Origin of the sequence: Nocardioides panaciterrulae (assembly GCF_013409645.1) — a bacterium.
Classification (GTDB): domain Bacteria; phylum Actinomycetota; class Actinomycetes; order Propionibacteriales; family Nocardioidaceae; genus Nocardioides; species Nocardioides panaciterrulae.
This window is the reverse complement of sequence record NZ_JACCBG010000001.1, coordinates 1,838,945-1,894,113: the sequence shown is the minus strand read 5'-3', so window position 1 is coordinate 1,894,113 and position 55,169 is coordinate 1,838,945. Positions and strand designations below refer to the sequence as shown.

Genomic DNA, 55,169 nt, shown 5'->3' with positions numbered 1-55,169 from the left:
ACGCGTCGTCTTCTACGCCGGCCACCCGCTGCGCGATCGCTCGGGCACGATCATCGGCACGCTGTGCATCTACGACGACCGACCCCGCCACCTCACCGACGACCAGGTCACCGCGCTGGGCGACCTGGCGAGCTGGGCCGAGCGCGAGCTCCGCTCGGAGGCCGAGATGTCGGCGGCCGGCGCCGTCCAGTCCGCGATGCTGCCGCCCGGCGACCTCGAGGTGGACGGCTGGCACGTGGCCGGCATCTGCCGTCCCGCCCTGGCGGTCGGGGGCGACTTCTACGACTACGGCGTCGCGCACGGCACGTTGCACGTCGGCATGGGCGACGTGATGGGCAAGGGCACCGGCGCGGCCCTGGTCGGCGCCGGTGCTCGCGCGGCGCTCCGCGGCACCCACGCCGCCGTCACCGCCGGCGCCGATCTGGGCGTGACCATCACCCACGTGGCCCGGTCGCTGCTGCCCGACCTCGAGCGCGCGGAGTCGTTCGTGACCCTCTTCGAGGCGGCCGTGGACCTCGAGGACGGCCTGATCCGGTACGTCGACGCCGGCATGGGACTGGCCCTGCTGCGGCACGCCGACGGCACCCTCGAACGGCTGGTGGGCCGGGACCGGCCGCTCGGCGTGCTCCCGGACGACCACTGGACCGAGCACGAGGCCGAGCTGGGTCCGGGCGACCGGATGATCGTCTTCAGCGACGGGCTGCTCGACCTGCTCGACGACCCCGACACCTGGCTGGACGCGGTGGCCGAGCTGCTGGCCGGGCACGACACCGCCACCGCGCTGCTCGCGGTGGTCGCCTCGCTCACCGAGGACCGGGTGGCCCTGGACGACGTGACCGTCGTCGCGGTCTACCGGGCCGCCCGATGAGCGGACGCCGGGCAGCCCGGACGACCAGTGCGGCCCGGCTCGTGGTGATCCGGCTCGTGGTGCTGCTCACGGCGGTGCTCGGCACCGACTACGTGGCGTGGCGCTGGCTGGACTCGGTCAACTGGCACGCGTGGTGGATCGCCGTCCCGTTGGTCGTCGCCGAGACCTACAGCCTCGTGGACTCGCTGCTCTTCGGACTGGCCATGTGGCGCCTGAAGGAGCGGGGCGAGCCACCGCCGGCGCCCGAGGGCCTCACCGTCGACGTCCTCGTCACCACCTACAACGAGCCGCTCGACCTGGTCCTGAGCACCGCGCGAGCCGCCCGAGAGATCAGGTACCCGCACCGCACCTGGATCCTGGACGACGGCGGTCGCCCCGACCTGCGCGCGGCGGCCGAGGCCGAGGGCATCGGCGTGATCACCCGGTCCGAGGACTGGGAGGGCATGCCCCGGCACGCCAAGGCGGGCAACCTGAACAACGCCCTGATGACGCTCGAGGGCGAGTTCCTGCTGATCCTCGACGCCGACCAGGTCCCCGCGGCGGGCATCTTGGACCGGACCCTCGGCTACTTCACCGACGAGCGGCTGGCGCTGGTGCAGACCCCGCAGTACTTCGTGAACGTGCCGGCCACCGACCCGCTGGGCAGCCAGGCGCCGCTGTTCTACGGGCCGATCCAGCAGGGCAAGGACGGCTGGAACGCGGCGTTCTTCTGCGGCTCCAACGCGGTGCTGCGCCGCGAGGCGCTGATGCAGCTCGGGGTGTCCCGCTACGTCACCGAGGTCGAGCTCGGCGTCCACCGCGCCCTGCGCACCGCGCGGTCGGTGCTGCGCTCCGCACGCCGACGGCTCGGCACCGGGGACGCGCAGCTGCGGGCCGCCCTCGACGGGGTGGGCGAGGCCCTGGACGCGGCCCGGCGCCAGCTGCGCGGCGGCGCGGCGCTCTTCGACGTGACCTTCGCCTTCCAGCAGCGCGTCGACGCGATCCGTGCGGGGCTGGTCTCGGCCGACGTCGAGTCGATGCGCGCCGACCTCGAGGCCATCCACGAGCTCGAGCGGGCCAGCGGCGGCGACGGCGGGCTGGCCGTGGTGGACGACACCCTGCTCGACCAGCTCGGCCACCGGCAGTGGTCGCCGCTGGGGGCGATCGAGAGCGTCGAGGCGCTGGTCCGCGCCGTGGACGTCGACCGGGCGGGCGAGGCCCAGCCGCTGATGCCTCTGGCCACCATCTCGGTGACCGAGGACATGGCGACCTGCATGCGGCTGCACGCCCTGGGCTGGCGCACGGTCTACCACGACGAGATCCTGGCCCGGGGGCTCGCGCCGGAGGACGTCGCGACCATGCTCACCCAGCGGCTCCGCTGGGCCCAGGGCACCGTGCAGGTGATGCTGCGGGAGAACCCGCTGGTCCAGCGCGGCCTCTCGCTCCCCCAGCGGCTGATGTACTTCGCGACGATGTGGAGCTACCTCTCGGGCTTCGCGGCGATCGTCTACTTCGCCGCCCCGGTCATCTACCTGGTCTCGGGGGTGCTCCCGGTGCAGTCGTTCAGCCTGCAGTTCTTCGTCCGCCTGGTGCCGTTCCTGGTCGTCAACCAGCTGCTGTTCCTCCTGGTGGCGAACGGCCGGCCCACCTGGCGCGGGCAGCAGTACTCCCTGGCCCTGTTCCCCACCTGGATCCGGTCGGTGACCTCCGCGGTGGGCAACGTGTGGTTCGGCCGCAGCCTCGACTTCGCGGTCACCCCCAAGACGCGCAGCGGGGCCGGCACCCGACCCTGGCACCTGGTCCGGCCCCAGCTGTGGACCATGGGGCTGCTCCTCGTGGCCGCGGTCGTCGGGGTCGTGCGCGTCGCCGTGGGCGCCGCCCACCCGCTGGGCACGCTGGTCAACCTCTGCTGGGTCGTGTTCGACCTGGCCGTCCTGGGCGTCATCATCCCGGCCGTCCGGTACGACGGCTTCGAGCCGCCTCACCGCACCCCCACCCACGAAGGAGCACGATGATCGAGTTCGACGTCGACACCCACAGCCGCGACGTCGCGGTGGTGTCCCCCCGGGGCCGGCTCAACATGGTCTCGGCCAAGCGGCTGCGGGACATCATCGCCGACCTGGTGTCGGACGGCAGCACCCGCATCGTCGTCGACATGGGCGAGACGACGTTCCTGGACTCCTCCGGCCTCGGCGCGCTCATCGCCGGGCTCAAGTCGGCCCGGCAGGCGGGCGGTGACCTGCGCATCGCCCGGCCGACGGCGCCGGTGACGACCGTGCTGGAGCTGACCAACCTCGACCGGGTGCTGCGCCCCCGCGAGTCGGTGGAGGCCGCGTTCGATGACTGAGCCGTCCCTGCCGGAGCTGCCGGGCCGGATCGAGCTGTCCGCTCCGGCCGATCCGGCGATCATCGACCTGCTGCACGGACTGCTGGAGCAGGTGTGGCTGCGACATCCCGACGTCGAGGACGCGGACCGGATCCGCTTCGAGATGGCGGTCGTGGAGGTGCTCGCCAACATCGTCGAGCACGCGTACCGCCTCGACCAGCCGGCCGGCGACGGGCAGCGCCGGTTCACGGTGTGCCTGGCCGTGACCCCGGAGGCGCTGCAGGCGGCGTTCGCCGACAACGGGCTGCCGATGGAGCTCGACCTGAGCAGGGTCGCGATGCCCGACGAGCACGCCGAGTCCGGGCGAGGCCTCGCGCTGGCCGCCGCCGCCCTCGACGACCTCGCCTACTCCCGAAACGACGGGCGCAACCACTGGCGGCTGCTGTGCCTGCGGGGCCGGCCCCGCTGAGCATCGCCGGGTCGGCTACGACACCAGCCTGGCCGCGTAGAGCTCGTCGCGGTCGACCACCCGGCGCGCCTGGCGCCGGTAGCGCAGGATCTGGGTCAGGCCCAGCGCCCAGAGGACGTACTGCGAGCTCATCGCCCAGCGGAACGCCGAGGGCGTGTACGCCGTGCTGGTGCCGGGCGTCCGCCAGTCCAGGATCACGCCGATCGCCACGACCAGCACCAGGCTGGCGAGGAACCCGCCCTGGTTGATGATGCCGCTGGCGCTGGCCATCCGGGCCCCGGGGTTGGACGTGCGGCCCACGTCGAAGCCGATCATCGAGGTGGGTCCACCGACGCCGACGACCAGCGCGAGCACCACCAGCAACCACATCGGCGCCGTGCCCGGCCAGGCCAGCACCACGGTCCACACGGCCGCGATCGTGGCGACGATGGCCACCGCCATCGAGGAGCGGTGCCACGGGTAGCTGCCGACAAGCCAGCCCAGCGTCGGGCCGGCGAGCATCACGGCCACGATCAGCACGGTGAGCAGGGTGCCGGCCGCGGTCGGGCTCAGCCCCTCCCCGCGGACGAAGAACGGGTAGCCCCACAGCAGGCTGAGCGCCGTGAGGCTGAACTGCGAGGAGAAGTGGATCCAGAAGCCCAGCCGGGTGCCGGGATGGGCCCAGGAGGCGGCCAGGCTCACCCGGACCGCCGCCAGCGAGAGCCGGGGCCCGCGCAGGTGACGGGACTCGGGGCTGTCGTGCAGGACCAGCAGCAGCGCGACGGCCAGCACGATGCCGAGCGAGGCGGCGAGCAGGTAGGCCTCGGTCCAGCCGAGGTGGCCGAGCGCCCAGGTCATGGGGATCGCCGCCATCACCGCGCCCAGCTGGCCGAGCATGCCCGTCAGCTGGGTGACGAGGGGGATCCGGCGCACCGGGAACCAGGTGGTGACCAGCCGCAGCACGCAGATGAAGGTCATCGCGTCGCCCATCCCGACGAAGACCCGCGCCACCAGCGCCAGCCCGTAGGAGTCGGCGACGGCGAAGCCGGACTGGGCGGCGGTCAGCAGCAGGGTGCCCGCCAGCAGGACGCTGCGGGACCCGAACCGGTCGACCAGCAGCCCGACCGGGATCTGCATCCCGGCGTAGACCAGCAGCTGCAGCATCGTGAACGTCGCCAGCTGGGAGGCGGAGATGTCGAAGCGGTCGGTCGCGGCCAGCCCGGCGACCGCGAGTGAGGAGCGGTGGAAGACGGCCAGGAAGTAGACCAGCAGTCCGGTGACCCAGACCGCCCAGGCCCGAGAGGTGGTGGTCGCCGGGGTCACCTGGTGGCTTCCATCATCTGACGGAGCTCCTTCTTCAGATCGGAGATCTCGTCACGCAGCCGCGCCGCGACCTCGAACTGCAGCTCGGCCGCCGCACCCTTCATCTGGTCGGTGAGCTCCTGGATCAGCTGCGCCAGCTCGGAGCTGGGCATGCCGGCCAGGCCCTCGGCGTGCTTGCCCGCGGCCTCCTTGGACAACCCGGGCACGGGCTGCTTGGCCTTGACCCCGCCGGCGCGGCCCTTGGCCTCGGTGCCGGCCCACGTCTGCAACAGGGCCTGGGTGTTCTCGTCCTCGCGCGCCAGCATCTCGGTGATGTCGGCGATCTTCTTGCGCAGCGGCTGCGGGTCGACGCCGTGGGCCTTGTTGTAGGCGACCTGCTTGGCGCGCCGCCGGTTGGTCTCGTCGATCGCCGACTCCATCGAGGGCGTGATCCGGTCGGCGTACATGTGCACCTGTCCGGACACGTTGCGGGCGGCGCGACCGATCGTCTGGATCAGCGACTTGTCGGAGCGCAGGAAGCCCTCCTTGTCGGCGTCGAGGATCGCCACCAGCGACACCTCGGGGAGGTCCAGGCCCTCCCGCAGCAGGTTGATGCCCACGAGCACGTCGTACTCCCCGAGCCGGAGGTCGCGCAGCAGCTCGATCCGCTTGAGCGTGTCGACCTCGGAGTGGAGGTAGCGGGTGCGGATGCCGGCGTCGAGAAGGTAGTCGGTGAGGTCCTCGGACATCTTCTTGGTCAGCGTGGTGACCAGGACCCGCTCGCTCTTCTCGGTGCGCTCGCGGATCTCGTGGATGAGGTCGTCGATCTGGCCCTTGGTCGGCTTCACGACCACCTCAGGGTCGATCAGGCCGGTCGGGCGGATGATCTGCTCGACGGCGTCCCCGCCCACCTTGTCCAGCTCGTAGTTGCCGGGGGTCGCGGAGAGGTAGATCGTCTGCCCGATCCGGTCGAGGAACTCCTCCCAGCGCAACGGGCGGTTGTCCATGGCGCTCGGCAGCCGGAAGCCGTGCTCGACGAGGTTGCGCTTGCGGGACATGTCGCCCTCGTACATGCCGCCGATCTGCGGCACCGCGACGTGCGACTCGTCGACGACGAGGACGAAGTCCTCCGGGAAGTAGTCCAGCAGACAGTTGGGCGCCGAGCCGCGGCCGCGGCCGTCGATGTGCATCGAGTAGTTCTCGATGCCCGAGCAGGACCCGACCTGGCGCATCATCTCGACGTCGTACGTCGTGCGCATCCGCAGCCGCTGGGCCTCCAGCAGCTTGCCCTCGCGCTCGAACTTCGCCAGCTGGTCGTCCAGCTCGAGCTCGATGCCGCGGATCGCCCGCTCCATCCGCTCCGGACCGGCGACGTAGTGGGTCGCCGGGAAGACGTAGAGCTCCTCGTCCTCGGTCAGCACCTCGCCGGTGACCGCGTGCAGCGTCATCAGCCGCTCGATCTCGTCGCCGAAGAACTCGATGCGCACCGCGTGCTCCTCGTAGACCGGGAAGATCTCGAGGGTGTCCCCACGCACCCGGAAGGTGCCACGGGTGAAGCTCATGTCGTTGCGGGTGTACTGGATCTCGACCAGCCGGCGCAGGATCGAGTCACGGTCGTGCTCCTCGCCGACGCGCAGCCGCAGCATCCGGTCGACGTACTCCTGCGGCGTGCCCAGGCCGTAGATGCACGAGACCGTGCTGACCACGATCACGTCGCGGCGGGTCAGCAGCGAGTTGGTCGCGGAGTGCCGCAGCCGCTCGACCTCCTCGTTGATCGAGGAGTCCTTCTCGATGTAGGTGTCGGTCTGCGGGACGTAGGCCTCGGGCTGGTAGTAGTCGTAGTACGAGACGAAGTACTCGATCGCGTTGTCCGGGAACAGCTGGCGCAGCTCGTTGGCGAACTGGGCCGCGAGCGTCTTGTTGGGCTGCAGCACCAGCATCGGGCGCTGGAGCTGCTCGGCCACCCAGGCGACCGTCGCGGTCTTGCCGGTACCGGTGGCGCCGAGCAGCACGACGTCCTCGACGCCGCCCTTGATCCGCTTGGAGATCTCGGCGATGGCGGCTGGCTGGTCACCGGAGGGCTGGTAGTCGGAGACGACCTGGAACGGCGCCACGCGGCGCTCGAGATCGGTGACGGGACGCATGACTCGAGCCTAAACGCCGCCACCGACAGGGCTTATTCCCGAGCCAACCGCCGGGCGTGCCGCGGACCGCGGGCCGGCCGCTCCCGGTCCTCGAGGTAGTCCTTGAGCGCGTGCCAGACCCGCTGCTCCTGGCGCCGGCCCAGCCAGGCGAAGAGCGGTCCGAGGAACCCCGTGCCGCGGGGCGGGTGCACGTCCCACTCCCAGCTCATCCGGGTGCCGCCCGGGCAGGGGTCGAAGTCGATGGTGCCGTCCACGAAGGTGCCCTCGGCCGCGGTCAGCATCCCCAGGTGCCGGGGCCGCACGTAGTCGACGAGCTCCACCGAGATCGGCACCTCGTGGGTCCCCGAGCGCGCCGCGGCCCGGAACCGGGTGCCGGGGCCGATCGGCCCGGGGGTGGCCTTCTCGGAGCGGATCATCTGCGGGTTGTAGGTCGGCTCCTGGGTCTGGTCGGCGACCACGTCGAACACGGTCTCGACAGGGCGGGCGATCTCGATCGTGCCTCGGATGTGGGCCATCGGCGTCTCCTCGTCGGGGTCGGGGGTGGACGTCGTCCACGAGCCTCCGGCGTCGGCGCGGTGCTGCGACAGGTGCGAAGGTCCCGGCCACCCGCGCCCCCGGGTGGGTGATCCGTGATCCGTTCTGGGGACGCCGGACTCCGGTACGGTTCCCGGGTCCGGCCCGCGGTGGTCGCGAGCGGCACCAAATGAGGAGTTGTGATGGGTTTTCGGGGGTCTGTGGAGAGCGCGCTGCGCCAGTACGCCACGTTCCGGGGCCGCGCGCCCCGGGCGGAGTACTGGTGGTTCTACCTGTTCTCGGTCCTGGTGGGGATCGCGGCCAACATCCTCGACGGGGTCCTCGGCACCAACCTGCTCAACCCGCTGGCCAGCCTCGCGCTGCTGCTGCCCTCGCTCGCGGTCGGCGTCCGCCGGCTCCACGACAGCAACCTGTCGGGCTGGTGGCTCCTCGCGCCGATCGTGTGCGGGATCGTCGCGCTGGTCCTGATCTTCGCCGGCGTCGGTGCGGTGATCGTCGACGCCGCCGGCGGCGGGAACAACCGGCTCACCGGCGCCGCGGTCGCCCTCCTCCTGGTGGGCCTGCTGATGGGCCTCGTCTCGTTGGTCGTCGGCCTCGTGCTGATGCTGCGTTCCAGCACGCCCGGCCCGAACCGCTTCGGCCCCGACCCCTACGGCCCCAACCCTTACGGCCAGGGCGGGAACCCGCCGTACGGCGGTCCGGGCGCGCCCTACGGGGACCAGTACGGCCAGTACGGCCAGAACAGCGGCCAGTACGGCCAGAACAGCGGGCAGCCTGCTCCCTACCAGGGGTACGGCAACCCCTACGGCGGGGGCTCCCCGGACTACGGGGACCGGTCCGGTCCGCGGTGAGGACCGATCCCCTCGCCGGACTGACTAGATTGTCGGCGTGACCTCACGTGCCACACCCGTCGCGCAACGACTCGTGCGCTGGGGCCGGCTGACCTTCCTCGGCGTGCTGGGCGTCCAGCTCGCGCTCGCGATCGGGATGTCCCTGGTGGACTCCTACCGGCGCCGCGGCAAGAAACCGGGCCGGTTCCCGGTGACCGCCCCCCGCACGGTGTCCATCGGCGACGGGACGGTCACGACCTACACCTTCGGCCGCGACCTCTACGCCGACATGCTCGCCGCGATCGAGGGCGCGCAGATGCGGATCCTGTTCGAGACCTACATCTGGAAGGCCGACGAGATCGGGGAGCGCTTCAAGCGGGCGCTCGCCGACGCGGCGGCGCGCGGCGTCGAGGTCCACTGCATCTACGACGGCTTCGCCAACCTGGTGGTCTCGCCCCGGTTCCTGCGCTTCCCGCCGACCATGAAGGTGCTGCGCTACCCCGTGTACGCCGCCGGCTGGCGCCCCTTCGACCTGCGGCGCTACGGCCGCGACCACCGCAAGATCCTGGTGGTGGACGACGAGGTGGGCTTCGTCGGCGGCTACAACATCGGGTCGGCCTACGAGACCGAGTGGCGCGACACGCACCTGCGCATCACCGGACCGGCGGTGTGGGACCTCACCCGCGCCTTCGTGGACTTCTGGAACCTCAACCGGCGGCGGTTCGTCGGGGCCGACCGGCGCCCGCTGCTGCTGGAGACCTCCTCCACCTGGGAGCCGCGGGTCCGGTTCCACCGCAACGTGCCGCGCTTGTGGATGTTCCCGATCCGGTCGATGTACCTCGAGGCGATCAACCGGGCGAGCCACAAGCTCTGGATGACCCACGCCTACTTCATCCCCGACCAGGACTTCGTCGACGCGATGAAGGCCGCGGCGCGGCGCGGGGTCGACGTCCGCCTGCTGGTGCCGCTGAAGTCCAACCACATCGTGGCCGACTGGATCTCGCGCGGCTACTTCAGCCAGCTCCTCGACGCCGGGGTGCGGATCTTCCGCTACAAGGACGCGATGGTGCACGCCAAGACCTCGACCATCGACGGCACCTGGGTGACGGTCGGCACCGCCAACATCGACCGGCTCAGCCTCACCGGCAACTACGAGATCAACGTCGAGCTCATCGCCCCGGACGTGGCCGCGGCCCTGGAGGAGATCTTCGCCACCGACCAGGCCAACAGCCTGGAGCTCACCAGCGGCGAGTGGGAGGCGCGCGACCTGCACCGCAAGTTCACCGAGTTCGTGCTCGGCCCGCTGCGCCCGCTGCTGTGAGCGCACTTCGCCGCGGCCGCGGCCGCAAGCCCGACCCGTCCGTCATCGACCACACCGAGCTGGAGAACCCATGAGCATCCCCGACGTCGTCCGGCTCCACCCGACCCCGGAGCAGTACGCCTACGCGTTCGGAGGCCGCGAGCCGCTGCTGACCGTACGGCCCGGCAACCTCGTCGAGCTCACGACCGAGGACTGCTTCGGCGGCCTCGTGCGCGGCGTCGACGACCTGCCCAGCGCGGTGTGCACGTTCCCGTTCCTCAACCCGGTCACCGGTCCGATCGCCGTCGAGGGCGCCGAGCCCGGCGACACGCTGGCGGTGCACTTCGTGGACATCCGGCCGGCCCGCGACTGGGCGGTCTCCGCGACCTTCCCGCTGTTCGGGGCGCTGACCGCCACCCACACCACGGCCATGCTGCACCCGGCCCTCGAGGAGCGGGTGTGGATGTACGACGTCGACGTCGCGGCCGGCGTGTGCCGGTTCAGCGCCCGCAGGTCGGACCTCACCGTGGAGCTCCCGCTGGACCCGATGCACGGCACGGTCGGTGTCGCCCCGGCCGCAGGCGAGGTGATGATGAGCATCACCCCCGCCGCTCACGGTGGGAACATGGACACCCCGGAGATGCGGGCCGGCACCACGGCGTACTTCCCGGTCAACGTGCCGGGGGCGATGCTCTCGATCGGCGACGGGCACGCCCGCCAGGGCGAGGGCGAGGTGTGCGGCACGGCCGTCGAGGCGGCGATGGAGACCGTGGTCGTCATCGACCTGGTCAAGGGTCTCGCTCCCGCCTCGCCGCGGCTGGAGAGCGACACCCACCTGATGACCACCGGGTCGGCCCGCCCGCTGGAGGACGCGTTCCGGATGAGCCAGCACGACCTCGTGACGTGGACCGCGGACCTGTTCGACCTCGAGGCGCTCGACGCCTACCAGCTGGTCAGCCAGGCCGGGCTGGCGCCGGCGGGCAACGTCGTGGACACCAACTACACGATGCTGGGCAAGCTGCCGAAGTCGCTGCTGGACGGCCGGACGGCGTACGACGGGCTGCACGACCGCCTGCGCGGCGTCGCGGAGGAGTACCTGCGCAGCCGTTGAGCCTCAGCGGGCCGGCTTCGGGATGTCGATCACCGAGCTGAGCGCCAGCGCCTTCGCCTTGTCGCCACGCACCTTGAGCTGGCCCTTGAGCACCCCGGTGACCGGGTTCAGGTGGCCGGTGGCCAGCCGGAGGTAGTCGTGGCCCTCGCAGGTGACGGTCGCGTCCCGCTCCTCCCCCGCGTCGCCGGCCGAGACGGTGGCGACGCCGCCGCGGACCCGCACGACGTAGCGCTCGACCTCGCCGGTGGGGTTGCCCAGCAGCCGGAACCCGATGGTGAGGTCGGCCTTCGCGGCCCTGCGCTCGTCCACGAAGTCCGGCAACCGCCGGAAGATCTCGCCGAGCACGATCGGACGGAAACCGGAGGCCATCACCTTCTTCAGGTGCTCGCCGCGCACCTCGCCGAGCACGGTCGCGACCTCGACCGGGTCCAGCGTGGTCGGGTCGACGGCGATCTCGCCGGTGCCGGGCACCCGGAAGATGCCGCCGACCGCGAGCGCCAGCAGGGCGTCGCCGTCGATGTCGAGCTTGCCCCGGAGGTACTCCAGGCCGGCGTTGAGCTGGCCGCTGACGATCCGCACGAACCGCAGCACGCTGGTGCGCAACACCACGTCGGTCGGCTCGGTGGCCGACAGGCCGCGGCGCAGCACCATGGTGCCCGCCTCGAAGACCAGACCGTGCCTCTCGAGCAGGGTGCCGCGTCGTTCCAGGTCGAACCGGACGACGCCGCGCAGGTCGGCCAGCCGCTCGGCCACGGCGTACTCGTGGAGGCGGGCCAGGATGCCCTCGACCGCGGCGGGGCGGACCTCCTCGCGCGCGATCAGTGCCAGCAGCTCCTCGTCCCCGGTCCGGCGGACCTCGGCGACCAGCGCCTCGGGGTCGATGTCGGCGAAGAACGCGGTCGCCTCGGTGTGGCTCGCGGTGCGCAGGTGCTCGAGCCCGGTCGTCATAGCGACACCGTACCGGCGGTACGCCCGCTCAGCGAGGGACCCGACGGGTGACGGACGCCGGCAGGTGGGTGCGCGGGGCCATCCGGGCGCCGTGCCGGGGGCGGTGCAGCCCCGCGATCGCCACGAGGGCCTGGACCCGGCCCCGGTGCGGCCGCCAGGGCTCGAGGAACTCCTCGAGCTCCTGGTCGTCGAACGGCGTGCCGGTCAGCGCCCAGCCGATGTCCTTGGCCACGTGGTAGTCGCCGAACGACACGGCGTCGGGGTCCCCGTGGGCGCGCTGGCGCGCCTCGGCGCTGGTCCACACGCCGATGCCGGGGAGGCTGCGCAACCGGCGGTCGGCCTCCTCGTGGGGCAGCCCGACGGTGCGCTCGAGGGCGTCGGCGACCCGAGCGGCCTGCACGAGGGTCCTGGACCGGGCCGGGTCGACGTGCATGCGCAGCCACTCCCAGGAGGGGATCACGCGGAGCTGCTCCGGGGTCGGCTGCACCCACAGCCGCTGCTCTCGGCCCGGCCCCGGCGCCCGCTCGCCGAACCGGTGCACCAGCATCCGGAAGCCGGCGAAGGCCTCCTGCCCGGTCACCTTCTGCTCCAGGATGGCCGGCACCAGCGACTCCATCACCAGCCCGCTGCGGCCGACCCGGACCTCGCCGTACCTCCGCAGCGCCTCGGCGAGCACCGGGTGCCGCGGCTCGAACCCGCTCGGGTCGTCCGCGGCCCCGAGCAGGTCGGGCACCGACGCCAGCGCCCACTCCGCACCCGGGCCCCACGCCTGCGCGTGCACCTCCGCGTCCGTCGGCCGCGCCCGCAGCACCAGCGTCGCCGGGCCGTCGGGCGTCCGGACGCCGCGCCAGTGCCGACCCGCGGCGTCGAGACGGTACGTCGGATCGCCGGCTCCGCGCCGTCGGTGGAGCAGCATCCGGCTCACCGGGCAGTCGAACCCGGGGCGCCAGATCCGCTCCCGGGGCTCCTGCGACGTCACGGCGGCACGTTAACCGACGCCACCCCCGCCCGCTGCGGCCCCGTCGGGGCGTCGGTGGCACCCGGCACAATGACGACGTGCTGCTCGCCGACGTCGTCGCCACCTCCAACGCCGTCGCGGCGACCCGGTCTCGCAAGGCCAAGGTCGCCGCGATCGCCGAGCTGCTCGCCCGGGCCGCGCCCGAGGAGATCGAGACGGTCACGGCGTACCTCGGGGGGACCCTGCGGCAGCGCCGCACCGGCCTCGGCTGGCGCAGCCTGGCCGAGCTGCCGTCGGCCGCCGAGGCGCCGGCGCTGGAGGTGCTGGAGGTGCACGCGGCCTTCGAGACCATCGCGGCGCTGGCCGGGCCCGGCTCGCAGGCGGCCCGGACCGCCGCCGTGGCCGAGCTGTTCGGCCGGGCCACCGTCGAGGAGCAGGCCTGGCTGCGGGGCGTGGTCACCGGGGAGGTGCGGCAGGGCGCGCTCGACGCGCTGGTGCAGGAGGCGGTGGCGCTGGCCTCGGGCGTGCCGCTGGCCGCGGTACGCCGGGCCGCGATGCTGGTCGGCTCCACGGTCGCGGTCACGGTGGCGGCGATGACCGGCGGCGAGGCCGAGCTGGCCGGCCTCGGCCTGCAGGTCGGCCGCCCGGTGCTGCCGATGCTGGCCTCCAGCGCCCCCGACCTCGACGCGGCGCTGGTCAAGGCGGCCGGCGTGGACGGCGGCGAGGTCGCGGTCGACGTGAAGCTCGACGGCATCCGCATCCAGGTGCACCGGGACGGCGACGAGGTGCTGGTGGCCACCCGGAGCCTGGAGGACATCACCGCCCGGCTGCCCGAGGTCGTGGCGGTGGCGCTGTCGCTGCCCGCCACCCGGTTCGTGCTCGACGGCGAGGCGATCGCGCTCGACGACCGAGGTCGGCCGCGGCCGTTCCAGGAGACCGCAGCCCGCACCGCCCAGCGGGTCACGCAGGAGGGCGGGGTCGCGGTCACGCCGTACTTCTTCGACGTGCTCCACCACGACGGGGAGGACCTGCTCGACGCCCCCGGCGCCCACCGGCTCGCGGTCCTCGGCCGGCTGGTGCCCGAGCAGCACCGGGTCCCCCGCCTCGTCACCTCCGACCCCGAGGCGGCCCGGTCCTTCCTGGCGGGCGCCCTCGCGTCGGGCCACGAGGGCGTCGTGGTGAAGAACCTCGCCGCGGCGTACGACGCCGGCCGGCGCGGCGCCGCGTGGGTGAAGGTCAAGCCGGTGCACACCCTCGACCTCGTCGTGCTCGCCGTCGAGTGGGGCAGCGGCCGGCGCCAGGGCTGGCTGTCGAACATTCACCTCGGCGCCCGCGACCCGGCGACCGGTGGGCTGGTGATGCTGGGCAAGACGTTCAAGGGCCTCACCGACGAGACCTTGCGCTGGCAGACCGAACGCTTCCTGGAGCTGGAGACGCACCGGGAGGGGCACGTCGTCCACGTCCAGCCCGAGCAGGTCGTCGAGATCGCGTTCGACGGCGTGCAGCGCTCCTCGCGCTACCCCGGCGGGATGGCCCTGCGTTTCGCCCGGGTGCTCCGCTACCGCGACGACAAGGGCCCTGAGGAGGTGGACACGGTCGAGACGGTTCGGTCGTATTCGCGAGTGCCGGACGCCGGCGCCGGTCCTACGCGGTGATGCCGAACAGGTTGGCCTCCGGTCTGCCAGCACGCCAAGTCGGTGCTGCACGGCGCCAGGATCCCGTCGAGATCGGGGCCGACCGCTAGCACGCCCGGGGCAGCCGGTGTTTGCGGCGGATCCCACCCACCAGGCAGATCAGATCCGCCGCAAAGGAATCGCGATCGCAGTCCACAGACCGCAGACCGCAGGCCGGTGTCAGGTCGGGCGGCTGGCCAGCGCGAGCGCCGAGGCGACCAGGTAGTCCTTGACCTGGTCGGGCGAGATCGAGCCGACCGTGGGGATGCCGGGGGCAGCCTCCTTGACCAGGATCCCGACCCGGGCCAGCTGCAGCGCGCCCAGCCCGCTGGCGTAGAGGGTGTTCGCGAGCAGCGTCGGGTCGTCCACGGTGAAGTCGCCGCTGGCCACGCCCTCCTCCAGCACGCCGCCGAGCGTCGCCAGGCACGAGGAGATCCCCCGGCCGAGCCGGAAGAGCGCGCCCTCGGAGATCTCCTCGAGCAGCTCGGGACCGCTGCGCCGCATCAGCGCCTGCGCGCAGTCGGTGAAGGCCGGGTGGGCCACGCCGTAGTCGACGAACGCCCCGACGAGCGACGCCAGCCGCTCGCCGGCATCGCGGTGACCGGCCGCGGCCTCCTCGAGCTCGCCGCGCAGCTCGTCGAGATAGGTCACCAGGGTCAGGGCGAAGAGCTCCTCCTTGCCCGTGAAGTGCCGGTACACGATCGCCCGGTTGATGCCCACCGCTCGGGCGATGTCCTCGATCTGAGCGTCCCGCACCCCGCGCTCGTCGAAGAGCGCCCGGGTCGCGGCCAGGATCTCCCGCTCGCGCGCCCGCCGTCGTGCCGCGGCGGCGGAGCGGCGGCCGTCGGTCGGCGGGCTCTCGTGGGTGGGCATGACGCCATCGTAGGAAGTGCAACGCGGAGTTGCACGGCCGTGGCACGAATGTCACACGATGGCCCGGACTCAGTGCGGCCGGTGGCCCCGCCCGTGTCCGTGTCCGTGTCCGTGCCCGTGCCCTCGCCCGTGCCCGTGCCCGCGGTGCGCCTTGGGTGGCTTGCGGTGATGCCGCTGCGCGCGGTGGTGCACCCGGGGGTGGGGCGTCCGGGTGACGCGCGGCACGGCCGGGGACGGAGCGGCGGTCGAGGAGGTCACCGCGGCCGGGGCCGGCTTCTGGGCGACGGCCAGCGTGACCGTGGCGCCGAGCGGCAGCCGACCGGTGGGGCGGACGCCGACGACGCGGCCGGCCCTCGAGCCCTGCGTGCGGGAGGTGCGCTCGGGCACCAGCCCGAGCGCGACCAGGTCCCGGGCCGCCCGGCGCCACGACTCCCCCAGCACGTCGCTCGCCTTCAGGTCCGTGCGCCCGGAGGCCACCGACAGTGTCACCACGGCGCCCTGATGGACGGTCGAGCCGGGCGGCACGTCCTGCCGCAGCACGGTGCCTCGGTGCGCCGCCGGGTCGTCCACGACCTGCCGGCGCGCCTCGAGGTCACGACCGTCGAGTGTCGCGCTCGCCGCCGTCCACCACTCACCGCGCAGGTCCGGAACCCTCGACGTGGCCGGCCGGGCCGCCACCAGCGCCGACCCTGCGACCGCCGCGACCAGCACCCCGGCCGCGACGTAGGCGCGTCGGGACCGGAGCGCCGGACCACGCACCGCGGCGACCAGGCGCCGGGCCGCGGGAGGCGGCAGCACCACGGTCGTGGGGACGGCGAGGCCGGCGGCGCGGACGGCGACCTCCGCCGCGTCCTTGGGACGCTCCTCGGGATCCTTGGCGATCAGCTGACCGACCAGCGCCCGCACCGATGCCGGGACCTCCGCGCCGAGCTCGGGCGCGTCCTCCAGCAGGTGCGCGAGGGCCGTCGCGACCTCGGTCTCGCGGCGGAACGGCTTGCGCCCGGTCAGGCACTCGTAGGCCACCATGCCGAGGGAGTAGAGGTCCGACCGCGGCGTCGCGGACCGGCCCTCGGCCTGCTCCGGGCTGAGGTAGTCCACGGTGCCGACGATGGTCCCGGTGCGCGTCAGCGGGTCCGCACCGCGGGTGCGGGCGATCCCGAAGTCCACGATCACCACCCCACCGTCCTCGGTGAGTAGCAGGTTCGCGGGCTTGAGGTCGCGGTGCACGATCCCGGCCCGGTGCGCCGCCTGCAGCGCGTCCGCCACCTGCGCGACGATCCGCATCACCTCGGCGGGCGGGAGGGTGCGGCGCTCGGCCAGCACCTGCCACAGCGAGGCACCCGCCACGTGCTGCATGACGATGTACGGCGTCGGCCGGCCACCTGCCCCGTCCGCGGCGGGCTCCTCGCCGTAGTCGTAGACCCGGGCGATGCCGGGGTGGGCAAGCGAGCCGGCGAGCTGTGCCTCGGCACGCATCCGCTGCCGGTCGGTGTCGTCGGCACCGTCGTCTCGCAGCAGCTTGACGGCGACGGGCCGGTCCAGCAGGCGGTCGTGCGCCTGCCGGACCGACCCGCTGCCGCCGGAGCCGATCACCGGACCGAGCTCGTAGCGGCCGTCCGCGAGGGTCTGCGCCACATCCACCACGTCGGCCTCGTACCCGAGTCGCGGCGAGTGATGCGACCCCTCCCGAACAACCGGTCCACGGACGGTGGTCGCCCGCGGGTCGGAACAGTCCGGAGGTCAGCGCTCGAGGATGGCGACCACGCCCTGGCCGCCGGCCGCGCAGATCGAGATGAGCACCCGGCCCTCGCCGCGCTCCGCGAGCAGCTTCGCGGCCACGGTGAGGATCCGGCCGCCGGTCGCGGCGAACGGGTGGCCGGCGGCCAGCGAGGAGCCCTTGACGTTGAGCCGGTCGCGGTCGATCGGGCCGAGCGGCGCGTCGAGGCCGAGGCGCTCCTTGCAGAAGACCGGGTCCTCCCACGCCTTGAGCGTGGAGAGCACCTGGGAGGCGAACGCCTCGTGGATCTCGTAGTAGTCGAAGTCCTGCAGGGTCAGCCCCTGGCGCGCCAGCATCCGCGGCACGGCGTACGCCGGGGCCATCAGCAGGCCCTCCCCGCCGTGCACGTAGTCCACGGCCGCGGTCTCGTAGTCGGCGAGGAAGGCCAGCGGCTCGAGCCCGCGCCCGGACGCCCACTCCTCGGAGGCCAGCAGCACCGCGGACGCGCCGTCGGTCAGCGGCGTGGAGTTGCCCGCGGTCATGGTGGCCGCCTCGCCCTTGCCGAAGACCGGCTTGAGCTTCGCCAGCTTCTCCGCGCTGGAGTCGGCGCGCAGGTTGTTGTCGCGCTCGACGCCGCGGAACGGCGTGACCGTGTCGTCGAGGAACCCCTCGTCGTACGCCGCGGCGAGGTTGCGGTGCGAGGCGGCCGCGAGCTCGTCCTGCTCCTCCCGGGTCACCCGCCACTCAAGCGCGGTCAGCGCGGCGTGCTCGCCCATGGACAGGCCGGTGCGGGGCTCCCCGTTCTGCGGGATCTCCAGGCCGATGTCGCCGGGACGGATGGCGCCCAGCGCCGCGACGCGTCCCTTGACGTCGCGGGCGGCGTTGACCTTCATCAGCTTCCGGCGCAGCCGGTCGCTGATCGCGACGGGCGCGTCGGAGGTGGTGTCGGTGCCGCCGGCGACGCCGACGTCGATCTGGCCGAGCGCGATCTTGTTGGCGACCTCGATCGCCGCCTGCAGGCCGGTCCCGCACGCCTGCTGGATGTCGATGGCCGGCGTCTCCGGCGCCAGCCGCGAGCCCAGCACCGCCTCCCGGGCCAGGTTGAAGTCCCGGGCGTGCTTGAGCACGGCGCCGGCGACCACCTCGCCGAGTCGTTCGCCCTCGAGCCCGAACCGGGCCGCCAGGCCGTCGATGACGGCCGTGAGCATGTCCTGGTTGGAGACGTCGGCGTAGGCGGTGTTGGAGCGGGCGAACGGGATGCGGTCGCCGCCGATCACGGCGACGCGGCGGGTCTCGGTCCTCATGGCCAGACATCCTTGCGCTGCGGCCCTCGGGAGTGAAGGTTATGAGGGGCACGTCACGAAATGTGGACGCAGAGTTACACATCGAGTTGCATGGACTCGGACGACCCAGCCGGCTCACGATCAACGGAGGATCCCGACGCATGAGCGACAAGTACCAGGGCTTCGTGCAGACGCCGATCGGCAAGCTGCTCGTGAAGAACCTCGGCCTGCCCGCCCCCGCGAGGCTGGAGCGCTGGACCGAAGGCGCACCGCTGGTCGACGGCACCGTGCTCGTCGGCGGTCGCGGCCGGCTCGGCGACTCGCTCCCCGAGCTGCTGGACGGCCTCGGCATCGCCTCGGTCCGGTCCGCCGACGCCGATGCGACGTCCGAGGGCGCGACGTACAAGGGCCTGGTGTTCGACGCCACCGGCCTCACCAGCTCCGCCGACCTGGTCGCGCTGCGCGACTTCTTCACGCCGGTGCTGCGAAGCCTGGACAGCTGCCCGCGACTGATCGTGCTGGGCACGCCGCCGGAGTCCGTCGCGGGCGGTGAGCGGGTCGCGCAGCGCGCGCTGGAGGGCTTCACACGCAGCCTCGGCAAGGAGGTCGGCCGGGGCGGGACGGTGCAGCTGGTCTACGTCGCCGACGGCGCCGAGGCCGCCACCGCGTCGACGCTGGCGTTCCTGCTCTCCCCCAAGTCCGCCTACGTCTCGGGCCAGGTCGTCCGGGTCGGCGCGACGGGTACGACGAAGGCCGCCGAGGTCACCGACTGGCAGCGACCGCTGGCCGGCCAGGTCGCCCTGGTCACCGGCGCCAGCCGCGGGATCGGCGAGCAGATCGCCCGGGTGCTGCACCGCGACGGCGCCACCGTGGTCGGCGTCGACGTCCCGCAGGCCGCCAGCGAGCTGCAGTCCGTGATGGGCGAGCTCGACGGCGACCACCTGGTCCTCGACATCACCGCCAAGGACGCCCCGCAGCGGATCGCCCACTACCTGAAGGAGGAGCACGGCGGCGTCGACGTCGTCGTGCACAACGCCGGCATCACCCGCGACCGCAAGCTCGCGAACATGGCGCCGTCGGACAAGGGAGACCGCTGGCAGCAGGTCCTGGAGGTCAACCTGATCGCCCCGGAGCGGATCACCCGCGAGCTGCTCGACCAGGGCGTCGTCCACGACAACGGCCGGATCATCGGCGTCGCCTCCATCGCCGGCATCGCCGGCAACGTGGGCCAGACCAACTACGCGGCCTCCAAGGCCGGCGTGATCGGGCTCGTGGACTCCCTGGCCGGGGAGCTGACGAAGGGCATCACGATCAACGCGGTCGCGCCCGGCTTCATCATCACGCAGATGACCGCCGCGGTGCCGTTCGCGACCCGCGAGGTCGGCCAGCGGATGAACGCCATGTCCCAGGGCGGCCTGCCCATCGACGTCGCGGAGGCCATCGCCTGGTTCGCCAGCCCCGGCTCGACCGCCGTCAACGGCAACGTGGTCCGCGTCTGCGGCCAGATGATGCTGGGGGCCTGATGGAGACCCGTGTCGTGGAGGGCACGCCCGGCGCGCTGCCGATGATGCTGAAGGCCGCGCTGCCCGCGCTCCCCGGGGTCAACGCGCTGCCGGGGGTGCGCAGGAGCGGGGACGACCTGCCCGACCTGGTGCTGACCCGGCACGACGTCGAGGTCGACCCCGGCCACGTGGCGGCCTACGCCCGGGTCTGCGGCTTCCCGGCCAAGGACACGCTCCCGCTGCCCTACCCGCACCTGCTGGCCTTCGGCCTGCACATGGCGATCATGACCGACGGCTCCTTCCCGTTCCCGGCGATCGGCACCGTGCACCTGGAGAACACGATCACCCGGCACCGGCCGATCTCCGCCGGCGAGCGGCTGCAGGTGACCGCCCGCGCGCGGGACCTGCGCCCGCACGCCAAGGGCAGGGTCTTCGACATGGTCACCACCGTGCACTCCGCCGGCGAGCCGGTGTGGGAGGAGACCTCGACGTTCCTGCGCCGCGGGCGCGGTGACGCGGCCGCAGACCGCGGCTCGGAGCTCCCCGAGGCACCGCCGACCGGGATCGTGTGGCGGCTGCCGGCCGACCTCGGCCGCCGGTACGCCGCGGTCTCGGGCGACCACAACCCGATCCACCTCTACCCGCTGACCGCGAAGGCGCTGGGCTTCCCGCGCCAGATCGCGCACGGCATGTGGAGCATGGCGCGCTGCGTGGCGATGCTGGAGAACCGGCTGCCGGACGCCGCGACCGTCCAGGTCGCCTTCAAGAAGCCGATCCTGCTGCCGGGGTCGGTGGCGTTCGGGTCCCGCCGGCTCGCGGAGTCCGAGGACGGCCCGGGCTACGCCTTCTCGCTCAGCAGCCCGAAGAGCGGCGCGCCGCACCTGGCGGGCCGGACCCGCGCGGCCTGATCAGTCGCGGGGGGTGACCGGGCGGATCAGGCCCTCCTGGGCGACGGTCGCCACCAGCCGGCCGTCCTGGGCGAACACCCGCCCGATGGCCAGCCCGCGCGCGCCCTGCGCCGAGGGCGACGCCTGGTCGTAGAGCCACCACTCGTCGGCCCGGAAGGGCCGGTGGAACCAGATGGTGTGGTCCAGCGAGGCCATCTGGATCTGCGGCGGCCCCGCCTTGTGCGGCGTCAGCGTGGCGCCGAGCAGGCTCATGTCGCTGGCGTAGGTGAACGCCGCGAGGTGACGGACCGGGTCGTCGCCGAGATCCTCGGTGACGCGCAGCCACATCCGCGCCCGCGCCGGGCGGTCCGGGTCCTCCTCCAACCCGCGCAGCGAGTTGCCGAGGTAGCGAGCGTCCAGCGCGGCGAACTCCTTGACCAGCGACTGCGCCTGGTCGCCGTCCTGCCTCTTCAGCCACAGCTCGGCCAGGCTCATGCCCTCGTCGGGGCCGGGCACCTGGGGCATCACGTCCTGGTGCTCCAGGCCGTCCTCCGCGCGCTGGAAGCTCGCGGTCAGGTAGTAGATCGCCCGCCCGTGCTGGCGGGCGACCACCCGCCGGGTGCTGAACGAGCGGCCGTCGCGGATCCGCTCGACGTCGTAGACGATCGGGATCCGGGTGTCGCCGGGACGCAGGAAGTAGGAGTGCAGGGAGTGCACCGCGAGCTCGGGCGCCACGGTCCGGATGCCGGCGATCAGCGCCTGCGCGGCCACCTGGCCGCCGAAGACGCGCTGCCGGTCGGTGTCGGACTGCCGGCCGCGGTAGAGGTCGACGTCGATCTCCTCGAGCTCGAGCAGCTCGACGAGGTCCTGGGCGGAGGCGGGTGCGGGCACAGGCGGATCCTAGGGACGGGGAGGGGGACGGCGGGCTACTGCTGGTCGGTGTCGGGGTGGTCGAGGCCGGCGAGGAACTGCTCGAACTGGCGCCCGATCTCCTCGCCGGTCGGCAGCGGCTGATCCTCGGCCAGCAGGTTGCTCCCGGACGCCTGCGCGCGCTCGAAGGCGTCGTACTGCTGCTCGAGGGCGACCACCACCTGGTGGACCTCCTCGTTGGCCGCCAGGTGGCGGGTGATCTCGAGCTCGCGCTCCTCGGCCTCCACCAGCAGCGCGGACAGGTCGATGGTCAGCCGTCCGGCCCGCTCGACCTGCTCCAGCAGCGCTGCGGACGCCTTCGGGTAGTCCAGCTGGGCGAGGTAGTGCGGGATGTGGGCGACGAAGCCCTGCGCGGCGTGGCCCCACTCCCCCAGCCGCAGCTCGAGCAGCGCCTGGGCGCTGCTGGGGATCCGCAGCTCGCCGCTCCAGGCGCTGGCGCCGATGAGCAGGTCCGGGTCGTTGGCGTGGTGGGTGACGGCGATCGGCCGGGTGTGCGGCACGGCCATCGGCACCGAGCCCATGCTGACCACGCGGGTGACCCCGAAGCGCTCGACGACCTCGCGCACCGAGCGACAGAAGGCCTCCCAGCGGTTGTCGGGCTCGGGGCCCTGCAGCAGGAGGTACGGCGTGCCGCCGGTGTCGCGCAGCTGCCGCACGACCAGGCGCGGGGCGTCGTACGCCTCGTAGTGGTCGCGCACGAACGACATCGCCGGCCGGCGCGCCCGGTAGTCGTGGAACTGGTCGACGTCGAAGGTCGCCACCACCGGGCCCTCACCGAGGTCCACGAGGTGCCGGGCCGCCCTCGCGGCCGCGTTGCCGGCGTCGAGGAAGCCGTCGAGGACCACCACCATCGTCAGCGGCGAGGCCTCCTCCAGCTCGGGCACGTCGTCGACGATGTGCACCAGACGCGGCTCCTGCGGCACGGTCGGCCCCTTCCTCGGGTTTGCGGTCCGGACGGCGGTCCGGCGGACGGTCGTCCGCCGCGGCAGGCGCAGCACCCGGACGACTCACGATATTCCCCGCGTCCGCCCCCGCACACTGCGCCCCGCCGGGTGAGCACAGCCACACCGCAGGCCGGTGTCGCCGCGTTGTTACCGCAGGGTAACGTGACGCCAGATCCCCGTCCCTTCGTGAGAGGACCCCCGAGAGTGTCCCGACAGCTGCGAGAGGTCGTCTTCGTCGACGGCGTGCGCACCCCCTTCGGCGTCGGCAAGGCCAACGGCCAGTACGCCGAGACCCGCGCCGACGACCTCGTCATCAAGTGCATCCGCGAGCTCCTGCGCCGCAACCCCTCGCTGCCCGCGGAGCGGGTCGACGAGGTGGCCGTGGCCGCCACCACCCAGATCGGCGACCAGGGCCTGACCATCGGCCGGACCGCCGCCCTGCTCTCCGGGCTGCCCCAGAGCGTCCCCGGCTACGCGATCGACCGGATGTGCGCCGGCGCCATGACCGCGGTCACGACGACCGCGTCCGGCATCGCGTTCGGCGCCTACGACGTCGCCATCGCCGGCGGCGTCGAGCACATGGGCCGCCACCCGATGGGCGAGTCGGTGGACCCCAACCCGCGCATCCTCTCCGAGCGGATCGTGGACCCCGACGCGCTGGTGATGGGCAAGACCGCCGAGAACCTCCACGACCGCTACCCCACGATCACCAAGGAGCGCGTGGACCGCTACGCCGTGCGCTCGCAGGAGAAGACCGCGGCGGCGTACGCCGACCACAAGATCCAGGCCGACCTGGTGCCGGTCGCCACCCGCTCCGCCGAGCAGGGCTGGGGCCTGGCCACCACCGACGAGCCGATGCGCCCCGGCACCACGCTCGAGAGCCTCGCCACGCTGAAGACGCCCTTCCGGGCGCACGGCAGGGTGACCGCCGGCAACGCGGCCGGCATCAACGACGGCGCGACCGCCGCGCTGCTGGCCGACGAGGAGACCGCCCGCGAGCTCGGGCTGCCGGTCAAGATGCGGCTGGTCTCCTACTCCTTCGTCGGCGTGGAGCCCGAGGTGATGGGCGCGGGGCCGATCCCGGCCACGGAGAAGGCGCTCAAGCAGGCCGGCCTGACCATCGAGGACATCGAGGCGTTCGAGGTCAACGAGGCCTTCGCCGTGCAGGTGCTGGCCTTCCTCGAGCACTTCGGCATCGCCGACGACGACCCGCGCGTCAACCCCTACGGCGGCGCGATCGCCATGGGCCACCCGCTGGCCTCCTCGGGTGTCCGCCTGATGACCCAGCTCGCTCGCGCGTTCGAGGAGCGGCCCGACGTCCGCTACGGCCTGACCACCATGTGCATCGGCATCGGCATGGGCGGCACCGTGATCTGGGAGAACCCGAACTGGAAGGGAGCGGCCGCGTGAGCGCCATCGACAACCTCCTGGCCCGCGCGCAGGAGCTCGCCACCGACGCCGAACGGGTCACCGACGCCAAGCTGCGCAAGGTCACCCTGGTGGGCGGCGACGGCCGGAGCGCCGGCGTCATGGGCCTGATCACCCTCGACAACGGCGAGGACCACACCAAGCCGAACACGTTCGGGCCGCGCGGCCTGATCGCGCTGAACACCGCGATCGACGCGGCGCTGGCCGACGACGAGATCACCTCGATCGGCGTGACCGGCAAGCCGTTCATCCTCGCCGCCGGCGCCGACCTGACCTCGATCGCGGGCGGCGGCCCGGACGGCGTACGCGTGATCGCCGAGCTCGGCCACGCGGTGATGCGCAAGCTGCAGGACGGGGTGAACGGCCGGGCCAAGCCGTCGTTCGGGTTCGTCAACGGCCTCGCGCTCGGCGGCGGCCTCGAGGTCGCCCTGCACTGCGGCTACCGCACCGTGATGGACAGCGCCCCGGCGCTCGGCCTGCCCGAGGTCATGCTCGGCCTGGTCCCCGGCTGGGGCGGCGCGTTCCTCGTGCCGAACCTGGTCGGCGCGGAGCAGGCCGTCAAGGTCATCATCGAGAACCCTCTGAACAACGGGAAGGTGCTCAAGGGCGCCGAGGCCTACGCGCTCGGGCTGGCCGACGCCTGCTTCTCCGGCGCCGACTTCCTCGAGCAGTCGCTGCGCTGGGCGGCCGACGTGCTCAACGGCACGGTCACCGTCGACCGGGCCGAGATCGACCGCGGGGAGGCGTGGGACGCCGCGGTCGCGAAGGCCCGATCGGTGGTCGAGGCGAAGACCGGAGGTGCCAGCCCGGCGGCGAAGAAGGCCGTCGAGCTGATCGAGGCCGCCCGCGACGGCGACCGCGACGCCGGCTTCGCCCGCGAGGACGAGGCCCTCGAGGCGATGTCCCGCACCCCGGAGCTGTTGGCGTCGCTCTACTCCTTCGACCTCGTGCAGAAGCGGGCCAAGCGTCCGGCCGGCGCGCCGGACCGGTCGCTGGCGCGACCGGTGACCAAGGTCGGCATCGTCGGCGCCGGGCTGATGGCCAGCCAGCTGGCCCTGCTCTTCGTGCGCCGGCTCGAGGTGCCGGTGGTGCTCACCGACCTCGACCAGGAGCGGGTCGACAAGGGCGTCGCCTACGTGCACGCCGAGATCGACAAGCTGCTCGCCAAGGGCCGGATCGGCGGGGACAAGGCCAACCGCCACAAGGCCCTGGTCTCCGGCGCACTCAGCGGCGGAGCCGAGGGTGTCGACGCCTTCTCCGACGCCGACTTCGTCATCGAGGCGGTCTTCGAGGAGATGTCGGTGAAGAAGCAGGTCTTCGCCGACGTCGAGAAGACGGTGTCGCCGGAGTGCATCCTGGCCACCAACACCTCCTCGCTGTCGATCACCGAGATGGCCGCCGACCTCGAGCACCCCGAGCGGGTCGTCGGGTTCCACTTCTTCAACCCGGTCGCGGTGATGCCGCTGCTGGAGATCGTGAAGGGCGAGCGGACCGACGACGCGACGCTGGCCACGGCGTTCGCGACCGGCAAGGCGCTGAAGAAGACCACGATCCTGGTCAAGGACAGCCCGTCCTTCATCGTCAACCGGCTGCTCGGCCGGTTCATGGGCGGGGTCGGGCGGATCGTCGACGAGGGCACGCCGGTGCCGGTGGTCGACTCCGCGTTCGCGGGGGTCGCGCCGATGCCGCCGTTCATGTTGCTCTCGCTGGTCGGGCCGGCGATCGCGCTGCACAACAACGAGACGCTGCACAGGGCGTTCCCCGACCGGTTCTACGTCTCGCCCGCGCTCGAGCGCGTGGTGGCGGCGCGGAAGGCGGCGTACTACGGGCCCGACGGCAGCCTCGACCCCGAGGTCGAGGCACTGCTCGAGAAGCCGGCCTCGCCGGTGGTCCTCGAGCCCGCCGAGGTGCGCGAGCGCACGCTGGCTGGGCTCGCCGAGGAGGCGCGGCTGATGCTCGACGAGGGCGTCGTCGCCGCGCCGGAGGACCTCGACCTCGCGATGATCACCGGGGCCGGGTTCTCCTTCTGGAACGGCGGCCTGACGATGCTGCTGGACCGGCTGGGGCTGGGTGAGAAGGTGAGTGGGAAGAAGTTCCACTGAGCCCGACGCCGACTCCTGAGGAGAGCCGATGATCTTCATCACCGCGAAGTTCCAGGTCAAGCCCGAGCACGCCGAGGACTGGCCCGAGATCAGCCGCGAGTTCACCGCGGCCACCCGCGCCGAGGAGGGCTGCCTCTGGTTCGACTGGTCCCGCAGCCTCGACGACCCGAACGAGTACGTGCTCGTCGAGGCGTTCCGGGACGGCGACGCGGGCGGGCGGCACGTGAACAGCGACCACTTCAAGGCCGCGCAGGCGAAGCTGCCGGCGTACCTGGCCGCCACGCCGAAGATCGTCAGCCAGAGCGTCGACCAGGACGACTGGAACGAGCTCGGCGAGATGAAGGTCGACTGACCCGGTGACGGCGCCTCCTCCTGTCGCCAGGAGGAGGCGCCACCACTCGGACCGGTGAGAGCATCGAGGCGTGAGCGCGTTACCGGACAAGGTGCGCGACCTGCCGGGTGCGCCGGCCGACCGGACCGAGCTGGTCGACCGGTTGTTCTTCGGGTTCGGCACCGTCGCCGCGGTCTGGCTCGCCTGGGACCTGGCCCGGGCGAGCCTCGACCTCTCGTGGTGGAGCCTCGCCCTCCTCGTGGTGTTCTGGCTGGTCCTCGCCTATCTCGCACTCCCCCGGTTGAACCGGATCCTGTCGTCGATCTACGTCCCGGACTACTTCATCGGCCGGACCCGAACCTCCGACGGACTGCTCGGCGACCCGCTCAACCTCGCCTTCCGTGGCACCGGCGAGCAGCTGTCGACCGCGTTGGGCCGCGCGGGATGGATCAAGGCGGACCCGGTGACGCTGGCCAGCTCGGTGCACATCATCACCGCGACGCTGTCCGGCCGCAGCTACAGCCAGGCTCCTGTCAGTCCGCTGATGCTGTTCGGCCGGCAGCAGGACGCGGCGTTCCAGCAGGAGGTGGCCGGCAACCCGGGCCAGCGGCACCACGTACGGCTCTGGCGCACGCCGCCGGGCTGGGTGCTCCCCGGCGGGCACCGGGTCGACTGGCTGGCCGGGGGCACCTACGACCGCCGGGTCGGGCTGTCGCTCTTCACGCTGCAGGTGACCCACAAGATCGACGCCGACATCGACGTCGAGCGTGACTTCATCACGGACTCGATCCTGCGGGCCGAGCCCGCCGCCACCGTGGAGCCGCTCCTCGACTTCACGACCGGCTACCACTCCCGCAACGGAGGCGGCGACACCGTGCACACCGACGGCACCCTTCCCGTCGTGGACCTCGCCGCGGTGGCACCGGGGGCCGGTGCCGACCCCCTCGTGGATCGGCCCGACCAGGCCGCGAGACCGCCGCTGCAGGTCCTGCTGCCGGCGGTCCTCGCCATCGTGGTGGGGCCGGCGGTCCTGCTCGACGCACTGGGGATCTGGACCGGCGACGCCTCGACGGCCGAGCACCTGCTGCTGGGCTTCGTGGTCGCCCTGGCCGTGGCGTCCCTGGCCTGCGCGGTCATGATGCTGCGCCGCTCCGCGTGGTCCCGCCGTTGGCTGCTGCTGCTGTCCTGCCTCATCGCGGTCGCCCAGTTCGTCGAGTACGACGTCAGCGACGTGACCGGCACGCAGCTGGCGGCGGTGCGCCACGCGGGCGTGACGATCATGGCCGTGCTCGCCCTCTCCTCGCCGGTCGCGACCGCGTGGTGCCGACGCGGGTCGGCTTTGACATCATGAGCCGTTCGATCGGACGGTGAGGCTCGGGGGACGCAGATGACCGGTGGCGACGAACCCCCAGGTGACGTGTTCGGGCACCACGACTTCACTCGGTTCTGGGTGGCCGAGACGGTGTCGGGGTTCGGCAGCTACGTCACGACCATGGCGCTCCAGGTCCTCGTGGTGCTGTCCCTGCACGGTTCCGCGGGCGACGTCGGGCTCCTGAACGCGGCGCGCTGGACGCCGTACCTGCTGCTCGGGCTGGTCGTGGGGAGCCTGGTCGAGCGCCGCCGGCGGCGCCCGGTCCTCGTCGTGACCGACCTGGCCCGCGCCGTCCTGCTCCTCAGCATCCCGGTCCTGTGGATGGTGGACGACCTGAGCCTGCCGACGCTCCTCGTCGTGATGGTCGTCTTCGGCACCATGTCGCTGTTGAACGACGCCGCCTCCCAGTCCTTCCTGCCGCGGCTGGTGCCAGGGCCCTCGCTGCTCGCCGCGAACGCCCGGCTGGACCAGAGCTCGTCGGTCGCGCAGACCTCGGGTCCAGTGGTCGCCGGCGGACTGGTGACCGCGATCGGTGCACCGGCCGCCGTGCTGGTCGACGCCGTCTCCTACCTGGTCTCCGCGCTGGCCACAGCGAGCATCCGGACGCCCGAACCGACCCCGGTCCCCGACGGCACGCCGCGCCACCTGCGTCGCGAGATCGGCGAGGGACTCCGGTGGATCTACCGTCACCGGATGCTCGCTCCCGTCGTGCTCTCGACGCACGGCTGGTTCCTGTGCAACAGCATCGTGACCACGGTCTTCGTGCCCTTCGCCCTGCTCAGGCTCGGGCTGAGCCCCTTCGAGCTGGGCGTGGCCTTCGCCGCCGCCGGGGTGGGAGGACTCCTCGGCAGCTCGGTCTCCACCCGGGTGGGGATGCGTTGGGGTGCGGGGGGGACGGTCATCGCCTGTCGCGCCGTCATGCCGCTCGCCTGGGCGGTGATCGTGATCGCGCCCGTGCAGAACCACGGCCACGCATCGGTGCTCGCGCTCGTGCTCGCGGGCGGCGGGCAGTTCCTCATCGGCCTGGCCATGGGCGTGGAGAACGCCAACGAGATGGCCTACCAACAGGCCATCACCCCCGACGAGCTCCAGGGCCGGATGAACACCACCAGGAGGTCCCTGAACCGCGCGATGATCGTCATCGGCGCTCCGTTGGGTGGCCTGCTCGCCGATGCCGTCGGCTATCGCCCGGTCATGGTCGTGGCCATCGTCGGGTTCACCCTGGTCGCCGGGGGGCTGGCCGCTTCGCCCTTCCGGCATGCCCGGCACGGCGACTCACAGGGGCTGGTCGGACTCCAGGAGCGACTCGGCGGCGGTTGAGGCGGTGATGTCCTCCACGATCGACAGCGCCAGCGCCTGCGGCGTGAGGCCGATGCGCTCGAGGATCGCCGCCCGCTTGGCGTGCTCGAGGAACGCCTGCGGGATGCCGTGCAGCCGGAACGGCGTGGTCACCCCGGCCTCGTTGAGCGTCTGGAGCAGCACGGCGCCGCAGCCGCCGACCTTCCCGTTGTCCTCCACGCTGACCACCAGCTTGTGCTCGCGCGCGAGCTGGACGATGGCCGGGTCGACCGGCTTGACCCAGCGCGGGTCCACGACCGTGACGCCGATGCCCTGCGCGACCAGCCGGTCGGCGACCTCGACCGCGGTGGTGGCCATCGAGCCGACCGCGACGATGAGCACGTCCTTGGTGCCGTTGCGCACCAGCACGTCGGCACCGCCGGCCTTGCCGACGGCCGGGATGTCCTCGGGCGGCGGGCCCTTCGGGAACCGCACCACGGTGGGGGCGTCCTCGACCTCGACGGCCTCGTTGAGCAGTTCGCGCAACCGGGTGGCGTCCCGGGGCGCGGCGAGCCGCAGCCCGGGCACGACCTGCAGGATCGACATGTCCCACATGCCGTTGTGGGAGGCGCCGTCGTCACCGGTGACGCCTGACCGGTCGAGCACGAACGTGACACCGCAGCGGTGCAGCGCGCAGTCCATGAGCACCTGGTCGAAGGCCCGGTTCAGGAACGTCGCGTAGACCGCGACGACCGGGTGCAGCCCACCCATCGCCAGGCCGGCCGCCGAGGTGGCCGCGTGCTGCTCGGCGATGCCGACGTCGAAGGTGCGCTCGGGGAACCGGGCCTGGAAGTGGTGCAGCCCGACCGGGTGCACCATCGCGGCGGTGATCCCCACGACGTCCTTGCGGCGCTGGCCGATGTGCACGATCTCGTCGGCGAACACGTCGGTCCAGATCCGCCCCTTGGGCACCTCGAGGCCGGAGTCGACGTCGAAGGGGCCGGGCGAGTGGAACTGGTCGGCCTCGTGCCGTTCGGCGGCGTCGTACCCGAAGCCCTTGCGGGTCAGCGCGTGCACGATGACGGGCCCGTTGAACCGTTTGGCCTGGGCCAGCACGTGCTCCATCGCGGCGCGGTCGTGGCCGTCGACGGGCCCGACGTACTTCAGGCCGAGGTCCTCGAAGAGCCCCTGCGGCGCGAGCGCGTCCTTGAGGCCGCGCTTCATCGCGTGCAGCGCGTCGTAGGTGACCGGGCCGATGCCCTTGACCGCGTTGAGCCGCTTCTTGACCGCTTCGAGGATCTGCTCGTAGCGCGGGTTGGTGCGCAGCGAGGTGAGCGCGTTCGCGAGGCCGCCGATGGTCGGCGTGTAGGAGCGGCCGTTGTCGTTGACGACGATGACCAGTTTGCTCCCGCGGGCCACTGCGATGTTGTTCAGCGCCTCCCAGGCCATGCCGCCGGTCAGCGCGCCGTCGCCGATGACGGCGACGACGTGGCGGTCCTCCTCGCGGATGGCGTACGCCTTGGCCAGCCCGTCGGCGTAGCTCAGCGCCGTCGAGGCATGCGAGTTCTCCACGATGTCGTGCTCGGACTCCGCCTGGCTGGGGTATCCGCTGAGGCCACCCTCCTGGCGGAGCTTCTCGAAGCCCTCGCGGCGGCCGGTCAGCAGCTTGTGGACGTAGGCCTGGTGGCCGGTGTCGAAGACGACCCGGTCCTTCGGCGACTCGAAGACCCGATGGATCGCCATCGTGAGCTCGACCACGCCCAGGTTCGGGCCGAGGTGGCCGCCGGTGCGGGCGCAGGTCGCCACCAGGAAGTCGCGGATCTCGCTCGCGAGGGTCTCGAGCTGCTCGTCGGTCAGACCGGCGAGGTCACCGGGCGTCGAGATCGACTCCAGCAGGCCCATGTGTCCTCCGCTCTCGTGGTTGGTGCCGACCGTTCACTGTATCGGGGCGGGTCACAGATCGAGAACCGCGACTGCCCCCTCCTCGCGTCCGCCCATCTCCGCTGGGCTCACCGGCACAGCCGCCGGTAGTGGTCGGAGTCGAGGAAGTCCGGCACCACCGCGGCGGCCGACGGGCTCAGGTCCAGGCACCGGGCGGCGCCGGGCTCGACGAACACGATCTGGCGGCCCTCGCCGAGGACGATGTCGTCGTCGGTGAGCTCGGTGGCCGCGGCGTACACCGCCATCACGTCGTGGGAGTCGCGGCCGAAGGGCCGCAGGTCGAGCTCGCAGAACAGCTCGAGCTCGTGCGGCGCCAGCTGCACCCCGGTCTCCTCCGCGAGCTCGCGGGAGGCGCCCTCGGCGTACTCCTCGCCCTCCTCGAGGTGCCCACCGCACAGCGACCACTTCTCCGGGTCGATGGCCGGGTGCTCATCCCGCTCCTGCAGCAGCAGCCACCCCCGGCGGTCGACGAGGATCACACAGCCGAATCGCAACATGTCGCCACGCTAGCGGCCGCGCCGCAGACCCACCGCAGGCACCTTGGGCGGCCGTGACGTCTGGCCCTACCTGCCCGGAGCCGCGGGTCGCTTCATGAACAGGAGGGAGATGAGCGGGATGAGCGAGATGAGCCACCCACACCGGATCCACTTCTCAGTCCACTTCTCACGGACCCGCGACGCCAGCCCACCGTCCCAGCAACTCTGGCTGTGGTACGCCACCGCGGCAGTGGGGTTCTTCCTGGTACCTGCCGTGGGCACCGGCTGGCTCGGTCTGCAACCCGACCTGTACTACCTCGGCTACTTCACCGTAGCGGTGGTCTTCTTCACCGCGTTCGTGACCCGCTACGCCGACGCCCTGAAGGAGCTGTGGACGCTGCACCTGTGGCAGACCGTCGTGCTCGGCGCCGTGGTCGGCGCGGCACTCGCGGCCGGGATCTTCGCGCAGACGGGGACGGCCCGGGCCGCCGGCTGGCACTTCGGGTTCGAGATCGTCTGGCGAGGGCTCGTCTACGGAACCGTGGACGCCCTGACCTTGTTCGTGTTCCCCGCGGCGGTCGCCTACCTGCTGCTGCATGGCGATCGGCACAGCACCGCCCGTAGGGCGGCGTTCGCGGGCCTGGCCCTCGTGCTGTCGATGTTCGTGACCGCGACCTACCACCTGGGCTACTCCGAGTTCCGCAGCCAGGACCTGCGCTACCCCGAGCTCGGAGCCGTCGCCGCCAACGTTCCCATCGCCCTGACCGGCAACCCGGTCGGCGCCGTGGTCACCCATGTCACCATGCACACCTCCGCGGTCGTGCACCAGCGCGACGGCGGTCAGCAGCACATGCTCCCGCCTCGCGCCACCGGTGACTACCCGAACCACGGCAGCAGCGACCTCGCTGCCGGGCTCGCAGCCCTCTGGCTCGTGGCCACCGCCGCCGCGCTCACCGCTCTCGTGCGAAGCAAGCGGCCCTGACGGCGGGAGGTCCGACCGCACACTGCGTGCTCGTTCAGCTCCACTGTCCGTACACGTGCACCCGGAGGCGCTTGTGGGAGGTGAGCGCCCACAGCTGCCGCGCGTCCTCGGTCCAGAAGTTCACGCAGCCGTGACTGTGCCCGACGTACGGGTCCATCATCAGCCGCGAGCCGTGCAGGGCCTGGCCTCCGGAGAAGAACTGCGCGTAGGGCATCGGGGTGTGGAAGGCGCTGCTGACATGGTCGATATCCCGGTAGTACACCCGGAAGGTCCCTGTGCGGGTGGGTGTGGAGCTCCCTCCACCGCGCACCAGCCAGGAATTGAGCAGCTTCCCGTCGTGGTAGAGGTTCACCTGGTGCCACCAGCGGTCGTAGCAGGCGTGCCAGCCGCTTGTCGTGCAGCCGGGTGGGACGGCGCCGCGACCACGCACGCTCTGCTTGATCAACCGACGCCAGGTGGGGCGGTTGGCGATCCCGGTCGGCCTGACCCCGATCCTCTTCTGGAACTTCTTGACGCCGGCCTCGGTGATGGGACCGAACTGGCCGTTCGGGACCGCGTCGAAGAGGCCGACCCGCTTGAGTCGGTACTGGACCTCGTAGACATGCTCGATGTGGTACGGGTCGGCATCGACGTCGCCCCGGCGCACGATCTCGCGGCTGAACGGATCGCGAAGTGTCCCTCCCGCCGTGGCACCTGCGGCGGGCGCGGGCGTCACCGTCAACGGCCCCAGCACCGCGAGGGTCAGCACCAACGCGGCCACGACCCCCAGGGCGGGCACCCGGGAGCCGCCGGCACCACGCCATGGACCATTCATCGTCGATCCTCTCCCCGGGCTTCGAGGAGACCGCCGTGCCGACCCGAGTGGGTAGGGGCCAAGGTCACCGCCCGGGCGACCACCGGGCGCGTCAGTTCGGCTGGTGCTCGAGGGTGCCTAGCGGGGTGGTGAGGTAGTGGCGGTGGTGGGGGCCGGTCCAGTGGTAGTTGCCGGTGGTGGGGTCGCGTCGGTAGCGCCATCGGCCGCTGGTCTTGGCGCGGTGGTGTCTTCGGCAGAGAGGCGCGAGGTTGTCGGGGTTGGTCTGGCCCGGTGGTCCGCCCTCGTCCATCGGGAGGTAGGGGGTGATGTGGTCCAGGTCGCAGGCCCGGGCGTCGGTGGCGCAGTAGGGGTGCACGCAGTGCTTGTCGCGTTGGACGACCTGTTCACGCATCGCGGCGGGGATGTCGTGGCCGTCCACGGCCCAGGACCGGTTGAGGTCCAACACGGGGGTGATGACCGCCTCGGAGCCGGCCAGCCAGGCCCGGATGGCCTCCTCCAGCACCGGGCCGAGTCTCTCGACCTGGCCGCACACCAGCTCGTCATCGACCGCGAGGCCGAGCGCCTCGAGCAGCGTGAAATGCAAGAACAGGTGAGTCTTCGGCTTCCGCGAGCGCGGCGGCCTCGGCCGGGCCGGTGGGGCCTGATCGGCCTGGCTGGCGCCGACCAGGGTGGCCAGGTCGGCCTCCGCGCCCTCGAGGCCCTGGCGGGCCAGCACCCCCAGCGCCTTGGCCTTCCGCGCGCCGAGGGGGTCGGTGTCGCCGGCGTCGGCGAGGTCGGCGGCGATCTGGCCGACCCGGTCGTAGAACGCGGTCAGGTCCAAGGTGTCCCCGGTCGCCTCGAGCCAGGACGTGCCCGCGAAATCGGCCGGTCCGGGGTGGTGAAGGGTGACGTCCCAGGCGTCCTTGCCCCTCTTCTCCCGCTCGGCGACCAGCTCGGGATGGTGCGCGGCGATCGCGGCCGCGACGGCACGCTCGATCGCCGCGAACGAGCACGAGTGCAGCACCGGGGCCAGGGCGGCGTCGACCTGCGCGGCCGCCGCCTGCGACAGCGGGTGGGTCAGCTGGGCGACCCGACGGGCCTTGAACGCCTCCACCTCCAGCGCCTCGACCCGCCGCCGGCAGCGGGGCAGCCGGTGGCCCAGGTCCAGGGCGTCGGCGATCAACTGGCGCACCGCGTGCTTGGAGACCCCCAAGGTGGCGGCCAGGGGTTCGGGGGTGAACGCCGCGACCGGCGGACAGCCCTCCCCACCCAGGGACTCCTCCTGGCCCAGCACCCCCGGCAGGCCCGAGGGATCCCAGGTGGCGACCCCGTCCTCGGCGGTGGCGGGGTGCAGCACACACCAGTGCGCCACCACCCGCAGCTTGTCCCGCTCCACCGCCCGCGCCTGCACCTTCAGACTCGACAGCACCGACAGCGTGGCGTCACCGTCGAGCTCGTCGAGCTCCACGGGCTCCCCGGCCGGGTCGGTGATCAACATGCACCCATGCAAGCACCCGGCACCGACACCCCGGGGCCCAGAACCGCCCTTCTTGCACAGGACCAGCAAATTCGAAAGTAAAGAAATCTCCCGCGGGCGGGAGCGTCGCCCGGAAGGACGACCCGCGCCCGGCCAAGCGATCTGCAGCGCCCGCCGCTCCGCCCTGGGAGGCTGACGGGCATGCGACGAGGTGACGCCTTCTGGAGCGCGCGGTTCCCGGACCTCTTTCGCGAGGCGTACGTCGACTACGCGGACGCCCGGGTCCGGTACACGACCGAGCTCGCCTCGCAGGAGCTGGTCTCGCGCCTGCATCTCGTCGCGGTCACCCCGGCCGCGGAGATCGTGGGTGAGGTCCGCTGCTTCGCCGCGCACGTGGCCGACAGCTGCCGCGAGCGCCCGTTCCGGCCCCACCTGCCGCACCCGCGCAGTCTGTGGGCCTACGCGGTCGCCGACGTACGGATCGTCGGCGAGCCCACCAACCCGGCTGACGGCGAGACGGTCGCGGAGGTCCTCGAGCTTCCACTTGCCCAGGCCGTCGCCTACCTGCAGGAGGACGATCCCGTCGGCGCGGACGTCGTGCGTCACGCGCATGCGCTGGGCCTGGTGGCCTCCCCGGCCTCCCCGGCCTCGCGGCGCTGAGGCGATCAGAGCCGGGCCACGAACCGCCGGCCGCGCAGCGCCTCCTCGACCAGTCCCACGGCCCGGCGTACGCCGGAGAGCCGCGCGTCCTCGGCCAGCCACGTCTGCACCGCCGCCTCCACGACGTCGGGCATCGCCACGTCCCGCAGGTCGGCCCTCGCCTCGCTCAGGCCCCGGCGCACCGCGGCCTGGCAGGCCTCGACGTGCAGCACCGCGAACCGGGCGAGCACCACCAGATGCCGGCGCAGCGCCGGGTAGGAGCGGAACTCCGGCGGACAGAGGTCGAGCAGCCAGGCCTGCGCGGTCCGCTCCCAGTCGGGCGCGTCCGGCGGTCGCACCTCGGCCGGCCAGCCGGGCGGGGCGACGTAGGTGGGCATGGCGCCATGGTACGCCGTCGATCGAACGTCTGTTCGATCGACTTGTGGTCAGGAGCCGTGGCCCTCCAGGTACGCCGCCACCAGCCCCCCGAGCGAGGGCAGGTGGTAGCCGCCCTCCTGCACCACCACGGCGGGCAGCCCCAGGCCGCCGAGCAGGGCGCCGGCGGACCGGTAGCCCTCGGCGGTGACCAGCAGCGGGCTCTCCGGGTCGTCGGCCGCGGCGTCGACGCCCAGCGACACGACCAGCGCCGACGCGCCGGAGCCGGACACCCACGACGCCAGGCGCTCGACCGCCTCGACCCACGGCCCGTCCCCGGTGCCCTCGGCGAGGGGCAGGTTGAGGTTCGCGCCCTCTCCCGCGCCCGCGCCGGTCTCGTGCGCGTGCCCGAACAGGTGCGGGAACCACCCGGCCGCCGGGTCGACGTGCACCGACCCGTAGCGCACGTCCGGTCGCTGCCAGAAGATCGCCTGGGTCCCGTTGCCGTGGTGGGCATCGACGTCGACGATCGCCACCCGCTCGTGACCGGCGCGGCGCAGCCCCTCGGCCGCCACCGCGGCGTTGTTCAGGTAGCAGGAGCCGCCGTACCCGCTGCGCGTGGCGTGGTGCCCGGGCGGCCGGCACAGCGCGTACGCCGTCCGCTCCCCCGCCGCCACCACGTCGACCGCGGTCAGCGCCACGTCCACGGCGGCCCGAGCCGCGGGCCACGTGCCAGGACCGACCAGCGTCATCGTGTCGTAGCACCAGCGGCCCACCCGGCCGTGGGTCGCGACCGCCGGGGTCGGCGGCATGCCCTGCAGGAGCGCCTCGGTCGGGAAGAAGTAGGGCACCACCCGGTCCTGGCCCACCAGCTCGGCGTAGCCGCCCGCGGTCCACGCCTCCGCGGCCCCTTCGAGGAACGCCAGCAGCTCGGGGTCGTGCACCGCCGCCAGCAGCTCGTCCCCGTGCGCCCGCGCGTCCCGCAACGGGGAGCCCGCCAGCGCGGCCAGGATCGTGTCGACGCGCTCCGCGACCTCCACGGCGGGGGTGGTGGCGCCCACCCAGATCTCGTGCTTCGGGTCGTGGAACCGGGTGTCGGGCGACCACACGACCGGGATCGAGGAGGCTGTCACGGACGCCAGCATCCCACCGCGGGTCACCGGGGTCCGGCAGGATGACCCCATGCCGCGCGCCAGAGAGCTGGGGATCGTGATCGGGGCGATGCCCACCGGCCCGACGAACTCCGTGCTCGACGTCCCCGGCGTGGGGCTCGGCCACACGACCGTGCACCGTGACGAGCCGGCGCCGCCCGAGGGCCGGGGCGTCGCGCGCACCGGCGTGAGCGTGCTGGTGCTGGCCGAGGACGCCTACCGCCGCCCGGTCCCGGCCGGCGGCGCGGTGCTCAACGGCGCCGGCGAGTGCACCGGCTTCCTCACCGCCGGCGAGTGGGGCTCGGCCGAGACGCCGGTCTACCTGACCTCGACCATGCAGCTCGGACGCGTCTACGACGCGGCCTGCGAGATTGCGCTCGAGGCCCACCCGGAGGTGGCCGACGACGTGGTGATCCCTGTGGTCGCGGAGTGCGACGACTCCCACCTCAACGACTGCCGCCGGATGCAGGTCACCGGCGACGACGTGCGCGCCGCACACGCCGCCGCGCTGGCCAGCCGCGGCTCCGCCGAGCCGCCCGAGCAGGGCGCGGTCGGCGCGGGCACCGGCATGTCCTGCTTCGGCTTCAAGGGCGGCATCGGCACCGCCTCCCGGACGGTCGGCGACCACACGGTCGCCGTGCTGCTGCTGACGAACTTCGGGGTCCGCGAGGAGCTCGTGGTCGCCGGTACGCCGGTCGGCCGGCAGCTGCCGCCGGTCGTCAGCGGCCCCGCGAAGCCGGCCGGCTCCTGCATCGGCCTCGTCGTGACCGACGCCCCCGTCGACGGCGCCGCCTGCGCCCGGCTGGCCCGCCGGGTCGGGCTGGGACTCGCGCGCAGCGGCTCGGTGGCCCACCACGGCAGCGGCGAGATCTTCCTCGGGTTCGGCACCGGGCTGCGCCTGGACCGCGACGGCACCCCGGACCGGACCGCCCTGGGCGGCCGGGCCCTCGACCCGTTGTTCGCCGGCGTCGTCGAGGCGGCCGAGGAGGCCGTGCTGGACTCGATGTTCACCTCACCGACCACCGTCGGGCGCGACGGCCACACGAGCGAGTCGCTGCACTCCCCCGGCGTGCTCGCCCTCCTGCGCCGGTGACCGGCGGCACCCGCGAGGTCCGCGTCCCGGTCACCGGCGGGGTGGAGCTCGCGGCGACCCTGTTCCTGCCCGACCCGGCGCTGGGGCCGCAGCCTTGTCTGCTGGAGGCGCTGCCCTACCGCAAGGACGACCTGACCGCGTCCTACGCCACCGGCTACGAGGAGCTCCGCGACCACCACGCGTACGCCGTCTGCCGGCTCGACCTGCGCGGCACCGGCTCCTCGGGCGGGGACGCGACCGACGAGTACCCCTCCACCGAGCAGCGCGACCTGGTGGAGGTGATCGCCTGGCTGGCCGACCAGGACTGGTGCGACGGCAACATCGGGATGTTCGGCACGTCGTACAGCGGCTTCAACTCCCTGCAGCTCGCCTGCGAGCGGCCACCGGCGCTGAAGGCCGTCTGCGCGATCTATGCCAGCGACGACCGGTGGACCGACGACGTGCACTACCGCGGGGGTGCGCTGCGGCTGGTCGACCTCGTCGACTACTGCCACTACATGACGCCGATGTGCGTGCTGCCGCCCGTCCCGGACGTGTGGGGCCCGGGCTGGCGCCAGGAGTGGCAGCGGCGGCTGGAGGCCAACGAGCCATGGGTGCTGACCTGGCTGCGGGAGCGGGTCCACGGTGACTACTGGCGGGGCGGGTCGGTCCGCCTGGACGGCGCAGGAGCCGGCTACGAGCGGATCGGCTGCCCGGTGATGCTGGTCGCCGGCTGGGCCGACGGCTACCGCAACAACTCCTTCCGCACGGTCGCCGCCCTGGCGGCCGACGGCGTGCCGCACCGCCTGCTGGCCGGCCCGTGGGCGCACGCCGATCCCACGACCGCCATGTCGGGCCCCCGGGTCGACCTGCGCCCCGAGATGGCCGCCTGGTTCGACCGGTGGCTGCGCCCTGAGATGGCGCGGGAGCCCTTCGCCTCGCACTGCGACGTGTTCGTACGCAGCTCGACGCGACCCGAGCCCGACCTCGACCGCCACCAGGGATCGTGGCTGCGGCTGCCGTCGGTGCCGCCCACCGTCCTGCACACGACGCCCCTCGACGGCGCCGCCCAGCTCACGGTCGAGCCGGACGTCGGCACCGCGGCCTGGATCGACTGCGCCGGACACCTGCCCTGGGGCCTCTCGCTCGACCAGCGCCCCGACGACGCCCGCTCGCTCACCTGGGAGAGCGCCCCACCGCCCGCACCGGTGGTGGGCCACCCCCGGGTGCGGCTGCGGGTCAGCGCCGACGCGCCCGCGGCCTCGCTCTCGGTCAAGCTCTGCGACGTCTTCCCCGACGGCACCTCGGCGCTGGTCACCCGCGGCACGCTCGACCTGGCCTTCCGCGACGGTGTGCACGGGCCACCCGCACCCCTGGTGCCCGGCCGGGAGTACGACGTCACGGTGGTCCTCGACGCCTGCGCCTACACCTGGGCCCCGGGCCAGCTGCTGCGGGTGAGCATCGCGGGCGCGGACTGGCCCAACACCGTCGCGCCGCCGGGGCCGGTGACGCTCTCCGTGCACGGCGGCGAGCTCGAGCTGCCGCTGCTCGAGGGCGACCATCCCACCCCCGACCTGCCGGCCGGCGCGGACCGCTCCGCCGAGAGCGCCGACGGCGTCACCTGGGAGATCCGCGACGACGTGCTGCGCCGCACCACCACCGCCGTCACCGCCTCCTGCGAGGACTACGCCACGCCGTACGACGGCCGGGCGCGCGAGGACTACAGCGGCGAGGTCAGCGTCGACCGGCGCACGTTCGAGCAACGGGCGCACGCCGACACGACGTTCGCCCTCGCCTGGCCCGGCGTCGACGTCCGGGTCCGCTCCACGATGGACGTGACCGTGACCGCTGCGGGGCTCGACGTGGCGATCGAGACCACCGCCACCCTCGACGGGGAACAGGTCTCGCACCGCCGCTGGACGGTGGGACCTCAGTCCACCGCCGCCCCGTCGCCGGTCCCGTCGCCGGACCCGTCGTAGGCCACCTCGGTCCGCCAGTCCTCCGCGGGGCGGCCGGCGGCCGCGTGGATCGCCTCGGCGACCCGGCCCGGCGAGAACGGCCCCTGCTCCGCCAGCGTTCCGCGCACCGTCACCGAGACCGCGCGGATGCCGGCGGGCGCCAGCGTCGCGTCGATGCTGCGGACCAGGTTGCGCAGCCCGGCCTTCTGCACGCCCAACGACGCGGCCTCGTGCCACGGCTCGTCGGCGGCCATGCTGCCGGTGGCGGTCACCCGCGCCCCGCTCGCCAGGAACGGCCGGGCCGCCTGGAGCACCGTCAGGAGCGCCCCGACCCCGAGCGCGACGTCCTCCAGCAACCCGGCCACGGTCAGGTGCAGCGGGTCCTGCTGCCGGAACGCGCTGGGGTTGAAGTGCAGGACGTCGATGCTTCCGAGTCGCTGCCCGAGGCCGGTGACGGCCTCGGTGGCCGCCGCCACGTCGGTGATGTCGACGATCGCCGACTCGGCGGCCGAGCCGGCGGCGCGGAGCTCGGCCGCCAGCTCGGCCACCCGGGCGGCGTCGCGCCCGACCAGGCCGACGGCGTACCCGTCCCGGGCGAAGCGGCGGGCCACCGCCCCGCCGAGACCGGGGCCGGCGCCCACCACCAGGAGCGAGCGGCCGCTCACCGACCCGCCTCGGCGGCCGAGGCGACCGGCGCCGGCGGCCCGGACAGCGCCGCCGCGAGGTGGCAGGCGACGTGGTGCCCGGTCGGATCGGCCGACAGGACCGGGAGCCGCTGGCGCCGGCAGGCGTCGTCGACGCCGTGCGCAGCCGCCCGCCCGTCGGCGAGCGCCGGGCAGCGCGGGTGGAACCGACAGCCTGTAGGGATCCGGCCGGGGTCGGGGATCTCGCCGGCGAGGACCACCGGCTCGAGCCCCTCCATCTCCGGCACCACCGACAGCAGGGCCTGGGTGTACGGGTGCTCGGGCGCCTGCAGCACCCGCTCGGTGGGCCCGGACTCGACGACCCGGCCGAGGTACATGACCGCGATCCGGTCGGCGATGTTCCACGCCAGGCCGAGGTCGTGAGTCACCACCAGCACGCCCAGGCCGAGCTCCTCGCGCAGCTTGAGCAGCAGCGCGAGGATCTCGCCGCGGATCGAGGCGTCGAGGCTGGAGACCGGCTCGTCGGCCACCAGCAGCTCCGGGCCCACCCCGAGCGCCCCGGCGATGAGCACCCGCTGGCGCTGGCCCCCGGACAGCTCGTGGGGGTAGCGCAGGAACAGCCGCTCCGGGGGGCGCAGGCCCGCGGACGCGAGCGCCGCCGCCACCAGCTGCTCCTCGGTGCGGCCCCCCGGGTCGCGCCCGACCATGTCGTGCAGCCGGATCCCCTCGGCCACCGACTCGTAGACGGTCTGCCGCGGGTTCAGCGCACCGGAGGCGTCCTGCAGCACCATCTGCACGCGCCGGCGCAGCTCGCGCAGGCGCCGGCTGGAGTACTTCAGCGGCTCGCCGTCGAGGCACACCTGGCCCGCGGTGGGGCGCTCCAGGCCGAGCAGGGCCCGGGCGATCGTGGTCTTCCCCGAGCCGGACTCCCCCACCAGCGCCACGATCTCGCCGGCCCCGACCTGCAGGTCCACGCCGTCCAGCGCCCGGGCTGTGCTCCCGTCGCGGGACACGAACTCCACCGAGACGCCGCGCGCCTCCAGCAGCGAGCCCGCCATCAGGCACCAACCCGCAGGCAGGCGGCGCGGCGTCCGGCGTCGTAGGTCCGCAGCTCGGGCCGCACGTGGTGGCACTCCTCCACGACCCGTGCGCAGCGCGGTGCGAACGAGCAGCCCGGCGGCAGCGCGGCCGGGTCCGGTGGGTCACCGGGCAGCCCGGCCGGCGCGAACCGCGCGGCCGGGTCGCCGACCCGCGGGAACGCCGCCGACAGCGCCCCGGCGTACGGGTGCAGCGCGCGGGCGAAGACCTCGCGGGAGGGTCCCTCCTCCACGACGCGGCCGCCGTACATCACCACGATCCGGTCGCAGAGGTCCGCCAGCACCGAGAGGTCGTGGCTGATCATCAGCATGCCGACGCCGAGCTCGCGCACCAGCCCGGAGAGCACGTCGAGGACCTGCGCCTGGACCATGACGTCCAGCGCGGTGGTCGGCTCGTCGGCGACGATCAGGCGGGGGCGGCAGGCCAGCGCCATCGCGATCATCACGCGCTGCTTCTGGCCGCCCGAGAGCTGGTGCGGGTAGGCCCGGGCGCGCGACGCCGGCAGGCCGACCTGCTCGAGCAGCCCGGCGGTGCGGTCGGCCAGGTCCCGTGCGGACGCCGTCGGCTCGTGCACCGAGATCGGCTCGGCGATCTGCTGGCCGACCCGGCGCACCGGGTTGAGCGAGTGCAGCGCGCCCTGGAAGACGATCGAGGCGCCCGCCCAGCGCAGCACGCGCAGGTCGCCCCAGCCCATCGTCAGCACGTCATTGCCCTCGAAGAGCACCTCACCGGTGACCGTGGCGCTGGCCGGCTGCAGCCGGAGCACGGTGCTGGCCAGGGTGGACTTGCCGCACCCCGACTCCCCCGCGATCCCGACGATCTCGCCCCGCCCGACCTCGAGGCTGACGTCCCGGACGGCCGGCACCTCGCCGGACTCGGTGCGGTAGGTCACCGACACCTCGCGCATCGTGAGCAGGTCGTTCATCAGCGTCCCTTCAGGCGGGGGTTCAGGACCTCTTCGAGGGCCTGACCGATCAGCGTGAACGCCAGCACGACGAGGACCACGCAGACCCCCGGCGGCACGATGAACCACCACGCACCGGTGGTGATCGCGCCGACGTGGAACGCCTCGTCGAGCATCGAGCCCCACGACACCCGGGTGGGGTCGCCGAGGCCGAGGAAGCTCAGCGTGGTCTCGGTGAGGATCGCGATCGCCACGGTCAGGGTGGTGTTGGCGAAGACCATCGGCATCACGTTCGGGAGCACGTGCCGGCCGACCTGGTGCCAGCGGCCGGCCCCCAGCACGCGGGCCCGCTCCAGGTAGGGGCGTTCCTTGATCGACAGCGTCTGGCTGCGGATCAGCAGCGCGGTGCCTGGCCAGGAGGTGACGCCGATGACCAGCACGATGTTGAGCAGCGACGGCCCCAGGACCGTCGCCATCACGATCGCCAGCGGCAGGAACGGGATGGCCAGGAACCACTCGGTGACCCGGAACAGCGCCGCGCCCGCGAAGCCCCCGAAGTAGCCGGAGGTGATGCCGACCAGCGTGCCGATGATCATCGAGATCAGCGTCGCCGCGAGCCCGACGAACAGCGAGATCCGGGCACCCCAGATCAGCAGCGTCAGGACCGAGCGGCCCTGGTCGTCGGTGCCCAGCCAGTACTGCGCGGACGGCGGCTCCAGGACCCCGCCGGTCGCCTTGGTGACCTGCAGCCCGTCGGCCGAGGCGATCAGCGGTGCGGCGATCGCGACCACGGCGAAGACCAGCAGCACCGCGAGTCCCAGCAGGCCGGAGCGGTTGGCGCGGAAGAGCCGCCAGCCGCGGGCCAGCGACCGGGCCCGGCGCCGGCGCGTGAGCTGGCGCGCCGAGAGCACCGGGGTCGTCGTACCCGGGCCCAGCTCGCCGGCGGCGCTCATGTGCGCACCCGCGGGTCGAGCAGGCCGTAGAGCAGGTTGGCGGCGAGGTTCGCCAGGATCACGCCGGCCGAGGCCACCATGAAGACTCCTTGCAACACCCAGTAGTCGGGGACCTCGAGGGCCTCGGTGCCGAGCAGGCCCAGCCCGGGGATCGAGAAGACGGTCTCGACCGTGATCGCTCCCGCCACCACGAAGCCCATGTTGAGCGCGATCACGGTCGTGGTCGGCAGCAGCGCGTTCGGGACCGCGTGCCGGTTGCGCACCTGGATGTCGCGCAGCCCCTTGGCCCGCGCGGTCGTCAGGTAGTCCTGGCCCAGCTCGTCGAGCAGCGAGCTGCGCATGATCAGGGAGTAGTCGGCCAGGTAGGCGAGCGTGAGCGTGATGACCGGCAGCGTCAGGTGCCAGGCGGTGTCCAGCAGGTAGGAGACCGTCCCGGGCTGCGCGTCGATCGAGTGCAGCCCCCCGGTCGGGAAGATGCCCGGGACCGGGCCGACCCCGACGGCCAGCACCGCGATGAGCAGCAGCCCGAGCCACCACTCCGGCATCGAGTAGAGCGTCAGCGAGGCGCCGGTCGACGCCTTGTCGAAGCCGCCCCCGCGGCGCCAGGCACCCCGGATCCCCAGCCACACGCCGATGGCCGTGGCCAGCAGCGTGGAGACGCCGACCAGCAGCAGCGTGGTGCCGAGCCGGTCCATCAGCAGCTGGGAGACCGGGACCCGGTACTTCAGCGACACCCCCAGGTCACCGGTCGCGGTGTTCTGCAGGAAGGTCAGGAACTGCTGGGGCAGCGACTTGTCCAGGCCGTACGTCGCGTCGAACGCGTGCAATTGCTCGGGCGTTGTGAACCGGCCCCGGCCCAGGGTGCGGGCGGGATCACCCGGCAGCACCCGGAACAGGAAGAAGTTCACGACGAGCATGAACAGCAGGCTCCCGCAGGCCCCGGCCACCTTGGCCCAGACGTAGCGTCCGTACCCCCGCCGCCGCGACCGCCCGGCCGACGCGACGGCGCCGGACTCGGCGGCCGTCACGGACTCCGGCGTGGCGGCGAGGCTCACTCCCGCTCACCCACCGAGGACCGTCGACGCATCGCGAGCACGCCGCCCGCGCCGGCGAGCAGCACGACCACGACCCCGGCGCCCACCCAGAAGGTGTTGCTGGTGCCGGTGGACTCGCTGGCTGCGGTCGCACCGATCGCGCTGGACACGCCGTCGCAGTTGCCCGCCTGGTCGGCCGGACGCGCCGAGATGTAGTTGTGCACGCCGTACTGGATCAACCAGATTCCGCCCGGGTCGGGCTGGGGCTGGAAGCAGGCGAACCGGTCGCTGCGCACGGCCTCGCCGATCGTGTTGTAGGCGGTGACCAGGTACGGCGAGTCGGCGAAGAGCAGCTGCTGCATCTGCTTGACCTCCTGCTCGCGCTTGGCCTGGTCGGTCTCCTCGTGCTGGTGCTGGTAGAGCGCGTCGTACTGCGGGTTGCAGTACCAGGAGTCCGACCAGCCGCCGCGCTGGCCACAGGTCATGTAGCTGAGCATCGAGTCGGGGTCGGGCTCGACGTACCAGCCCCACTGGAAGACGTCGAAGTCGCCCTGGAGGATGATGTCGGTGAGCTTGCTGGACTCATAGGTCCGCACCGTGGACTTGATGCCGAGCTGGTCGAGCCACTCCTTGAAGTAGTTCATGGTGTTCAGCGAGGTGTCCGAGCTGGACCGGGCGTCGAGCCGCAGGGTGCCGATCGGGGAGCCGTCCGGCATCGTCCGCTGCCCGTCCGACCCCATGGTGTAGCCGGCCTGGTCGAGCAGCTGGCCGGCCTTGTCGAGGTCGAACGTGAAGGCCTGGTCGGCGGGCGGCGTCCAGCGGTAGGAGGAGTAGGCGGGCGGGATGATCGAGTCACCCGGCTGGCCGGCTCCCTGGTAGACCTTGGTGATCAGCTGGTCCCGGTCGATGGCGAAGCCCAGGGCGTGGCGGAACTTCGGGTCGAGCACGGCCGGGTTCGGGTCGCCGATCGGCTTGCCGGTCTTGGTGTCCACCGACCCGGCGTTGAACGCGATCTCGTCGAAGCCCGGGGAGTCGCCGTTGTGCGCGGTGATGCCCGACTGGCCCTGGAGCGACTTGACCTGCAGCGGGGAGATGCCCTCGGCGAAGTCGATCTCGCCCTTGATCAGCGCCTGGACCATCGGGTCCTCGCTCTTGTAGACGCGGAAGACGACCTGGTCCACGTGCGGCGCGCCGCCCCAGTAGTCCTTGTTGGCCTCGAAGCGGTACGTCGAGCCGCCGGCGGTCCCCTCGACCAGCTTGAACGGCCCCTCGCCGACGACCGGCTGCCCGTCCTTCGGCTCGGCCGAGTAGCTCTTGACCTGGCTGGTGGTGACGTCCTTCCACACGTGCTCGGGCACGATCGGGATCGGCAGCAGCGGGAGCACCGCGTTGGGCTTCTTCAGCGTGAGCACCACGTGGGTCGCGTCCGGCGCGGCCACCTTGGTCACCCCGGTCAGGTAGGAGCCCCAGGTGGAGCCCCACGGGCCGCCCTCGAGCACCCGGTTGTAGGTGAACGCGATGTCCTCGGCCGTGAGGTCCTGGCCGTCGGACCACTTCACGCCGGTGCGGATGTCGAATGTCCACGTGAGGCCGTCGTCGGACGTCTTCCACGACGTCGCCAGCCCGGGCTCGGGCGACATGTCCTTCATCGAGTAGTGGATCATGTAGTCGTAGGTCAGCCCCCACATCTCGTAGGACTCGGCCTCGATGCCCAGGAACGGGTTGAACGAGTCGGCTTCGTTGAGCAGGCCCACCGTGAACGTCGTGCTGTCGGCCGCGCTCGCCGGCGCGGAGGCCGCGGTCAGCGCGGCGCCCGGCACGAGCGTCGTCGCCAGCAGACCTGCTGTCACCAGGCCCCGCCGCACAGTACGTTGACCGCCGTGACTCCTGCCCCGCAGCCTCCTGCGCCCCGTCGAGAGCCCTTCGAGCACCGCGAGCACGGCGTGCCCCGCCCGGACCCCTACCGCTGGATGGCCGGGACCACGACCGAGGTTCTCGACCACCTGGCCGCCGAGCGGGGGTTCTACGACTCTTCGACTGCGCATCTGCACTCCCTGGTCACCACACTGCGTGCCGAGATGGGGTCCCGCGTCCCGGAGGCCGACGTGAGTCCCCCGTCGCGGCGTCCGAGGTGTTCCTACTACAACCGGCAGCTCGCGGGAAGTGACTACGGGCAGTTGGTCAGAGAAATCAACGGCCCCGACCCCGGTTCGAAGCCGATTTCGCTCCCTGACGGCGCGTCGACCGACGGATTTCGCAACGGTCCGGTAACGGGAGAGAACGCCGAGGTGCTCCTGGACATCGACGCGCTCGCCGACGAGAGCGGCTACCTCGACGTGGGGCTGAGCATCGTCAGCCCCGACGAGGACCTGCTCGCCTACTCGGTGGACACCAGCGGCGAGGAGGTGTTCACCCTGCGCTTCCGCGACCTGCGCACCGGACGGGACCTGGAGGAGGTGGTCGGCCGCAGCTACTACAGCGGGGCCTGGAGCGCGGACTCCTCGTGGTTCTTCTACACCGTCCACGACGAGGCCTACCGCCCGTACGAGGTGTGGCGGCACCGGATCGGCACCCCCGTCGAGGAGGACGTGCTGGTGCTCTCCGAGCCCGACCAGCACTTCGAGGTCCAGGTCCGGGGCACCCGCACCGGCGACCTGGTCGTGCTCTGGAGCGAGAGCAACACCACCTCCGAGTGCTGGGTCGTCGACGCCCACGACGTCGGCCGCGGCCCCTGGTCGGTGGGCGGACGTCGGCACGGCGTGCGCTACCACGCCGAGCACCGCCGGCTGCCGGACGGACGCCAGGACCTGCTGGTGGTGACCGACGACGACGCGGTCGAGCTGCGGCTGATGACCGCGCCGGTCCCGGACGGCGCGGACCAGGACCACACCGCGTGGACCGAGGCGCGCCCGGCGTCGGGGTCCACCCGGCTGCTGCGCGCGGACGCGTTCGCGGCGGGGGTCGTCCTCACCCTGCGCGACCGAGGTGCCCAGGTGCTGGAGCTGGTGCCGCACGACGACCTGGCGGCAGCGCAGGGCGGCGGCCGGGTGGAGAGCGACTTCCCGGGCGGCGACGTCTCGCTCGCTTCATCACCGCTGTACGACGGGGGTCTCGTCATGGTGCGGGACGACGCGTGGCTGCACCCGGCGGCCTGCCGGGCCTGGGAACTGGGCACCGGCGCCCTGGAGACCGTGTGGCGGCAGGAGGCCCCCGGCTACGACCCGGAGCAGTACGTCACCGAGCGGCGCACCTTCCCCGCACCGGACGGGACCGGCGTGCCGGCCCTCGTCATGCGGCACCGGGACACCCCGCTGGACGGCACCGCGCCGGCGCTGCTCTACGGCTACGGGTCCTACGAGGCCGTCTTCGAGCCGGAGTGGGACCCGGCCCTGCCGAGCCTGCTGGACCGCGGCATGGTCTACGTCTTCACGCACCTGCGCGGCGGTGGCGAGATGGGCCGCCGGCGCTACCTGGACGGGAAGCTGGCCCACAAGCAGCACACCTTCGACGACCACATCGCCGTCGCCGACGGCCTGGCCCGAGAGGGGCTGGTCGACGGCGACCGCATCGCCACCCGGGGCCTGAGCGCCGGCGGCCTCCTCCAGGGCGCCGTCCTCGGCCAGCGCCCGGACCGGTGGCGCGCGGTCGTCGCCGAGGTGCCGTTCGTCGACGTGGTGACGACGATGTTCGACGCCGAGACGCCGCTCACGGTCACCGAATGGGAGGAGTGGGGCGACCCCCGGCGCCGCGAGGAGTTCGACTGGATGCTCGCGTACTCGCCGTACGAGAACCTGCCGCCGGCCGGCGGTCGCCCCGACCTGCTGGTCACCGGCGCCGTGCACGACCCGCGGGTGATGGTGCGCGAGCCGGCGAAGTGGGTGGCCGCGCTGCGCGCGACCGATCCCGACTGGGGCCCGCGGTGCCTGTTCCGGGTCGAGACCGGCGCCGGCGCGCACGTCGGGCCCTCGGGGCGCTACGGCCACCTCGCCTACGAGGCCGAGGTCCTGGCGTGGGTGCTCGACCGGCTGGGTGTCGCGTGACCCCGCTGCACCGGGAGGTCCTGGAGCTCACCCGCGCGCTGGTCCGCCTGGACACGACCAACGCCCCCGAGGCCCACCTCGGCCGCCGTCCCGGCAACGAGACCGTCGCCGCGGAGCTGCTGCGCGACCACCTCGAGGCTGCCGGGGTGGACTGCGAGCTGGTGGCCCGCGAGCCGGACCGGGCCAACCTGGTCGCGCGGATCCCGGGCACCGGCGAGGGGCCGTCCCTGGCCTTCGTCGGCCACACCGACGTGGTGCCGGCCGACCCGCGGGACTGGACGCACCCGCCGTTCGCGGCCGTCGTCGACGAGGCGGGCTTCCTGTGGGGCCGCGGCGCGGTCGACATGAAGAACGAGGTGGCCGCCCGGGCGGTCGCGATGGCCGAGCTGGCGCGCTCGGGCTTCCGGCCCCGCGGCGACCTGTGGTTCCTCGCGGTCGCCGACGAGGAGGACGGGATGTACGACGTCGGCATGCGCTGGCTGCTGGAGTCCCGGCCCGACATCCGCCCGGACATGGCGGTCAACGAGGGCGGCGGCGAGCGCCTCCCGCTGCGCGACGGCCGCACGGTGCAGACGATCGGGATCGGCGAGAAGGGCACCTACCCCGCCCGCGTGGTCGCGGTCGGGGAGGCGGGCCACGCCTCGATGCCGGCGGTCGGCGACAACGCGGTGCCGCTGCTCGGGGAGCTGCTGCGCCGGGTCGGTCGCGGCCTGCCCCGCCGTACGCCGTCGCCGCTGGTCGACGCGGCGCTCGAGGTGCTGCTCGGCGAGCCGGTCGCCGACCCGGAGCGGGCGGTGGCCACGGCGGTCGCGCTGCACCCGGTGCTCGCCGACTGGCTGCCCGCACTGGCCGGGACGACGATGGCGCCCACCATGCTCGGCGGCTCCGGCAAGCGCAACGTGATGCCGGCCCGGGCCTGGATGGAGCTGGACTGCCGGATCCTGCCCGGCACCACCGAGGCCGACGTGGAGCGCGAGGTGCGCGACCGGCTGGGCACCGGCGTCGCCTACGAGCTCGAGTGGCCCGAGCACCTGGTGGCCGGCAGCGCGTCCGAGCCCGAGTCGGAGCTGATGGCGGCGATCCGGTCGGTGCTGGCGGACGGCGGCGACGACGCCGGGCTGCTGCCGATGTTGAGCACCGGCTTCACCGACTCGGTCTACCTGCGGGCCGCCGGCACGCCCACGGCGTACGGCTTCAGCCCGTTCCGGTCGACCAGCGCCGAGGTGCTCCGCGACGGCTTCCACAACGCCGACGAACGGGTGCACGTCGACGACCTGCTGCTCGCGGTCGAGTTCCACCTCGCGCTGGCGAGGAGGGTGCTGGGCTCAGCGTGAGTCCGGAGGAGGTCCCTGAGCGCAGCGAGGCGGGCACCCGAAGAGCCTCACCGGTTTCGCCGGACCGGCCTGCCGTGACGCATGCTTCTCCCGTGATGAGCTCGCTCGGGTCGAGGTTCGCCGCCTGGTGGTTGCGTCGCCGGCCGGTCAGGTGGGGCTGGCTGCTGCCGATGGCCGCCCTGCAGGTCGCGGACGACCTGGACCCGCACCGCAGCGCGGCGACCTGGCTGCCGCTGGTCGTCGGCTGCCTGGCCGGCGCCGCCTGGCAGGTCCTGTACCCGCGCGACCTCGCGAGCCGGCTGACCCTCTTCGCCGTCGCCTTGCTGGCGGCCGGCGTGCTGCAGGCCTTCACGGGCGATCCCGTCGACCTCGCTCCGGTGTGGCGCGAGAACTGGGCGGCCGCCGGCGTACTGGTGGGCCTGGTCGTCGCCACGCACGCCTACCGCAGCCGCTGGCTCGCGAGGCTGGCTGACGCCCGCCCCGGCCGCCCCGGGCCGGCTCAGCCCAGTCGCTCCTCCAGCTCGGCGAGCAACGGGTCGCGCAGCCCGACGCAGTCGTGGGCCCAGAACGGGTCGCAGTAGACCAGCCGGCCGGTCATCCACGCCTCGTGTGCGGGCAGCAGCGCCACCTGGAACGCCGGGTCGGGGATCCGCACCGACGGCCGCTCGAAGCCGTGCTCGCTCGCGCGGCCGAAGCCGCGGGCGCCGTAGTAGCCGGGTGCGCCCTCCAGGAACACGGCCGGCGCGCCGGACTCCCGAGCCGCCGCCAGGGCGGTCGCGACCAGCGTCGTGCCGAGGCCGGAGCGCTGATGCGCCGGCGCCACCGAGAGCGGGCTGAGCACGAGCACGTCGACCAGCGCCTCGCGGGCGTCCACCCAGCTGTGGTTGAGCTGGACGTGGCCGGCCACGGCGCCGTCGACCTCGGCGACCAGGCTCAGCTGGACCCTCCGGGCGGCGTGCAGGGCCTCGACCAGGTCGGCGACCCGCTCGCCCTCCTCGCCGAACGCCGCCTCCACGACCCGGCGCACCGACGTCCGGTCGGTCTCCTGCGCGGGACGGACCTCCAACCCGGTCACCGCTCCCCCCGCTCCTGGCCCGCCCCCGCGCCGTCGCCGAGGAAGCTGAACCGGACCTCGCGCTCGGCGTTGTCGACGTTGAGGTCGACCAGGCAGACGCTCTGCCAGGTGCCGAGCGCGAGCCTGCCGCCGAGCACCGGGACGGTGGCGTACGGCGGGACCAGCGCCGGCATCACGTGGGAGCGGCCGTGCCCGGGGCTGCCGTGGCGGTGCCGCCAGCGGTCGTCGGCGGGGAGCAGGTCGCCCAGCGCGGCCAGCAGGTCGTCGTCGCTGCCGGCCCCGGTCTCGATGATCGCCAGGCCGGCGGTCGCGTGCGGCACGAAGACGTGCAGCAGCCCGTCCCCGCGACCGTCCACGAACCCCGCACAGTCCGCGGTGAGGTCGCGGACCGTCTCCCGCCCGCCGGTGCGATAGCTGCGCGTCTCGGAGTGCATGCGGGCGATCGTGCCATGCTGGCGGGCACCGGGCACGAGTCGTACAGGGGACGGAGGCAGTCATGCCGGATCGGATCGTGGTGGTCGGAGGTGGCCTCGCCGCGGGCACGGCGGTGGTCGAGCTGCGCGAGCGCGGCTACGAGGGCGAGCTGGTGCTGCTGGCGGCCGAGGACCACCCGCCGTACGAGCGTCCGCCGCTGTCCAAGGCGGTGCTGCTCGGCGAGGCCGAGCCGGACAGCACCGGGGTCAAGGACCCGCAGTGGTACGCCGACCACGACGTGCAGCTGCGCACCGGCGCCCGCGCCGACGGCCTGCACACCGGTCGCCGCCAGGTGCTCGTGGGTCGCGAGGCGATCGGCTACGACACCCTGCTGCTGGCCACCGGGGCGCGGCCGCGCCGGTTCCCGATGGCCGACAACAGCGGCGCCTCGGTGAGCTACCTGCGCACGATCGAGGACTCGGCGGCGCTGCGCGCCCGGTTCGGGCCGGGCTTCCGGCTCGGCGTGCTCGGCGGCGGCTGGATCGGGCTCGAGGCGGCCGCCGCCGCCCGCACGTCCGGGGCCGAGGTGACGGTGCTGGAGTCGATGGACCTCCCCCTGCTGCGGGTGCTCGGCCCCGAGGTCGCCGGGGTGATGGCCGAGATGCACCGCGAGCACGGCGTCGACCTGCGCACCTCGGCCGACGTCACCGGCATCTCCCGGACCGACGACGAGGTGCATGTCGCCCTCGGCGACGGCAGCGGTGTCGTGGTCGACCACCTGCTGGTCGGCGTCGGCGTCGAGCCGGACACCACCCTGGCCGAGGTGGGCGGCCTGGTCGTCGAGAACGGGATCCGCACCGACCGGCACCTGCGCACCTCCGCCGAGGGCGTCTATGCCGCCGGGGACGTCGCCAACGCCGACCACCCGCTCCTGGGCCGCCCGCTGCGGGTCGAGCACTGGGACACCGCGATCCAGCACGGCAAGGTCGCGGCCGCCAACCTGCTCGGCGGCGAGGTGGACGCCGACGCCCTGCCGTACTTCTTCACCGACCAGTACGACTTCGGCATGGAGTACGTCGGGCACGCGGCGCCCGGCGGCTACGACCGGGTCGTGCTGCGCGGCGACGTGGAGGGCCGCACCTTCACCGCCTGGTGGCTCGACGGCGACCGGGTCGTGGCCGGCATGCACGCCAACGACTGGGACGCCATCGACGACGTGCGGCGGATCGTCGGCACGACGGTCGACGCCACCCGGCTGGCCGACGACGGCGTGGCGCTGGGCGACCTCTGAGCCGGCCGGGGAGGATGGCGCCCGTGGACGTGCGCTCGCTGGGCTACCGGACCGATCTCGCCCTGCTCCAGCTCGACGGCAGCGTCGTGGAGGACCGGGGCACCCACCTGGTCGTCCGCACGCCGGCCAACCCGAGCTTCCACTGGGGCAACTTCCTACTGCTGGCCACGCCGCCGCAGCCGGGCTCGGGCCGCTTCTGGCTCGAGCGGTTCGAGCAGGAGTTCCCCGGCCTGCAGCACCGGGCGCTGGGCGTCGACGGCACGACCGGCAGCACCGACGACCTGGCGGCGCTCGCCGAGGTCGGCCTCGAGGCGGACGCCTCCTCGGTGATGACCGCGACCTCGGTGCACGCGCCGCCGCACCCGCACCCGACCGCCGTCGTACGCCCGCTGGTCAGTGACGACGACTGGGCCCAGCAGGTCGCGCTCGCCGTCGCCGGCGAGCCGGAGCACTACAGCGAGGAGTTCGCCACCTCCCGGGCGGCGGCTCACCGGCGCAACGTCGAGACCGGCCACGGCCAGTGGTTCGGCGCGTTCCTGGACGGGCGGCTGAGCTCCTCGCTGGGGATCTTCACCGCCGGCGAGGGCCTGGCCCGCTTCCAGGAGGTCAAGACCCACCCCGAGGCCCGCGGTCAGGGCCTGGCCGGCACGCTCGTGCACGCCGCGTCGCGGCACGCCCTCGACGAGATGGGCGCGCGGACACTGGTGATGGTCGCCGACCCCGGCTACCTGGCGATCCGGGTCTACCGGTCGGTGGGCTTCGCCGACACCGAGACCCAGCTCGGCGCGGACCGGGCTCGCGCCTGAGCCGCGCCCCGCGGGGTCGGACGCCGCGCCGGGGGCGGGGCCGGGCCTCAGCCCTCGAGCAGCCGCTCGACCCGCTCGACCTTGGCGGTGAGCTGGCCGTCGTACCCGGCCCGGATGTCGGCCTTGAGGACCAGCGAGACCCGCGGGGAGACCGCGGCCACGGCGTCGACGGCGCGCTTGACGACGCCCATCACCTCGTCCCACTCGCCCTCGATGTTGGTGAACATCGCGTTGGTCTCGTTGGGCAGCCCGGACTCGCGGACGACGCGGATGGCGGCGGTGACCGCCTCGGAGACGCCGCCGGTCTCGTCGCCGCCGGACGGGGAGATGCTGAAGGCCACGATCATGACCTCACCGTAGTCCGTCGCGCCTCACCGGGTCAGTCCGAGGATCGTCCCAGCGGCAGCAGGGTGCGGGCCAGCACCAGCAGCCAGACGCTCGCGTAGACCAGGCTGGTCAGCACGTCGGTGAGGTGGTGGGCGCCCTGGTAGAGCCGGGAGAGCAGCACGAAGACCGGCAGCAGCAGGAGCAGCCGCGCCCAGTGCCGGACGGCCGGCGAGGCGTACGCCGCGGCGAGCACCACGATCCCGGCGTACGCGACCACCGCGGTGGCGGTGTGCCCGGACGGGAAGCTGTGGTTGCCGACCAGGCCGGGGTCGAGGATCTTCACCGGCGGCCGCTGCCGGGGGTCGACGTGGGTGGCGATGTAGTAGAAGCCGCCGATGCCGGCCTCGGCGAGCGCGAGGAAGATCGCCGGGCGCCAGGACCGCTTCCAGATCGAGAACACCAGCGCCGTCACGACCGCGACGCTCACGCCGGTCACGGTCTCTCCGAGCAGGGTGCCGATGTCCGCGGGCTCGTTCAGCGCACCGGTGCGCTGGTCGGCGATCCAGCGCGCGAGACCGTTGTCCCACGGCAGCACCGCGCTGCGCAGGGCATGGGTGATCAGCCAGCCGAACGCCACGACCACCGCCAGCACCACCAGCCAGGTGCCGACGACGACCAGGGCCGCCCGGCCCGCGGAGGGGAAGGCACGTCGCCGCGCGTGGGCGTCGTGGCCGTCACGCTGTCGAGTGAGGGTCGCCATGCGGCGGATCCTGCCCCGCCGGCGCTGATCTCACTCCTGGACCCGGCCGCCCAGGTCAGGTCAGGTCAGCGACCGGACGAGCAGGGCGAGGGCGGAGACGGCACAGACGGCCAGCACGCCGGTGCGGAACCCCTCGCCGGCCAGCCGGGCGCGCACCCGCGACCCGACGAGGAAGCCGCCCAGCACCACCGGTGCCAGCAGCAGCCCCAGGTGCCAGGAGGCCGCGCTGAGCTCTCCCGAGACGGTCAGCCCGACGATGCTGAAGCAGACCCCCATGAAGAAGAACACCGACAGCGTCGAGCGCACCACCTCCGGCGGCCGGCGCTGGAAGAGCAGCGCGATCGGCGGCCCGCCGATCGAGGTGGCGGTGCCGGTGGTGCCGGCCACCAGGCCGGCGGTCAGCAGGGAGACCGGCGTGACGGGCACGTCGACGGTCCGGACGGTGAGCAGCACGGCCACCAGCACCATCAGGCCGATCGCGACACCGATCTCCCGGTCGCTGAAGGACAGCACCAGCCACGTGCCGATCACGGTCCCGGGGATGCGAGCGGGCAGCG

The 55,169-nt window shown here is 73.0% G+C and carries 51 protein-coding genes (2 of these 51 running past the window's edge); 24 read left to right on the top strand and 27 right to left on the bottom strand.

Features of this window, described 5'->3' with window-relative positions; all coding sequences use genetic code 11:
- The 4 genes in view from BJZ21_RS08830 to BJZ21_RS08815 are tightly spaced (each overlapping or abutting the next) and all read left to right on the top strand, a layout consistent with a single transcriptional unit that may run on beyond the window.
- Positions 1-868: the 3' portion of a PP2C family protein-serine/threonine phosphatase gene (locus BJZ21_RS08830; protein WP_179663394.1), read on the top strand. It extends 338 nt beyond the left edge of the window; only the last 868 of its 1,206 coding nucleotides appear in the window; its start codon lies beyond the left edge, outside the window; the stop codon is at positions 866-868.
- Positions 865-2,862, top strand: coding sequence for a glycosyltransferase family 2 protein (locus BJZ21_RS08825; RefSeq protein ID WP_179663393.1), 1,998 nt, complete (start codon positions 865-867; stop codon positions 2,860-2,862). Before BJZ21_RS08830 ends, BJZ21_RS08825 begins: the two co-directional genes overlap by 4 nt.
- Complete coding sequence (locus tag BJZ21_RS08820; protein ID WP_179663392.1) at positions 2,859-3,194, top strand: STAS domain-containing protein; 336 nt, start codon at positions 2,859-2,861, stop codon at positions 3,192-3,194. The genes BJZ21_RS08825 and BJZ21_RS08820 overlap by 4 nt, the downstream gene beginning before the upstream one ends.
- Positions 3,187-3,642: an ATP-binding protein gene (locus BJZ21_RS08815; RefSeq protein WP_179663391.1), complete on the top strand. Its 456-nt coding sequence runs from the start codon at positions 3,187-3,189 to the stop codon at positions 3,640-3,642. Before BJZ21_RS08820 ends, BJZ21_RS08815 begins: the two co-directional genes overlap by 8 nt.
- Positions 3,643-3,657: 15 nt before the next feature.
- Here the strand turns inward: BJZ21_RS08815 and BJZ21_RS08810 are convergent, their stop codons facing one another.
- The 3 genes from BJZ21_RS08810 to BJZ21_RS08800 are packed head-to-tail and all read right to left on the bottom strand — an operon-like array spanning position 3,658 to position 7,582.
- On the bottom strand, positions 3,658-4,944 hold the full coding sequence (locus tag BJZ21_RS08810; protein ID WP_179663390.1) for an MFS transporter: 1,287 nt from the start codon (positions 4,942-4,944) through the stop codon (positions 3,658-3,660).
- Complete coding sequence (gene uvrB, locus BJZ21_RS08805) at positions 4,941-7,067, bottom strand: excinuclease ABC subunit UvrB (protein WP_179663389.1); 2,127 nt, start codon at positions 7,065-7,067, stop codon at positions 4,941-4,943. Before uvrB ends, BJZ21_RS08810 begins: the two co-directional genes overlap by 4 nt.
- A gap of 32 nt (positions 7,068-7,099) precedes the next feature.
- Complete coding sequence (locus tag BJZ21_RS08800; RefSeq protein WP_179663388.1) at positions 7,100-7,582, bottom strand: SRPBCC family protein; 483 nt, start codon at positions 7,580-7,582, stop codon at positions 7,100-7,102.
- 201 nt (positions 7,583-7,783) lie between these two features.
- On the opposite strand from BJZ21_RS08800, the gene BJZ21_RS08795 reads away from it, so the two are divergent.
- From BJZ21_RS08795 to BJZ21_RS08785, 3 genes are all read left to right on the top strand, one after another.
- On the top strand, positions 7,784-8,452 hold the full coding sequence (locus tag BJZ21_RS08795; RefSeq protein WP_179663387.1) for a DUF805 domain-containing protein: 669 nt from the start codon (positions 7,784-7,786) through the stop codon (positions 8,450-8,452).
- Between the two features lie 136 nt (positions 8,453-8,588).
- Positions 8,589-9,752 carry a phospholipase D-like domain-containing protein gene (locus BJZ21_RS08790; protein ID WP_179665602.1) on the top strand — a complete coding sequence of 388 codons (1,164 nt, stop codon included), beginning with the start codon at positions 8,589-8,591 and terminating at the stop codon, positions 9,750-9,752.
- A 70-nt stretch (positions 9,753-9,822) separates the two neighbouring features.
- On the top strand, positions 9,823-10,842 hold the full coding sequence (locus BJZ21_RS08785; RefSeq protein ID WP_179663386.1) for an acetamidase/formamidase family protein: 1,020 nt from the start codon (positions 9,823-9,825) through the stop codon (positions 10,840-10,842).
- Positions 10,843-10,845: 3 nt separating this feature from the next.
- On the opposite strand, the gene BJZ21_RS08780 is transcribed toward BJZ21_RS08785, so the two are convergent.
- Positions 10,846-11,790, bottom strand: coding sequence for an SCP2 sterol-binding domain-containing protein (locus BJZ21_RS08780; RefSeq protein ID WP_179663385.1), 945 nt, complete (start codon positions 11,788-11,790; stop codon positions 10,846-10,848).
- Between the two features lie 28 nt (positions 11,791-11,818).
- Positions 11,819-12,769: a DNA-3-methyladenine glycosylase family protein gene (locus BJZ21_RS08775; RefSeq protein WP_343052053.1), complete on the bottom strand. Its 951-nt coding sequence runs from the start codon at positions 12,767-12,769 to the stop codon at positions 11,819-11,821.
- Positions 12,770-12,846: 77 nt separating this feature from the next.
- Between BJZ21_RS08775 and BJZ21_RS08770 the strand changes: the two genes are divergently transcribed.
- On the top strand, positions 12,847-14,403 hold the full coding sequence (locus BJZ21_RS08770) for an ATP-dependent DNA ligase (RefSeq protein WP_179663384.1): 1,557 nt from the start codon (positions 12,847-12,849) through the stop codon (positions 14,401-14,403).
- Between the two features lie 198 nt (positions 14,404-14,601).
- Here the strand turns inward: BJZ21_RS08770 and BJZ21_RS08765 are convergent, their stop codons facing one another.
- The 3 genes from BJZ21_RS08765 to BJZ21_RS08755 form a co-directional block, all read right to left on the bottom strand.
- A complete protein-coding gene (locus tag BJZ21_RS08765; protein WP_179663383.1) occupies positions 14,602-15,294 on the bottom strand; it encodes a TetR/AcrR family transcriptional regulator in 693 nt (230 codons plus the stop codon).
- Positions 15,295-15,363: 69 nt separating this feature from the next.
- On the bottom strand, positions 15,364-16,938 hold the full coding sequence (locus BJZ21_RS21710) for a protein kinase domain-containing protein (RefSeq protein WP_179663382.1): 1,575 nt from the start codon (positions 16,936-16,938) through the stop codon (positions 15,364-15,366).
- 96 nt (positions 16,939-17,034) lie between these two features.
- Positions 17,035-18,315, bottom strand: a complete 1,281-nt coding sequence (locus tag BJZ21_RS08755) for an acetyl-CoA C-acetyltransferase (protein WP_179663381.1) — start codon at positions 18,313-18,315, stop codon at positions 17,035-17,037.
- Between the two features lie 140 nt (positions 18,316-18,455).
- Between BJZ21_RS08755 and BJZ21_RS08750 the strand changes: the two genes are divergently transcribed.
- Together BJZ21_RS08750 and BJZ21_RS08745 are read left to right on the top strand one after the other, a co-directional pair.
- On the top strand, positions 18,456-19,817 hold the full coding sequence (locus tag BJZ21_RS08750) for a 3-oxoacyl-ACP reductase (RefSeq protein ID WP_179663380.1): 1,362 nt from the start codon (positions 18,456-18,458) through the stop codon (positions 19,815-19,817).
- Positions 19,817-20,704 (top strand): MaoC/PaaZ C-terminal domain-containing protein, encoded by an 888-nt coding sequence (locus BJZ21_RS08745; RefSeq protein ID WP_179663379.1) that lies wholly within the window; start codon positions 19,817-19,819, stop codon positions 20,702-20,704. Before BJZ21_RS08750 ends, BJZ21_RS08745 begins: the two co-directional genes overlap by 1 nt.
- Here the strand turns inward: BJZ21_RS08745 and BJZ21_RS08740 are convergent, their stop codons facing one another.
- Entirely contained in the window at positions 20,705-21,574 is an 870-nt protein-coding gene (locus BJZ21_RS08740; protein WP_179663378.1) for an acyl-CoA thioesterase domain-containing protein, read from the bottom strand.
- Positions 21,575-21,609: 35 nt separating this feature from the next.
- Positions 21,610-22,536 carry a proteasome assembly chaperone family protein gene (locus BJZ21_RS08735; RefSeq protein ID WP_343052050.1) on the bottom strand — a complete coding sequence of 309 codons (927 nt, stop codon included), beginning with the start codon at positions 22,534-22,536 and terminating at the stop codon, positions 21,610-21,612.
- Between the two features lie 225 nt (positions 22,537-22,761).
- Between BJZ21_RS08735 and BJZ21_RS08730 the strand changes: the two genes are divergently transcribed.
- The 5 genes from BJZ21_RS08730 (at position 22,762) to BJZ21_RS08710 (ending at position 29,110) form a co-directional block, all read left to right on the top strand.
- Positions 22,762-23,967 (top strand): acetyl-CoA C-acyltransferase, encoded by a 1,206-nt coding sequence (locus tag BJZ21_RS08730; protein ID WP_179663377.1) that lies wholly within the window; start codon positions 22,762-22,764, stop codon positions 23,965-23,967.
- Positions 23,964-26,087, top strand: a complete 2,124-nt coding sequence (locus BJZ21_RS08725) for a 3-hydroxyacyl-CoA dehydrogenase NAD-binding domain-containing protein (protein ID WP_179663376.1) — start codon at positions 23,964-23,966, stop codon at positions 26,085-26,087. Before BJZ21_RS08730 ends, BJZ21_RS08725 begins: the two co-directional genes overlap by 4 nt.
- Positions 26,088-26,115: 28 nt before the next feature.
- Entirely contained in the window at positions 26,116-26,439 is a 324-nt protein-coding gene (locus tag BJZ21_RS08720) for a putative quinol monooxygenase (protein WP_179663375.1), read from the top strand.
- Between the two features lie 70 nt (positions 26,440-26,509).
- Entirely contained in the window at positions 26,510-27,769 is a 1,260-nt protein-coding gene (locus tag BJZ21_RS08715; protein WP_343052049.1) for an LssY C-terminal domain-containing protein, read from the top strand.
- Positions 27,770-27,805: 36 nt separating this feature from the next.
- Entirely contained in the window at positions 27,806-29,110 is a 1,305-nt protein-coding gene (locus BJZ21_RS08710; protein ID WP_179663374.1) for an MFS transporter, read from the top strand.
- Here the strand turns inward: BJZ21_RS08710 and dxs are convergent.
- Together dxs and BJZ21_RS08700 are read right to left on the bottom strand one after the other, a co-directional pair.
- Positions 29,066-30,970: a 1-deoxy-D-xylulose-5-phosphate synthase gene (gene dxs / locus BJZ21_RS08705; RefSeq protein ID WP_179663373.1), complete on the bottom strand. Its 1,905-nt coding sequence runs from the start codon at positions 30,968-30,970 to the stop codon at positions 29,066-29,068. The two genes, BJZ21_RS08710 and dxs, sit on opposite strands and share 45 nt — an antisense overlap.
- Positions 30,971-31,077: 107 nt before the next feature.
- Positions 31,078-31,506 (bottom strand): NUDIX domain-containing protein, encoded by a 429-nt coding sequence (locus tag BJZ21_RS08700; RefSeq protein ID WP_179663372.1) that lies wholly within the window; start codon positions 31,504-31,506, stop codon positions 31,078-31,080.
- 118 nt (positions 31,507-31,624) lie between these two features.
- Here BJZ21_RS08700 and BJZ21_RS08695 point away from each other — a divergent pair, with 118 nt between their 5' ends.
- A complete protein-coding gene (locus tag BJZ21_RS08695) occupies positions 31,625-32,467 on the top strand; it encodes a hypothetical protein (RefSeq protein WP_179663371.1) in 843 nt (280 codons plus the stop codon).
- A gap of 34 nt (positions 32,468-32,501) precedes the next feature.
- Here BJZ21_RS08695 and BJZ21_RS08690 read toward each other — a convergent pair whose 3' ends face one another.
- Together BJZ21_RS08690 and BJZ21_RS08685 are read right to left on the bottom strand one after the other, a co-directional pair.
- Positions 32,502-33,281: a L,D-transpeptidase family protein gene (locus BJZ21_RS08690; RefSeq protein ID WP_179663370.1), complete on the bottom strand. Its 780-nt coding sequence runs from the start codon at positions 33,279-33,281 to the stop codon at positions 32,502-32,504.
- Between the two features lie 91 nt (positions 33,282-33,372).
- Positions 33,373-34,758 (bottom strand): HNH endonuclease, encoded by a 1,386-nt coding sequence (locus BJZ21_RS08685; protein ID WP_179663369.1) that lies wholly within the window; start codon positions 34,756-34,758, stop codon positions 33,373-33,375.
- Between the two features lie 180 nt (positions 34,759-34,938).
- On the opposite strand from BJZ21_RS08685, the gene BJZ21_RS08680 reads away from it, so the two are divergent.
- Positions 34,939-35,397: a hypothetical protein gene (locus BJZ21_RS08680; RefSeq protein WP_179663368.1), complete on the top strand. Its 459-nt coding sequence runs from the start codon at positions 34,939-34,941 to the stop codon at positions 35,395-35,397.
- A gap of 5 nt (positions 35,398-35,402) precedes the next feature.
- Here BJZ21_RS08680 and BJZ21_RS08675 read toward each other — a convergent pair whose 3' ends face one another.
- Positions 35,403-35,774 (bottom strand): hypothetical protein, encoded by a 372-nt coding sequence (locus tag BJZ21_RS08675; RefSeq protein WP_179663367.1) that lies wholly within the window; start codon positions 35,772-35,774, stop codon positions 35,403-35,405.
- 48 nt (positions 35,775-35,822) lie between these two features.
- Positions 35,823-36,884 carry an arginase family protein gene (locus tag BJZ21_RS08670; protein WP_179663366.1) on the bottom strand — a complete coding sequence of 354 codons (1,062 nt, stop codon included), beginning with the start codon at positions 36,882-36,884 and terminating at the stop codon, positions 35,823-35,825.
- Positions 36,885-36,933: 49 nt separating this feature from the next.
- On the opposite strand from BJZ21_RS08670, the gene BJZ21_RS08665 reads away from it, so the two are divergent.
- Entirely contained in the window at positions 36,934-37,995 is a 1,062-nt protein-coding gene (locus tag BJZ21_RS08665) for a P1 family peptidase (protein ID WP_179663365.1), read from the top strand.
- A complete protein-coding gene (locus BJZ21_RS08660; RefSeq protein WP_179663364.1) occupies positions 37,992-39,953 on the top strand; it encodes a CocE/NonD family hydrolase in 1,962 nt (653 codons plus the stop codon). The genes BJZ21_RS08665 and BJZ21_RS08660 overlap by 4 nt, the downstream gene beginning before the upstream one ends.
- Here the strand turns inward: BJZ21_RS08660 and BJZ21_RS08655 are convergent.
- From BJZ21_RS08655 to BJZ21_RS08630, 6 genes are read right to left on the bottom strand one after another with little or no spacing between them, the layout of a single operon-like run.
- Complete coding sequence (locus BJZ21_RS08655) at positions 39,905-40,597, bottom strand: SDR family NAD(P)-dependent oxidoreductase (protein WP_179663363.1); 693 nt, start codon at positions 40,595-40,597, stop codon at positions 39,905-39,907. The genes BJZ21_RS08660 and BJZ21_RS08655 overlap by 49 nt on opposite strands.
- A complete protein-coding gene (locus BJZ21_RS08650; RefSeq protein ID WP_179663362.1) occupies positions 40,594-41,634 on the bottom strand; it encodes an ABC transporter ATP-binding protein in 1,041 nt (346 codons plus the stop codon). The genes BJZ21_RS08655 and BJZ21_RS08650 overlap by 4 nt, the downstream gene beginning before the upstream one ends.
- Entirely contained in the window at positions 41,634-42,599 is a 966-nt protein-coding gene (locus BJZ21_RS08645) for an ABC transporter ATP-binding protein (protein ID WP_179663361.1), read from the bottom strand. The genes BJZ21_RS08650 and BJZ21_RS08645 overlap by 1 nt, the downstream gene beginning before the upstream one ends.
- Positions 42,599-43,531 (bottom strand): ABC transporter permease, encoded by a 933-nt coding sequence (locus BJZ21_RS08640; protein WP_179663360.1) that lies wholly within the window; start codon positions 43,529-43,531, stop codon positions 42,599-42,601. Before BJZ21_RS08640 ends, BJZ21_RS08645 begins: the two co-directional genes overlap by 1 nt.
- Positions 43,528-44,586 carry an ABC transporter permease gene (locus BJZ21_RS08635; RefSeq protein WP_343052048.1) on the bottom strand — a complete coding sequence of 353 codons (1,059 nt, stop codon included), beginning with the start codon at positions 44,584-44,586 and terminating at the stop codon, positions 43,528-43,530. Before BJZ21_RS08635 ends, BJZ21_RS08640 begins: the two co-directional genes overlap by 4 nt.
- Positions 44,583-46,415: an ABC transporter substrate-binding protein gene (locus BJZ21_RS08630; RefSeq protein WP_179663359.1), complete on the bottom strand. Its 1,833-nt coding sequence runs from the start codon at positions 46,413-46,415 to the stop codon at positions 44,583-44,585. The genes BJZ21_RS08635 and BJZ21_RS08630 overlap by 4 nt, the downstream gene beginning before the upstream one ends.
- 30 nt (positions 46,416-46,445) lie before the next feature.
- Here BJZ21_RS08630 and BJZ21_RS08625 point away from each other — a divergent pair, with 30 nt between their 5' ends.
- The 3 genes from BJZ21_RS08625 to BJZ21_RS08615 all read left to right on the top strand — a co-directional run bounded on the left by BJZ21_RS08625 (position 46,446) and on the right by BJZ21_RS08615 (position 50,520).
- Positions 46,446-48,605: a prolyl oligopeptidase family serine peptidase gene (locus tag BJZ21_RS08625; protein WP_179663358.1), complete on the top strand. Its 2,160-nt coding sequence runs from the start codon at positions 46,446-46,448 to the stop codon at positions 48,603-48,605.
- Positions 48,602-49,939, top strand: a complete 1,338-nt coding sequence (locus BJZ21_RS08620) for a M20/M25/M40 family metallo-hydrolase (protein ID WP_179663357.1) — start codon at positions 48,602-48,604, stop codon at positions 49,937-49,939. Before BJZ21_RS08625 ends, BJZ21_RS08620 begins: the two co-directional genes overlap by 4 nt.
- A gap of 92 nt (positions 49,940-50,031) precedes the next feature.
- Positions 50,032-50,520, top strand: coding sequence for a hypothetical protein (locus BJZ21_RS08615; RefSeq protein WP_179663356.1), 489 nt, complete (start codon positions 50,032-50,034; stop codon positions 50,518-50,520).
- Here BJZ21_RS08615 and BJZ21_RS08610 read toward each other — a convergent pair.
- Both BJZ21_RS08610 and BJZ21_RS08605 read right to left on the bottom strand, forming a co-directional pair.
- Positions 50,439-51,014 (bottom strand): GNAT family N-acetyltransferase, encoded by a 576-nt coding sequence (locus tag BJZ21_RS08610; RefSeq protein WP_218851395.1) that lies wholly within the window; start codon positions 51,012-51,014, stop codon positions 50,439-50,441. The two genes, BJZ21_RS08615 and BJZ21_RS08610, sit on opposite strands and share 82 nt — an antisense overlap.
- Entirely contained in the window at positions 51,011-51,448 is a 438-nt protein-coding gene (locus BJZ21_RS08605; RefSeq protein WP_179663355.1) for a YjbQ family protein, read from the bottom strand. Before BJZ21_RS08605 ends, BJZ21_RS08610 begins: the two co-directional genes overlap by 4 nt.
- Before the next feature lie 62 nt (positions 51,449-51,510).
- Between BJZ21_RS08605 and BJZ21_RS08600 the strand changes: the two genes are divergently transcribed.
- Positions 51,511-52,719, top strand: coding sequence for an NAD(P)/FAD-dependent oxidoreductase (locus BJZ21_RS08600; protein WP_179663354.1), 1,209 nt, complete (start codon positions 51,511-51,513; stop codon positions 52,717-52,719).
- A gap of 14 nt (positions 52,720-52,733) precedes the next feature.
- Positions 52,734-53,525, top strand: coding sequence for a GNAT family N-acetyltransferase (locus tag BJZ21_RS08595; RefSeq protein WP_218851393.1), 792 nt, complete (start codon positions 52,734-52,736; stop codon positions 53,523-53,525).
- A gap of 47 nt (positions 53,526-53,572) precedes the next feature.
- On the opposite strand, the gene BJZ21_RS08590 is transcribed toward BJZ21_RS08595, so the two are convergent.
- The 3 genes in view from BJZ21_RS08590 to BJZ21_RS08580 are tightly spaced (at most 60 nt apart) and all read right to left on the bottom strand, a layout consistent with a single transcriptional unit that may run on beyond the window.
- The gene (locus tag BJZ21_RS08590; RefSeq protein ID WP_179663352.1) at positions 53,573-53,872 is read right to left on the bottom strand and encodes an MTH1187 family thiamine-binding protein; all 300 of its coding nucleotides are present in this window, start codon (positions 53,870-53,872) and stop codon (positions 53,573-53,575) included.
- 32 nt (positions 53,873-53,904) lie between these two features.
- On the bottom strand, positions 53,905-54,612 hold the full coding sequence (locus tag BJZ21_RS08585) for a phosphatase PAP2 family protein (RefSeq protein WP_179663351.1): 708 nt from the start codon (positions 54,610-54,612) through the stop codon (positions 53,905-53,907).
- A gap of 60 nt (positions 54,613-54,672) precedes the next feature.
- Positions 54,673-55,169: the 3' portion of a TSUP family transporter gene (locus BJZ21_RS08580; protein ID WP_179663350.1), read on the bottom strand. Its footprint extends 229 nt past the window's final position; only the last 497 of its 726 coding nucleotides appear in the window; its start codon lies beyond the right edge, outside the window — the gene reads right to left on this strand; it ends in the stop codon at positions 54,673-54,675.

Excerpts from the sequence above, each read along its gene's own strand:
- BJZ21_RS08825 (WP_179663393.1), top strand. The coding sequence starts at position 865 with ATGAGCGGACGCCGGGCAGCCCGGACGACCAGTGCGGCCCGGCTCGTG.
- BJZ21_RS08820 (WP_179663392.1), top strand. The coding sequence starts at position 2,859 with ATGATCGAGTTCGACGTCGACACCCACAGCCGCGACGTCGCGGTGGTG.
- BJZ21_RS08815 (WP_179663391.1), top strand. The coding sequence starts at position 3,187 with ATGACTGAGCCGTCCCTGCCGGAGCTGCCGGGCCGGATCGAGCTGTCC.
- uvrB (WP_179663389.1), bottom strand. The coding sequence starts at position 7,067 with ATGCGTCCCGTCACCGATCTCGAGCGCCGCGTGGCGCCGTTCCAGGTC.
- BJZ21_RS08800 (WP_179663388.1), bottom strand. The coding sequence starts at position 7,582 with ATGGCCCACATCCGAGGCACGATCGAGATCGCCCGCCCTGTCGAGACC.
- BJZ21_RS08795 (WP_179663387.1), top strand. The coding sequence starts at position 7,784 with ATGGGTTTTCGGGGGTCTGTGGAGAGCGCGCTGCGCCAGTACGCCACG.
- BJZ21_RS08790 (WP_179665602.1), top strand. The coding sequence starts at position 8,589 with ATGTCCCTGGTGGACTCCTACCGGCGCCGCGGCAAGAAACCGGGCCGG.
- BJZ21_RS08785 (WP_179663386.1), top strand. The coding sequence starts at position 9,823 with ATGAGCATCCCCGACGTCGTCCGGCTCCACCCGACCCCGGAGCAGTAC.
- BJZ21_RS08780 (WP_179663385.1), bottom strand. The coding sequence starts at position 11,790 with ATGACGACCGGGCTCGAGCACCTGCGCACCGCGAGCCACACCGAGGCG.
- BJZ21_RS08765 (WP_179663383.1), bottom strand. The coding sequence starts at position 15,294 with ATGCCCACCCACGAGAGCCCGCCGACCGACGGCCGCCGCTCCGCCGCC.
- BJZ21_RS08755 (WP_179663381.1), bottom strand. The coding sequence starts at position 18,315 with ATGAGGACCGAGACCCGCCGCGTCGCCGTGATCGGCGGCGACCGCATC.
- BJZ21_RS08750 (WP_179663380.1), top strand. The coding sequence starts at position 18,456 with ATGAGCGACAAGTACCAGGGCTTCGTGCAGACGCCGATCGGCAAGCTG.
- BJZ21_RS08745 (WP_179663379.1), top strand. The coding sequence starts at position 19,817 with ATGGAGACCCGTGTCGTGGAGGGCACGCCCGGCGCGCTGCCGATGATG.
- BJZ21_RS08720 (WP_179663375.1), top strand. The coding sequence starts at position 26,116 with ATGATCTTCATCACCGCGAAGTTCCAGGTCAAGCCCGAGCACGCCGAG.
- BJZ21_RS08710 (WP_179663374.1), top strand. The coding sequence starts at position 27,806 with ATGACCGGTGGCGACGAACCCCCAGGTGACGTGTTCGGGCACCACGAC.
- dxs (WP_179663373.1), bottom strand. The coding sequence starts at position 30,970 with ATGGGCCTGCTGGAGTCGATCTCGACGCCCGGTGACCTCGCCGGTCTG.
- BJZ21_RS08700 (WP_179663372.1), bottom strand. The coding sequence starts at position 31,506 with ATGTTGCGATTCGGCTGTGTGATCCTCGTCGACCGCCGGGGGTGGCTG.
- BJZ21_RS08695 (WP_179663371.1), top strand. The coding sequence starts at position 31,625 with ATGAGCGAGATGAGCCACCCACACCGGATCCACTTCTCAGTCCACTTC.
- BJZ21_RS08690 (WP_179663370.1), bottom strand. The coding sequence starts at position 33,281 with ATGAATGGTCCATGGCGTGGTGCCGGCGGCTCCCGGGTGCCCGCCCTG.
- BJZ21_RS08685 (WP_179663369.1), bottom strand. The coding sequence starts at position 34,758 with ATGTTGATCACCGACCCGGCCGGGGAGCCCGTGGAGCTCGACGAGCTC.
- BJZ21_RS08680 (WP_179663368.1), top strand. The coding sequence starts at position 34,939 with ATGCGACGAGGTGACGCCTTCTGGAGCGCGCGGTTCCCGGACCTCTTT.
- BJZ21_RS08675 (WP_179663367.1), bottom strand. The coding sequence starts at position 35,774 with ATGCCCACCTACGTCGCCCCGCCCGGCTGGCCGGCCGAGGTGCGACCG.
- BJZ21_RS08665 (WP_179663365.1), top strand. The coding sequence starts at position 36,934 with ATGCCGCGCGCCAGAGAGCTGGGGATCGTGATCGGGGCGATGCCCACC.
- BJZ21_RS08650 (WP_179663362.1), bottom strand. The coding sequence starts at position 41,634 with ATGGCGGGCTCGCTGCTGGAGGCGCGCGGCGTCTCGGTGGAGTTCGTG.
- BJZ21_RS08645 (WP_179663361.1), bottom strand. The coding sequence starts at position 42,599 with ATGAACGACCTGCTCACGATGCGCGAGGTGTCGGTGACCTACCGCACC.
- BJZ21_RS08640 (WP_179663360.1), bottom strand. The coding sequence starts at position 43,531 with ATGAGCGCCGCCGGCGAGCTGGGCCCGGGTACGACGACCCCGGTGCTC.
- BJZ21_RS08605 (WP_179663355.1), bottom strand. The coding sequence starts at position 51,448 with ATGCACTCCGAGACGCGCAGCTATCGCACCGGCGGGCGGGAGACGGTC.
- BJZ21_RS08600 (WP_179663354.1), top strand. The coding sequence starts at position 51,511 with ATGCCGGATCGGATCGTGGTGGTCGGAGGTGGCCTCGCCGCGGGCACG.
- BJZ21_RS08595 (WP_218851393.1), top strand. The coding sequence starts at position 52,734 with ATGGCGCCCGTGGACGTGCGCTCGCTGGGCTACCGGACCGATCTCGCC.
- BJZ21_RS08590 (WP_179663352.1), bottom strand. The coding sequence starts at position 53,872 with ATGATCGTGGCCTTCAGCATCTCCCCGTCCGGCGGCGACGAGACCGGC.
- BJZ21_RS08585 (WP_179663351.1), bottom strand. The coding sequence starts at position 54,612 with ATGGCGACCCTCACTCGACAGCGTGACGGCCACGACGCCCACGCGCGG.